This window comes from Breoghania sp. L-A4, assembly GCF_003432385.1.
Lineage (GTDB): Bacteria > Pseudomonadota > Alphaproteobacteria > Rhizobiales > Stappiaceae > Breoghania.
Genome location: NZ_CP031841.1, coordinates 57,672 through 115,342, shown reverse-complemented (window position 1 = coordinate 115,342; position 57,671 = coordinate 57,672). Strand labels below are relative to the sequence as shown.

46 protein-coding genes, 2 tRNA genes and 2 pseudogenes (2 of these 50 cut by a window edge) are annotated in these 57,671 nt (G+C 64.3%); 27 read left to right on the top strand and 23 right to left on the bottom strand.

The features are described 5' to 3' along the window. The 3 genes and pseudogenes from fabA to fabI all read left to right on the top strand — a co-directional run. Positions 1-92: the 3' portion of a 3-hydroxyacyl-[acyl-carrier-protein] dehydratase FabA gene (gene fabA / locus D1F64_RS00550; protein ID WP_117410820.1), read on the top strand. The gene continues 415 nt to the left of window position 1, outside the view; the window shows 92 of its 507 coding nt (coding positions 416-507); the start codon falls outside the window, past its left edge; its stop codon occupies positions 90-92. Positions 93-228: 136 nt separating this feature from the next. Beyond that, positions 229-1,448, top strand: a pseudogene (fabB, locus tag D1F64_RS24985) (beta-ketoacyl-ACP synthase I). 127 nt (positions 1,449-1,575) lie between these two features. Continuing rightward, positions 1,576-2,406, top strand: coding sequence for an enoyl-ACP reductase FabI (fabI, locus tag D1F64_RS00540; protein ID WP_117410819.1), 831 nt, complete (start codon positions 1,576-1,578; stop codon positions 2,404-2,406). Between the two features lie 171 nt (positions 2,407-2,577). On the opposite strand, the gene D1F64_RS00535 is transcribed toward fabI, so the two are convergent. Further along, positions 2,578-3,114 (bottom strand): SH3 domain-containing protein, encoded by a 537-nt coding sequence (locus D1F64_RS00535; RefSeq protein WP_117410818.1) that lies wholly within the window; start codon positions 3,112-3,114, stop codon positions 2,578-2,580. A 307-nt stretch (positions 3,115-3,421) separates the two neighbouring features. On the opposite strand from D1F64_RS00535, the gene D1F64_RS00530 reads away from it, so the two are divergent. Continuing rightward, positions 3,422-4,408: a D-glycerate dehydrogenase gene (locus tag D1F64_RS00530; protein ID WP_117410817.1), complete on the top strand. Its 987-nt coding sequence runs from the start codon at positions 3,422-3,424 to the stop codon at positions 4,406-4,408. Positions 4,409-4,782: 374 nt separating this feature from the next. Here D1F64_RS00530 and dnaQ read toward each other — a convergent pair whose 3' ends face one another. From dnaQ to D1F64_RS00505, 5 genes are all read right to left on the bottom strand, one after another. After that, a complete protein-coding gene (gene dnaQ, locus D1F64_RS00525; protein ID WP_117410816.1) occupies positions 4,783-5,487 on the bottom strand; it encodes a DNA polymerase III subunit epsilon in 705 nt (234 codons plus the stop codon). A gap of 177 nt (positions 5,488-5,664) precedes the next feature. Further along, entirely contained in the window at positions 5,665-6,264 is a 600-nt protein-coding gene (coaE, locus tag D1F64_RS00520; RefSeq protein ID WP_117410815.1) for a dephospho-CoA kinase, read from the bottom strand. After that, positions 6,261-7,103, bottom strand: coding sequence for a shikimate dehydrogenase (locus D1F64_RS00515; RefSeq protein WP_117410814.1), 843 nt, complete (start codon positions 7,101-7,103; stop codon positions 6,261-6,263). The genes coaE and D1F64_RS00515 overlap by 4 nt, the downstream gene beginning before the upstream one ends. Continuing rightward, entirely contained in the window at positions 7,021-7,695 is a 675-nt protein-coding gene (locus tag D1F64_RS00510; RefSeq protein ID WP_117410813.1) for a Maf-like protein, read from the bottom strand. The genes D1F64_RS00515 and D1F64_RS00510 overlap by 83 nt, the downstream gene beginning before the upstream one ends. Further along, positions 7,692-8,486, bottom strand: a complete 795-nt coding sequence (locus D1F64_RS00505) for a pyruvate, water dikinase regulatory protein (RefSeq protein ID WP_248304562.1) — start codon at positions 8,484-8,486, stop codon at positions 7,692-7,694. Before D1F64_RS00505 ends, D1F64_RS00510 begins: the two co-directional genes overlap by 4 nt. A gap of 503 nt (positions 8,487-8,989) precedes the next feature. Between D1F64_RS00505 and hemE the strand changes: the two genes are divergently transcribed. The 4 genes and pseudogenes from hemE (at position 8,990) to D1F64_RS00485 (ending at position 12,736) form a co-directional block, all read left to right on the top strand. Next, positions 8,990-10,027, top strand: coding sequence for a uroporphyrinogen decarboxylase (gene hemE, locus D1F64_RS00500; RefSeq protein ID WP_117410811.1), 1,038 nt, complete (start codon positions 8,990-8,992; stop codon positions 10,025-10,027). Between the two features lie 40 nt (positions 10,028-10,067). Next, positions 10,068-10,498, top strand: a pseudogene (hemJ, locus tag D1F64_RS00495) (protoporphyrinogen oxidase HemJ). A 237-nt stretch (positions 10,499-10,735) separates the two neighbouring features. Further along, positions 10,736-12,001, top strand: coding sequence for a transcription termination factor Rho (gene rho, locus D1F64_RS00490; RefSeq protein ID WP_117410810.1), 1,266 nt, complete (start codon positions 10,736-10,738; stop codon positions 11,999-12,001). A 216-nt stretch (positions 12,002-12,217) separates the two neighbouring features. Next, positions 12,218-12,736, top strand: a complete 519-nt coding sequence (locus D1F64_RS00485; protein WP_248304561.1) for a GNAT family N-acetyltransferase — start codon at positions 12,218-12,220, stop codon at positions 12,734-12,736. Between the two features lie 162 nt (positions 12,737-12,898). Here D1F64_RS00485 and D1F64_RS00480 read toward each other — a convergent pair whose 3' ends face one another. Continuing rightward, positions 12,899-14,902 carry a thioredoxin domain-containing protein gene (locus tag D1F64_RS00480; protein WP_117410808.1) on the bottom strand — a complete coding sequence of 668 codons (2,004 nt, stop codon included), beginning with the start codon at positions 14,900-14,902 and terminating at the stop codon, positions 12,899-12,901. Between the two features lie 100 nt (positions 14,903-15,002). Here D1F64_RS00480 and mnmE point away from each other — a divergent pair, with 100 nt between their 5' ends. The 5 genes from mnmE (at position 15,003) to D1F64_RS00455 (ending at position 21,074) form a co-directional block, all read left to right on the top strand. Then, positions 15,003-16,370: a tRNA uridine-5-carboxymethylaminomethyl(34) synthesis GTPase MnmE gene (gene mnmE, locus D1F64_RS00475; protein ID WP_205470595.1), complete on the top strand. Its 1,368-nt coding sequence runs from the start codon at positions 15,003-15,005 to the stop codon at positions 16,368-16,370. A gap of 242 nt (positions 16,371-16,612) precedes the next feature. Next, entirely contained in the window at positions 16,613-18,490 is a 1,878-nt protein-coding gene (gene mnmG / locus D1F64_RS00470) for a tRNA uridine-5-carboxymethylaminomethyl(34) synthesis enzyme MnmG (protein WP_117410806.1), read from the top strand. After that, a complete protein-coding gene (gene rsmG, locus D1F64_RS00465) occupies positions 18,477-19,202 on the top strand; it encodes a 16S rRNA (guanine(527)-N(7))-methyltransferase RsmG (RefSeq protein WP_205470594.1) in 726 nt (241 codons plus the stop codon). The genes mnmG and rsmG overlap by 14 nt, the downstream gene beginning before the upstream one ends. After that, complete coding sequence (locus D1F64_RS00460) at positions 19,199-20,026, top strand: ParA family protein (RefSeq protein ID WP_117410804.1); 828 nt, start codon at positions 19,199-19,201, stop codon at positions 20,024-20,026. The genes rsmG and D1F64_RS00460 overlap by 4 nt, the downstream gene beginning before the upstream one ends. A gap of 121 nt (positions 20,027-20,147) precedes the next feature. After that, entirely contained in the window at positions 20,148-21,074 is a 927-nt protein-coding gene (locus tag D1F64_RS00455; RefSeq protein ID WP_117414319.1) for a ParB/RepB/Spo0J family partition protein, read from the top strand. Positions 21,075-21,413: 339 nt separating this feature from the next. On the opposite strand, the gene holA is transcribed toward D1F64_RS00455, so the two are convergent. Beyond that, positions 21,414-22,451: a DNA polymerase III subunit delta gene (gene holA / locus D1F64_RS00450; protein ID WP_117410803.1), complete on the bottom strand. Its 1,038-nt coding sequence runs from the start codon at positions 22,449-22,451 to the stop codon at positions 21,414-21,416. A gap of 219 nt (positions 22,452-22,670) precedes the next feature. Here holA and D1F64_RS00445 point away from each other — a divergent pair, with 219 nt between their 5' ends. Beyond that, positions 22,671-24,146: a glycosyltransferase family 39 protein gene (locus D1F64_RS00445; RefSeq protein ID WP_117410802.1), complete on the top strand. Its 1,476-nt coding sequence runs from the start codon at positions 22,671-22,673 to the stop codon at positions 24,144-24,146. 162 nt (positions 24,147-24,308) lie between these two features. On the opposite strand, the gene lptE is transcribed toward D1F64_RS00445, so the two are convergent. Next, positions 24,309-24,857, bottom strand: coding sequence for an LPS assembly lipoprotein LptE (lptE, locus tag D1F64_RS00440; RefSeq protein WP_117410801.1), 549 nt, complete (start codon positions 24,855-24,857; stop codon positions 24,309-24,311). Continuing rightward, positions 24,844-27,453, bottom strand: coding sequence for a leucine--tRNA ligase (gene leuS / locus D1F64_RS00435; protein WP_117410800.1), 2,610 nt, complete (start codon positions 27,451-27,453; stop codon positions 24,844-24,846). Before leuS ends, lptE begins: the two co-directional genes overlap by 14 nt. 162 nt (positions 27,454-27,615) lie before the next feature. Between leuS and D1F64_RS00430 the strand changes: the two genes are divergently transcribed. Next, on the top strand, positions 27,616-28,290 hold the full coding sequence (locus D1F64_RS00430; protein ID WP_117414318.1) for a YggS family pyridoxal phosphate-dependent enzyme: 675 nt from the start codon (positions 27,616-27,618) through the stop codon (positions 28,288-28,290). 6 nt (positions 28,291-28,296) lie between these two features. On the opposite strand, the gene D1F64_RS00425 is transcribed toward D1F64_RS00430, so the two are convergent. Beyond that, positions 28,297-28,884 (bottom strand): TetR/AcrR family transcriptional regulator, encoded by a 588-nt coding sequence (locus D1F64_RS00425; protein ID WP_205470593.1) that lies wholly within the window; start codon positions 28,882-28,884, stop codon positions 28,297-28,299. A gap of 436 nt (positions 28,885-29,320) precedes the next feature. Here D1F64_RS00425 and D1F64_RS00420 point away from each other — a divergent pair, with 436 nt between their 5' ends. Both D1F64_RS00420 and D1F64_RS00415 read left to right on the top strand, forming a co-directional pair. Then, positions 29,321-30,508 carry an efflux RND transporter periplasmic adaptor subunit gene (locus D1F64_RS00420; protein WP_117410799.1) on the top strand — a complete coding sequence of 396 codons (1,188 nt, stop codon included), beginning with the start codon at positions 29,321-29,323 and terminating at the stop codon, positions 30,506-30,508. Positions 30,509-30,510: 2 nt separating this feature from the next. Beyond that, positions 30,511-33,579: an efflux RND transporter permease subunit gene (locus tag D1F64_RS00415; protein WP_117410798.1), complete on the top strand. Its 3,069-nt coding sequence runs from the start codon at positions 30,511-30,513 to the stop codon at positions 33,577-33,579. A 177-nt stretch (positions 33,580-33,756) separates the two neighbouring features. Here the strand turns inward: D1F64_RS00415 and D1F64_RS00410 are convergent. Next, positions 33,757-33,831: transfer RNA gene (locus D1F64_RS00410), tRNA-Gly, on the bottom strand. Between the two features lie 221 nt (positions 33,832-34,052). Between D1F64_RS00410 and D1F64_RS00405 the strand changes: the two genes are divergently transcribed. From D1F64_RS00405 to D1F64_RS00390, 4 genes are all read left to right on the top strand, one after another. After that, complete coding sequence (locus D1F64_RS00405; RefSeq protein WP_117410797.1) at positions 34,053-34,571, top strand: prolyl-tRNA synthetase associated domain-containing protein; 519 nt, start codon at positions 34,053-34,055, stop codon at positions 34,569-34,571. Between the two features lie 79 nt (positions 34,572-34,650). Next, a complete protein-coding gene (gene trxA, locus D1F64_RS00400; RefSeq protein ID WP_117410796.1) occupies positions 34,651-35,586 on the top strand; it encodes a thioredoxin in 936 nt (311 codons plus the stop codon). Between the two features lie 58 nt (positions 35,587-35,644). Then, on the top strand, positions 35,645-36,319 hold the full coding sequence (locus D1F64_RS00395) for an LON peptidase substrate-binding domain-containing protein (RefSeq protein ID WP_117410795.1): 675 nt from the start codon (positions 35,645-35,647) through the stop codon (positions 36,317-36,319). A gap of 42 nt (positions 36,320-36,361) precedes the next feature. Further along, positions 36,362-36,556 (top strand): Trm112 family protein, encoded by a 195-nt coding sequence (locus tag D1F64_RS00390; protein WP_117410794.1) that lies wholly within the window; start codon positions 36,362-36,364, stop codon positions 36,554-36,556. Between the two features lie 30 nt (positions 36,557-36,586). On the opposite strand, the gene D1F64_RS00385 is transcribed toward D1F64_RS00390, so the two are convergent. Further along, a complete protein-coding gene (locus D1F64_RS00385) occupies positions 36,587-36,913 on the bottom strand; it encodes a DUF167 family protein (protein WP_346432284.1) in 327 nt (108 codons plus the stop codon). Next, the gene (locus D1F64_RS00380; RefSeq protein WP_117410793.1) at positions 36,910-37,200 is read right to left on the bottom strand and encodes a YggT family protein; all 291 of its coding nucleotides are present in this window, start codon (positions 37,198-37,200) and stop codon (positions 36,910-36,912) included. The genes D1F64_RS00385 and D1F64_RS00380 overlap by 4 nt, the downstream gene beginning before the upstream one ends. Positions 37,201-37,422: 222 nt before the next feature. Between D1F64_RS00380 and D1F64_RS00375 the strand changes: the two genes are divergently transcribed. After that, positions 37,423-37,498, top strand: a tRNA-Ala gene (locus D1F64_RS00375). A 131-nt stretch (positions 37,499-37,629) separates the two neighbouring features. On the opposite strand, the gene D1F64_RS00370 is transcribed toward D1F64_RS00375, so the two are convergent. The 6 genes from D1F64_RS00370 to D1F64_RS22965 form a co-directional block, all read right to left on the bottom strand. After that, entirely contained in the window at positions 37,630-41,895 is a 4,266-nt protein-coding gene (locus D1F64_RS00370; RefSeq protein ID WP_162901215.1) for an autotransporter-associated beta strand repeat-containing protein, read from the bottom strand. Between the two features lie 322 nt (positions 41,896-42,217). Continuing rightward, the gene (locus D1F64_RS00365) at positions 42,218-43,048 is read right to left on the bottom strand and encodes a helix-turn-helix domain-containing protein (protein WP_162901214.1); all 831 of its coding nucleotides are present in this window, start codon (positions 43,046-43,048) and stop codon (positions 42,218-42,220) included. A gap of 533 nt (positions 43,049-43,581) precedes the next feature. Then, the gene (locus tag D1F64_RS00360) at positions 43,582-44,574 is read right to left on the bottom strand and encodes a HupE/UreJ family protein (protein ID WP_162901213.1); all 993 of its coding nucleotides are present in this window, start codon (positions 44,572-44,574) and stop codon (positions 43,582-43,584) included. Then, positions 44,559-45,521: a peptidylprolyl isomerase gene (locus D1F64_RS00355; RefSeq protein ID WP_117410789.1), complete on the bottom strand. Its 963-nt coding sequence runs from the start codon at positions 45,519-45,521 to the stop codon at positions 44,559-44,561. The genes D1F64_RS00360 and D1F64_RS00355 overlap by 16 nt, the downstream gene beginning before the upstream one ends. 18 nt (positions 45,522-45,539) lie before the next feature. After that, on the bottom strand, positions 45,540-47,828 hold the full coding sequence (locus D1F64_RS00350) for a DUF3604 domain-containing protein (protein ID WP_117410788.1): 2,289 nt from the start codon (positions 47,826-47,828) through the stop codon (positions 45,540-45,542). Next, positions 47,825-48,022: a hypothetical protein gene (locus tag D1F64_RS22965; protein ID WP_162901212.1), complete on the bottom strand. Its 198-nt coding sequence runs from the start codon at positions 48,020-48,022 to the stop codon at positions 47,825-47,827. Before D1F64_RS22965 ends, D1F64_RS00350 begins: the two co-directional genes overlap by 4 nt. A 131-nt stretch (positions 48,023-48,153) precedes the next feature. On the opposite strand from D1F64_RS22965, the gene D1F64_RS00345 reads away from it, so the two are divergent. The 3 genes from D1F64_RS00345 (at position 48,154) to D1F64_RS22960 (ending at position 49,499) form a co-directional block, all read left to right on the top strand. After that, positions 48,154-48,633, top strand: coding sequence for a TetR/AcrR family transcriptional regulator (locus D1F64_RS00345; RefSeq protein WP_117410787.1), 480 nt, complete (start codon positions 48,154-48,156; stop codon positions 48,631-48,633). 37 nt (positions 48,634-48,670) lie between these two features. Next, the gene (locus D1F64_RS00340; protein WP_117410786.1) at positions 48,671-49,042 is read left to right on the top strand and encodes an amidase family protein; all 372 of its coding nucleotides are present in this window, start codon (positions 48,671-48,673) and stop codon (positions 49,040-49,042) included. Positions 49,043-49,109: 67 nt separating this feature from the next. After that, positions 49,110-49,499: a hypothetical protein gene (locus D1F64_RS22960; protein WP_162901211.1), complete on the top strand. Its 390-nt coding sequence runs from the start codon at positions 49,110-49,112 to the stop codon at positions 49,497-49,499. Between the two features lie 13 nt (positions 49,500-49,512). Here D1F64_RS22960 and D1F64_RS00330 read toward each other — a convergent pair whose 3' ends face one another. Then, positions 49,513-49,980: a RidA family protein gene (locus D1F64_RS00330; RefSeq protein WP_117410784.1), complete on the bottom strand. Its 468-nt coding sequence runs from the start codon at positions 49,978-49,980 to the stop codon at positions 49,513-49,515. A gap of 736 nt (positions 49,981-50,716) precedes the next feature. Here D1F64_RS00330 and D1F64_RS00325 point away from each other — a divergent pair. After that, on the top strand, positions 50,717-51,658 hold the full coding sequence (locus tag D1F64_RS00325) for a crotonase/enoyl-CoA hydratase family protein (RefSeq protein ID WP_117410783.1): 942 nt from the start codon (positions 50,717-50,719) through the stop codon (positions 51,656-51,658). 24 nt (positions 51,659-51,682) lie between these two features. Here D1F64_RS00325 and D1F64_RS00320 read toward each other — a convergent pair whose 3' ends face one another. Both D1F64_RS00320 and D1F64_RS00315 read right to left on the bottom strand, forming a co-directional pair. After that, positions 51,683-54,223 (bottom strand): hybrid sensor histidine kinase/response regulator, encoded by a 2,541-nt coding sequence (locus D1F64_RS00320; protein WP_117410782.1) that lies wholly within the window; start codon positions 54,221-54,223, stop codon positions 51,683-51,685. 100 nt (positions 54,224-54,323) lie between these two features. Beyond that, positions 54,324-56,471 (bottom strand): EAL domain-containing protein, encoded by a 2,148-nt coding sequence (locus tag D1F64_RS00315; protein ID WP_117410781.1) that lies wholly within the window; start codon positions 56,469-56,471, stop codon positions 54,324-54,326. A gap of 640 nt (positions 56,472-57,111) precedes the next feature. On the opposite strand from D1F64_RS00315, the gene ffh reads away from it, so the two are divergent. Then, positions 57,112-57,671: the 5' end (the start) of a signal recognition particle protein gene (gene ffh, locus D1F64_RS00310; protein ID WP_117410780.1), read on the top strand. Its footprint extends 967 nt past the window's final position; the window shows 560 of its 1,527 coding nt (coding positions 1-560); the start codon lies at positions 57,112-57,114; its stop codon lies beyond the right edge, outside the window.

Sequence of the window (57,671 nt, the reverse complement as noted above, 5' to 3'; positions counted from 1 at the left end):
TCGTCCTCGGCATCGCGGACGGCTGGTTGAAGGCCGATGGCGAGACCATCTACCGGGCAACCGATCTGAAGGTCGGTTTGGCCAAGGGCTGAGAGATCGCCTGGATTTGCCATCGACAGATACTGAGATCCGGCGACTTCGAACGCTGACCGCATTTCTCGGAAAACAAACAGGACCGGGCGGGTGTGCACACCGTACCGGCCAGAAAATTTTGAACAGGAGGCCGCGATGAGGCGGGTGGTCGTAACGGGAATGGGCGTTGTGTCGTCGATCGGCAACAACACCCAGGAAGTGGTGGCGAGTCTGCGCGAGGCCAAACCGGGCATTGTCGCGGCGGAGCAATACGCGGAAATGGGCTTCCGCAGCCAGGTCTATGGCTCGCTGAAGATCGATCTTGAAGAGGCGCTCGACCGCAAGACGCGCCGCTTCATGGGCGACGGCGCGGCCTACGCCTATCTCGCCATGCAGCAGGCGATCGCCGACGCGGGCCTCGAGGAAACCGAAATTTCCAACGAGCGCACCGGCGCGATTCTCGGCTCCGGCGGACCCTCGACCCAGGCGATCGTCGCAGCCGCCGACATCACGCGCGAGAAAAGCCCGCGCAAGATCGGCCCACGGCCGTGCCCAAGGCGATGTCGTCGACGATTTCGGCCAATCTCTCCACACTCTTCAAGATCAAGGGCCCGAGCTATTCGATCTCCTCGGCCTGCACCACCTCGACCCATTGCATCGGCAATGCGGCGGAACTGATTCAGTGGGGCAAACAGGACCGCATGTTCGCCGGCGGCGGCGAGGAACTGGCCTGGTCGCTGTCGAATCTGTTCGACGCCATGGGCGCCATGTCGTCGAAGTACAACGACACGCCGGAGAAGGCCTCGCGCGCCTATGACATCAACCGCGACGGATTCGTGATCACCGGCGGCGGTGGCGTTGTGGTTCTCGAGGAACTGGAAGTCGCCAAGGCCCGCGGCGCGAAGATCTATGCAGAGCTCGTCGGCTACGGCGCGACGTCGGACGGCGCGGATATGGTCGCGCCCTCGGGCGAGGGCGCTGCGCGCTGCATGCGGATCGCGCTGGAAGGCGTGGGCGAGAAGATCGACTACATCAACCCGCACGCCACCTCGACCCCCGTGGGCGATATCCCGGAAATCAACGCGATTCGCGAGGTTTTCGGCGACGACGACATGCCGCCGATCTCCGCGACCAAGTCGCTGACCGGCCATGCCCAGGGCGCCGCCGGCGTGCATGAGGCGATCTACTCGTTGCTGATGATGCAGAACGGCTTCATCTGCGAGAGCGCCAATATCGAGGAACTCGATCCGAAACTCGGCAACGCCAACATCGTGCGCAAACGCATCGACAATGCCGAACTCAATTGCGTGCTGTCGAACAGCTTTGGTTTCGGCGGCACCAACGGATCGCTGGTGTTCAAGCGCTACGCCGGTTAACCGTCGATTGAAACCGTTACAATTTGTCTTTCAAATTGTCTGTGAAAACCGGCGCACTCGTTCAAAATGACAGCGCGCGGCGCCCATTTGCGGGGCCGCGCGACAGAACACAATTCAGGAGAGTCTCATGGGCGGTTTGATGGCCGGCAAGCGCGGCCTCGTCATGGGCGTCGCAAACGACCACTCCATCGCATGGGGCATCGCAAAAGCCCTGTCCGAGCAGGGCGCGGAACTGGCGTTCACCTATCAGGGCGAGGCTTTCGGCCGCCGAGTCAAGCCGTTGGCGGAAAGCCTCGGCTCGAAGCTGCTGTTGCCGTGCGATGTCGAGGACATCGACACGGTGGACGCCGTCTTCGATACGTTGAAGGCGGAATGGGGCAGCATCGACTTTCTCGTCCATGCGATCGCGTTTTCCGACCGGAACGAGCTGAAGGGCAAATACGCCGACACCACGCGCGAGAATTTCACCCGCACCATGGTGATCTCGTGCTTCTCATTCACGGAAATTGCCAAGCGCGCAGCGGCACTTATGACCGACGGCGGCGCGATGGTCACGCTGACCTACGGCGGCTCGACGCGGGTTATGCCCAACTACAACGTGATGGGAGTCGCCAAGGCAGCGCTGGAATCCTCGGTGCGCTATCTGGCGGCGGATTATGGTCCGCAGAACATTCGCGTCAACGCGATTTCCGCCGGTCCCGTGCGCACGCTGGCCGGCGCCGGCGTCGCGGACGCACGGCTGATGTTCAACTACCAGAAGGAACATTCGCCGCTGCGGCGCACGGTCACGATCGACGAGGTCGGCGGTACAGGGCTGTATCTGCTGAGCAATCTGTCATCCGGCGTGACCGGCGAGATCCATTTCGTCGACAGCGGCTACAACATCATCTCGATGCCGCGGCTCGTCGATCTGAAGGAACAGGAAGCCGCGCCGACCACCCGCGACGCCGCGGAATGATTGATATCTGAATCAAAAAAGGGTCGAATCACTGAAAAAATTCGGCCCTTTTTGATGAATTGTTGAGAACAATTCGACGTTTTTTCGAGACACTTTCGACCCGGATTTGAAAATCATCGCAATCATCGCGTCCGCGGCCAGAGCCGCCGGCCCCGCGCGCTAACGATTCGCTCAGTCGAACGTCTCATCGGGATAGACACCGAAGAGCAGCGTCTGATCGACCCAGCCCGACCAGTTCGATCCGGCAATGCGGCAGAAGCCGGATCCGCATTCCGTCACCGAGGCGACCACATTGGGCTCGAGCTGGGCGACGACGGGCGCGTTGGAATCGGGGTTGGAGCGCAACGGCGTTGTGCCGGATTTTTCCCAGGGCTTGATCAGCGCCGTACGGCGGCCCGACAGCAGGCTGTGAAACACCCAGCCCTCGCCGCCTTCCCAGTCGCGGATGCGGCGCCAGTTCTCGAACTCCTGGACGATCTCCACCGGCAGTCCCGCACGCACGTAGGTCCAGATGATCTCGTGATCGCGGCCGGGGCCTCGGCGGACATTGACGCGGTCGGACTTCAGGCTGACGAAGCGGGGCACCGGAAGACCGCTGGCGCCGCTCTGGGTTCCCTGCGCCAGCGCATCGCCGGCGAAAAGGGCGGCCATGGCGCACAGGCCGGCCAGGAATGCAAAGCGGCGGCGGTTCACGACAAGATCCTTCATGGTGCAGCTCCGGTTCATCAATGCGCGAGCAACAGGGGCGCCGGCTGGCAACAGGCTTTGTTCGCACAGGCTTCGTCGGATACGATTTGTAACGGCGATTCGCCGTCCGGACTGCCCGCGTCGGCCCCGATCCGTGCCTCCGAAAGACGCCCATTTTAGGGGCAACCCGAGGCTCCGGCTTGTTTCTGCCAATCCATCTGGTAAGGAAACAACCGGGTGCGTTCGATGGCGCGACAGTCCGCCCATCGACATGGTGGGTCCAACAGGGTTAAAGACCCCTCAACGAAGTGCGGAAGGTGAGGACCGTATGCCCAACAAAAAGCCGCTTGTGGTCGTGACACGGAAGTTGCCCGAGGTCGTGGAGACTCGTATGCGCGAGCTTTTCGACACGCGGCTGAACGACACCGACCAGCCCATGAGCCAGGCCGAACTGGTCGAGGCTGTGAAGTCGGCGGACGTGCTGGTGCCGACCGTCACCGACCGGCTCGACGCGGCAGTGCTGTCGCAATCCGGACCCAACCTGAAGCTGATCGCCAATTTCGGCAACGGCGTGGACAACATCGATGTGGTGGCTGCGACAAATCGCGGCATCACCATCACCAACACGCCCGGGGTTCTTACAGAGGACACCGCCGACATGACCATGGCGCTGATTCTCGCGGTGCCGCGCCGTCTCGCCGAGGGCATCAAGGTCATCGAGCACAACGAATGGCACGGCTGGAGCCCCACCTGGATGCTCGGCCACCGGATTTCCGGAAAGCGCCTGGGCATCGTCGGCATGGGCCGCATCGGCCAGGCGGTGGCGCGGCGCGCCAAGGCGTTCGGCATGTCGATCCACTACCACAACCGCCGCCGGGTTGCCGCCCAGACCGAGGAAGCGCTGGAGGCCACCTACTGGGACAGCCTTGACCAGATGCTGGCGCGGATGGACGTGATTTCCGTGCACTGCCCGCACACGCCCGCGACCTTCCACCTGCTATCGGCGCGCCGGCTGAAGCTGTTGAAGAACGACGCCTATGTGGTGAACACCGCGCGCGGCGAGGTGATCGACGAGACCGCGCTGACGCGGATGATCGAGGCCGACGAGATCGCCGGCGCCGGGCTCGACGTGTTCGAGCACGAACCCGCGGTCAACAACAAGCTGATGAAATCCAACAAGGTGGTGCTGCTGCCGCACATGGGATCGGCCACCATCGAGGGCCGCATCGACATGGGCGAGAAGGTCATCATCAACATCAAGACCTTTATGGACGGCCACCGTCCGCCCGACCGCGTCCTGCCGTCGATGCTCTGAGGGCGGATGAGGCCGGTTTCCGCCGGTCTCTCGATGTCATCAACTCCGTCATCCATCCCCGATCGTCACCCCGGCCTCCGAGCCGGGCCCACTCTGGTCCCCACTTGTTCAGGCGCTTGCGGGTTCGTGGTGAGGCATGATCACACCCACAGACGTCGTCATTCGCCGATCGGCAAAGTGGGGCCCGGGTCAAGCCCGGGTGACGATCAAGGGTGTGGCGGGCTCAACCGGCCTTGCCGCAGCAAGGGGCCTCCTCCTGTCATCGATTCCGTTCGTCCCCCGATAGCTCCCGAGTCTGCAGGGCACCGAATAGCGCTACGCCGCGCACGCGGGACGACAACCGAGAGAACGGTGCAGGCGGTTCGCCTCGCGCCTCAGTCGCGGTACTTGTTCCAGATCAGTTCGCCGCCGAGGGATTGCAGGAAGGCGTCGTGGGCGGCGATTTCCTCGCCGGTGAGGCGCGGCGGCAGGGGAACGGGCCGGGGGCCGACGGCGCGATTGCGGCCGGAGACGGAGGACCCGCCGCTGCGGCTTTCATCGGACTGGGTCGTCAGGCCCAGCATGGACTGCTTGCCGCCGGTCAGCTCGATGTAGACTTCCGCGAGCAGCTCCGCGTCGAGAAGCGCGCCGTGCTTGGTGCGGCGGCTGTTGTCGATGCCGTAGCGCGAACACAGGGCGTCGAGCGAATTGGGACCGGCGGGATGCTTGCGCCGCGCGAGCATCAATGTGTCAAGCACCTGGGCGTCGGGGATCGGACCCAAATTGAGCCGCGCCAGCTCGACGTTGATGAAACCCATGTCGAAAGCGGCGTTGTGAATCACCAGGGTCGCGTCGCCGATGAAATCGATAAACTCGCGTGCGACATCGGCAAACACCGGCTTGTCGGAGAGGAATTCCTCCGACAGGCCGTGCACGTTGAACGCGCCCTCGGGCATGTCGCGCTCTGGATTGATGTAGACATGGTAGAACTGGCCGGACGGGATCTGGTTGACCAGTTCGACGCCGCCGATTTCCACCAAACGGTCGCCGCCGCGCGGGTTGAGGCCGGTCGTTTCGGTATCAAGAACGATTTCGCGCATGACATGTCATCCGGTTCGGGGGCGTGAGAATCCAGCACAAATGTCGCGTCCGACACCGCTTGGGCCTGTCGCTCGGAGCCGTCAGATGCAGAGTCGGACGCGAGTCTGACAGTGCGTGGCCGTTCGACCGTTTCGGAACAGGTCATTGTCGCACAACGACCCGGACGGACAAGAGTGTCAGACGGGTTTTCCCGGCATTGCGGCGACGCTTTTCAGCACAGCGCTGACCTGACGGCGGGCGGACTCGAGACCCGATCCGGTGTCGATGAGAAAATGCGCGTGCCGGCGCTTATCCGTATCCGGCATCTGCCGCGCGAGAATTGCGTCCAGTTGCTCGGTCGTCATACCCGGACGTTCGAGCACCCGGGCGCGCTGGATCTCCGCGTCGGCGGTGACGACGACGACCGCATCGACGCGCGACGCGCCGCCGGTCTCCAGCAGCAGCGGGATATCCAGAACCACGACGCGATGACGGGTGGCGCGGGCGGCCTCCAGAAAGGCTTCTTCCGCATCGCGCACAAGCGGATGTACGATGGCCTCGAGGCGCTTGAGCGCCTCGGGCTTGCCGATCACCTGGGCGCCTAGCGCCTTGCGGTCAACGGCGCCGTCACGGGTGGTTTGCGGAAACGACGCTTCGATAGGAGCGGCGGCGACTCCGCGATACAACGCGTGTACGGTGGCGTCAGCGTCATGCACCGGCACGCCGGCGTCGGCGAACATTTTCGCCGTGGTGGACTTGCCCATGCCGATGGATCCGGTCAGCCCGAGTTTCATCATTGCGCCAGCTCCGCGAGCCCCATGTCGCGCAGCACCGTGGCGCGCAAATCGCCCGTCACTTCGGGGCGGACACCGAACCACAGCTCGAATCCCGGCACGGCCTGATGTAGCAGCATGCCCAAACCATCCACGGTGCGCAGGCCACGCGCCCGGGCGGCGGCCAGAAACTCCGTTTCCAGAGGCACATAGACGATGTCGGTGACGAGACAGGTTGCCCGAACCAGACCCAGATCGATGTCCATGGACGACTGACCGTTCATACCCTGCGACGTGGTGTTAACGAGGACGGCGGCCTCACCAAGCAGAGCGGGCAGGGCGTCGAGCCCGTGCGCCTGGGCGCCAAACCGCGCCGCGAGATCCTGAGCCCGCGACAGCGTGCGGTTGACAACGTGGATGGGATTGAGCCCGCGCGCCTTCAGCGCCCAGACGATGGCGCGCGCGGCACCCCCCGCGCCCAGCACCACGGCCGCACCGCCGGCGGCATCCCAGCCCGGCGCGTTCTGATCGAGCGAACCGAGAAAACCGAGGCCATCGGTGTTGCTGCCCGACAGGCGGCCATCCTCAAAGACCAGCGTGTTGACGGCGCCGATCGCCTCGGCCGCCTCATCGAGCGAATCGCAGCAGGAAAGCGCCACTTGCTTGTGCGGAATCGTCACGTTGGCGCCCTTCAGACCGGTGCGCTCGAAGCTGCGAAGGAATTCCCTGATCCGCTCGGGCGGCACGGCCAGGCGCTCGTAGGAGCCGGAGATTGCATATTCATGCAACCAGTAGGAATGAATCACCGGCGAGCGGGAATGGGAGATCGGCCAGCCGATGACGGCCGCGCGGATGGGCGTCATGTTTCCAGCACCCCCGCTCACGCAGGAAGGCCAGCAGCGGCAAGAGCGGCAGGCCGACAATGGTGAAATAATCGCCGTCGATCTTTTCGAAGAGCTGGATGCCGCGGCGCTCGATCTGGTAGGCGCCGACGCTGGTGAGCGCGGCCTCGCCTGTTTCGGCGAGGTAATGACCGACGAATTCCGGCGAGAAATCGCGCATTTTCAGCGTCGCGGTGGCCGTGTGACGCCAGATCGTTTCGTTGTCATACACAATGACGAGCGCCGAATGAAGATGATGGGTCATGCCGCGCATGGCGAGCAGCTTGCGCCTGGCCGCCTCCATATCGGCGGGCTTGGAATGGGTCTCGCCCTCGAATTCCAGGACCTGATCGCATCCCAGCACAAGGGCGCCGGGATGCCGGGAAGCCACCTCGGTGGCCTTTGCCTCGGCGAGAACCGCGGCGATGTCTTCCGCGGACAGATCGGCGGCGCGCAACGGCGCTTCAATCGCCCGCTCATCGATATCGGCGGGATCGGCCTCGATTTCGAGCCCCGCGTTTCGCAACATCGTCGCCCGCCAGGGGCTGTTGCTTGCCAGTACCAACTTGTTCATTCCACTGACTGTCCCGGTTCGGTTTCCATGGTCTGCCGGCGCTCCTTCATCAAGGACATGATCGCGGCGGCCGTCTCCTCGATCGACCGGCGCGTCACGTCAATGATCGACCAGTTGTGCTCGGTCGCCATGCGGCGCATGTAGGAAATCTCCTCCGAAATTGCCGCACGGTCCACATAACGATCATTCTGACCGACGGCGTTGAGCGACAAGAGCCGGTTCTGGCGGATCTGCAGAATGCGCTCGGCGCTGGCAACGAGACCGACGACGAGCGGCCGCTTGATCTCGAACAGGGCGGGCGCCGGCGGCACCTCGGGAACGATCGGGATATTCGCCGCCTTGATGCCACGGTTGGCCAGATAGATGCAGGTCGGGGTCTTCGAGGTGCGGCTGATTCCGACGAGCACCACGTCCGCGTCGTCGAGTCCCTCGGGCATCTGTCCGTCGTCATGCATCATCGTGTAGTTGAGCGCGTCGATGCGGCGGAAATAATCCGCATCCAGCGCGTGCTGGCCGCCGACGCGGCGGGTCACCTGGACATTGAGATAGGACTGGAAGACGGCGAAGACCGGATCGAGCACATTGACGCAAGGCACGCCGAGGGTCTTGCAGACGCGTTCCAGCCGGTGGATCTCATGATCGTGCACCAGCGTGTAGAGAACGATGCCTGGCGCGGCCTCGATTTCGCTGATCGCCCGGTCAAGCTGACGATCCGAGCGGACCAGCGGGTAGACGTGTTCGATCGGCTGGATGTTCTCGTATTGCGCCATCGCCGCGCGCGCGACGGTCATCAGTGTTTCGCCCGTTGAATCGGACACAAGATGGAGATGAAAATAGCTGCGTACCTTGCCCAAGGTTTTCCCCAGTTCGGACCTGATCGTGTGAACACCTGGGCATAAAGAGGCCCTTTTCGGCAAGGCCGCGAAATTCATGCCCACTGAGCCGATTTCATCAACAGCACCGACCCGACGGGACAGAAAACGAAGGCGGCCATCCGAATCGTGAATAGCACAGGCCATGCGGAATTCACCGGATCTCTATGCACGATGTTTGCACAGGGGACCAAACGTTAACAGAAGGTTAAAATCGGCTGTTCTGCGGGATCCCACGCATATCAGAACGAAAGATATTCAAACCACGCGAGAATCCGCCGCGCGCCTGCGTCCCATGGGGACAGCACAGCCGCTTTGATGTGGATGAAAAAGGATCCCTGCAATCCACTGCCTAAAAAAATAAACAAAACATTAAACAAAACACTATTTAGAGAGCCTGCCCGGGATAAAGGACGATAGCTATGCGATCGCAAGACCGCCTCGTGATGAAGGCTCTAAGGGGCGAACGGCCATGGCCACCGCCCATCTGGATGATGCGGCAGGCGGGACGCTATCTCGCGGAATACCGCGAAGTACGCGCCAAGGTGCCAAACTTTTTAGAATTCTGCTATGAAACGAATCTGGCAGTTGAAGTGACGCTTCAGCCCATCCGGAAGTTCGGATTTGATGCATCGATTCTATTTTCCGACATTTTCGTCATCCCCGATGCGCTCGGTTATCCGGTTCGCTTCGAGGAAGGACGGGGTCCAGTTCTCGAGCCTCTCGACAAGTCCTTGATTGACGCGCTGAGGCCGGAGCGGGCGGCCGGCCATCTGGACCCGGTGATTGCAACGGTCAAACGGCTGCGGGCAGAACTGCCCGTGGAAACCACCTTGCTGGGCTTCTGCGGGGCCCCCTGGACCGTTGCGTGCTACTCGGTGGCCGGGCATACCACCCAGGACCAGACGGCCGCGCGCACGGGCGCCTATCGTGATCCGAAGCTCTTCGGCCGTTGGATCGATATTCTCATCGAGGCGTCGATTGATTATCTCACGCGGCAACTGGAAGCCGGCGCTGATGCCGTGCAGATTTTCGACACCTGGGCAGGCGTGCTGGACGAGGCCGGGTTCAAGCAATGGTGCCTGGAGCCAACGCGGCGGATCGTCGAGGGTGTGCGCAAGCGGGTGCCTAATGCCATGATCATCGGGTTTCCGAAGGCTTCTGCAGCGCGGTTGAAGACCTATATCGCGGAAACCGGAATTTCGGCCGTCGGACTGGACTGGACGGTTCCGTTCGAGCTGGCGCGGGAGATCCAGACAATCGTGCCGGTACAGGGCAATCTCGACCCCATGCGGCTGGTGGCCGGGGGTACGGCGCTCGATGAGGGCGTCGACCGGATTCTCGAGGAGCTCGGCGACGGGCCGCTGGTGTTCAACCTGGGACACGGAATCGTGCCGCAGACGTCGGTCGAACATGTGGAGCAGATGATCGCGCGGGTGCGGGCGGCGAAACCGCGTTGATCGCCTCTGCTGCCTCAGCGGAATCGCGAAGGATAGCGTGATGGACGATCTCTATCTCTGGCTGAAGGCGCTGCACATCATGGCGGTTATCTCCTGGATGGCCGCAATGTTCTACCTGCCGCGACTGATGGTCTATCACGCGGATTGCGTGCTTGGTTCGGCGCAATCGGAAACCTTCAAGGTGATGGAACGACGGCTCTTGAAGGCGATCATGACGCCGGCGATGATCGCCAGCTGGGTGTTCGGGCTGAGCGTGGCCTATGGCTACGGCTATTTCGGCGACGGCTGGCTTCACGCCAAACTGGCGTTCGTTCTGGGCTGAGCGGCCTGCACGGAGTGCTGGCCGGCCACGTCAAAAAGTTCGCCCGCGACGAGAACAAGCATTCGGGACGCTATTTCCGAATCATCAACGAAGTCCCGACCCTGGCGATGGTGGCGATCGTGCTGCTTGTGGTGCTGAAACCGTTTTAGATGTGAAGCAATTGAAATTGCTGCATTTAAAACTGCGATTTGACCGTGGAACACCTCTTGTCGCGGCGGAAGAAACTGTCTATGTTCCCGCCTACCCCACTTCTTGCAGACGGGCGCCCGGCGTTGATTAATGTGAGGCGTCGCACCGGTTAGACGATCGGTCCAAGATCTGTATATCCCCCACTTATTTCTCCTCTTCTGACGCCCTTCGGTGGCGAACACGCAAAGACCCAATCCATGCGGGAAATGAAACTCCAAGATCTGAAATCCAAATCTCCGACCGAATTGCTCTCCTTCGCCGAGGAACTGGACGTCGAAAACGCCAGCACCATGCGCAAGCAGGAGCTGATGTTCGCGATCCTGAAGCAGCTGGCTCTCCAGGACGTGGACATTATCGGTGAGGGGGTCGTCGAGATTTTGCAGGACGGCTTCGGCTTCCTGCGCTCTCCGGACGCCAACTATCTGCCTGGACCCGATGATATTTACGTGTCTCCTTCCCAGATCCGGCGGTTTTCGCTGCGAACGGGCGACACGGTCGAAGGCGAGATCCGTTCGCCCAAGGAAGGCGAACGCTATTTCGCGCTGCTCAAGGTCAACATGATCAATTTCGAAGATCCCGAGCAGATGCGTCACAAGATCCATTTCGACAATCTGACACCGCTGTATCCCGATGAACGCTTCCGCCTGGAAGTCGACGATCCGACGATCAAGGATCTGTCCGCCCGGGTGATCGATCTGACCACGCCGCTCGGCAAGGGCCAGCGCGGACTGATCACCGCGCCGCCGCGCACCGGCAAGACCGTGTTTCTCCAGAACATCGCCAAGGCGATCACCACCAATCACCCCGAGTGCTACCTGATCGTGCTGCTCATCGATGAGCGGCCGGAAGAAGTCACCGACATGCAGCGCACGGTGAAGGGCGAGGTCGTGTCCTCAACCTTTGACGAGCCGGCGGTGCGGCATGTGCAGGTGGCTGAAATGGTTATTGAGAAGGCCAAACGTCTGGTGGAGCACGGCCGCGACGTGGTCATTTTGCTCGATTCCATCACTCGTCTTGGCCGTGCCTACAATACCGTGGTGCCGTCTTCGGGCAAGGTGCTGACCGGTGGTGTGGACGCCAATGCGCTGCAGCGGCCGAAGCGCTTCTTCGGTGCCGCGCGTAACATCGAGGAAGGCGGCTCGCTGACGATCATCGCGACCGCGCTGATCGATACCGGCTCGCGCATGGACGAAGTGATCTTTGAAGAGTTCAAAGGCACGGGCAACTCGGAAATCATTCTCGACCGCAAGGTTGCCGACAAGCGCATCTTCCCGTCGATCGATATCCAGCGCTCCGGCACCCGTAAGGAAGAGCTTCTGGTTTCGCCCGATCAGCTCAAGAAGATGTATGTGCTGCGCCGGATCCTCAACCCGATGGGGACCGTGGACGCGATCGAATTCCTGCTCGGCAAGCTGCGCCAGACGAAGAGCAATGAGGAATTCTTCGACAGCATGAACACCTGACGGTCGCGCTTGCGGGATGGATTCGGATCCGTTCCGCGGCCCTGTCGACATCCGACGCGAAATCGTCGGATTCACATGAAACATTCAAGCGCCGGGCGGTTCTCGTCCGGCGCTTTTTTGTCGGTTCCTCCCGACCGACGGCAATCCAGGTGATTCGTTATGATCCCCATTATGGAGACTAGCCGTCTGATCTTGCGTCCGTGGCGAAGCAGCGATGTGTTCGCGCTCGCGGCCATGAACGCGGACGCGCATGTGATGGAATTTTTTCCATCCCTTCTGACGCCACAGGAAAGCCGTGAACTGCTCGAGCGCGCCGCCCGCCGCATGCAAATCGATGGATTCTGTTTCGCTCCCATCGAGCTCAAACAGTCCGGAGAGTTTCTCGGTTTCGCGGGGCTGCACCGTCCGGCCTTCAAGCCGGCGCTGGCCTTCGAACCTTGCGTTGAAATCGGCTGGCGACTGGTCCGCTCCGCATGGGGACGGGGTTTTGCGAGCGAAGCCGGATCCGCATGGCTTCGATTCGGCTTCGAAACCTTGGGATTGCTCGAAATCGTGTCCTTCACGAGTGCCGACAACCACCGTTCGCGCGCGGTGATGCAGCGGCTGGGGATGCGCCACGACGCTGATTCCGATTTCGATCATCCCGCGATTGCCGACGATCACACCTTGAAGCGGCACGTGCTGTACCGGCTCAGCGCGGCGGACTGGCGGCAAGGGTTTCTGGCGCGGGCCTGACGTGTGGCGTGAGGATGCTTGGTCGTTGTGGGTATTTCGGGGTCCCGGGTCTGCGGCGCACCGCTTGCACGCTGCACCGCGCCCGGGATGACAATGAGGGTGTGGGACGTACCAGCGCTCAGGAACGCTTAGTCTGACCCCACGTGCACAAGCCCGGGTCCATCACCCGAGCAGAGGCCTCAGACTGGTGGCGTCGGTTACCGGCAGGGAGCAGCTCTCGCCGCGGCAGACATAGACGGTGGTCCTTCCCACGTCCGCCTGCTTGCCCTTCGCGGGATGCCTGTCGGGGAGGTGTGTCGTGTCCGTCACCCGCTGCAGCACGAGATTGCGCGCCGGCGCCGTGTTCAGGATCTCCTCGAGGGCCGCATCCGGCTTTCCCGCCACCACGATCACCCGCACCGGATCGAGCCGGAAGTCGAAGGCGTTAAGCAGGCTGGCGGCGCCGAAAATGTTGGCGTGGATATCCGGGGCCAGACCGGTGAGCACGGCGTCGGCGCGCTCGCGATAAAGATCCTCGCCGGTGATCTGCCACAGACGCACCAGATTGGACACCATCACGCCATTGGGATTGGGGGTGGCGTCGTCCAATGCGCTTTTTGGCCGGATGATCAGGTCATCGGCATCGGAGGCGGTGAGAAAATACCCGAAATTATCGTTATCCCATTGATATTCATAGATTATTTTCTCAAAAGACTGGGCTTTTTCCAGATATTCCGGATTGTTTGTCAGCCGGTGCAGGCAGAGGCTTGCGCGAATCATCTCGGCGTAGTCGCTGGCGAGTCCTGGATACAATGTCTTGTCCGCGCGCCAGGAATGCCCGAGCCGGCCATCGCGGGTCATCGAATCGGTCACGAACTGATAGGCGTCCCGGGCGAGCGCGGCCCATGATTCACGTGAAAACAATTCGGCCGCGCGAACCAGCGCGCAGATGGTCATGCCGTTCCAGTCCGCCAGCACCTTGTCGTCAAGGGCGGGCCGGACGCGGCCGGCGCGGTGGTCCAGAAGCGTCGCGCGCATGTCCGCAAGACGCGCCTCGGTCTCCGGATCGGCGATCGATTCGGACTGAAGACGATTGAGGATCGTCTTGCCTTCCCAATTGCCGCCCGGCGTCACGTCGTACCAGGCCGCGAACAGGGCATAGTCATCGGCCGGCAGGAGGTCCTCGATCTCTGAGGCGTCCCACACGTAGAATCGGCCTTCCTCGCCTTCGCTGTCCGCATCGAGCGAGGAGGCGAAGCCGCCGCCGGACTGGCGCATCTCGCGCTCGAGCCAGCCGATGGTTTCCTCGATTCGGAGACGGAACAGATCGTCGCCAGTGTCCGCCCAGGCCTCGCACATCAGCTCGAGGAGCTGGGCGTTGTCGTAGAGCATCTTCTCAAAGTGCGGCGCCAGCCACTGTTCGTCGACCGAATAGCGGGCAAAGCCACCGCCGAGATGATCGTAGATGCCGCCCGATGCGATGCGCCGCAGCGAATGCAGAAAGGCAGTGTCGTACTGGGAATTGCCGGTGCGCTTGCCGGCCCGCCACAGAAGTTCGAGGATCGAGCCTTGCGGGAATTTGGGCGCGCCGCGGGTGCCGCCGTTGACCGGATCGATTAGCCCCAGCAGGCGCTCGGACGCCGTGTCGAGGATCTCCCAGGTCAGCGGCGCCTCGGTGGCGGTCTTGCGGCGCTTCAGCGCCTGCATGAGGGCCTGGGCGTTGGAGGCGACCTTGTCGGGCTGCGTGGCGTGCACATCCGCGATCTGCTGCATCACGTCGATGAAGCCTGGACGGCCCCATCGGCTCTGCTTGGGAAAGTAGGTGCCGCCCCAGAAGGGCTCGCCCCGGGGCGTCAGAAACATGGTCAGCGGCCAGCCGCCTTGCTCGCCAAGCGCATGCAGAGCGTTCATGTAAATCTGATCGATGTCCGGCCGTTCCTCCCGATCCACCTTGATGCAGATGAACAGCCGGTTCATCACCTCGGCGACCTCGGCATCTTCGAAACTCTCGTGCGCCATGACGTGGCACCAGTGGCACGCCGCGTAGCCGACCGACAGCAGGATCGGCTTGCCGCTGTCACGGGCGGCTTGCAGGGCCTGGGCATTCCATGGCCGCCAGTGAACCGGGTTGTCCTTGTGCTGGAGCAGATAGGGACTGGTCTCATGGGCGAGGAGATTTTCGGTCATGCGGTCTTTCGTGTGTCAGACGGGACTGGCCGTGCGGCCACGATGGGCTTATGTGATGCCAAGCATAGGCCGGGACTGTGGCGAGCGCGAGGGGTGCGGGATGGCGATGAATGAGCGGCAAACGATCTACGCGCTGTCGAGCGGCGGGCTGCCCTCGGGCGTCGCCGTGATCCGGCTGTCCGGCCCGCGCGTCCGATTCGTTCTCGAAACGCTCTGCCGGGGCGTGCCGGAACCGCGCGTCGCCACGCTGCGCCGGCTGTCCGATCCCGGGGACGGATCCATATTGGATCAGGCGCTGGTGCTGTGGTTCCCGGGCCCGGCGAGTTTCACCGGCGAGGATGTGGCCGAGCTGCAGCTGCACGGCGGCCGCGCGGTGGTGGCCGCGGTGCTCAGGGCGCTGGCATCCTTTGACGGACTGGCGGCGGCCGAACCGGGGGGCTTCACCCGCCGGGCGTTTGAGGCGGGACGGCTGGATCTGACCGAGGTGGAGGGCCTGGGAGATCTGGTGACGGCCGAGACGGAGGCGCAACGGCGCCAGGCCCTGCGGCAGATGGGCGGCGCTCTGGGACGGCTCTACAGCGATTGGGCGGCGCGGCTGACCCGTGCCCGGGCGATGATCGAGGCGGAGTTCGACTTCGCCGATGAGGAAGATGTGCCGGGCGGCATTTCCGACAGCATCTGGGAGGATGTGATTCGGATCCGAGACGAAATCCGCCACCATCTCGATGACGGGCGGCGTGGGGAGCGGCTGCGCAGCGGGCTGCAGGTGGTGCTGCTGGGGCCGCCCAATGCCGGCAAGTCGTCGCTGCTCAATGCTCTGGCGCAACGCGATGCCGCCATCGTCACCGAGGAAGCCGGGACGACGCGGGACGTGATCGAGGTGCATCTGGATCTGGGCGGCTATCCGCTGACGCTGGTGGATACCGCCGGGGTGCGCGAGAAGGGCGCGGGGGCGATCGAGCGCGAAGGCATCCGGCGGGCCCTGCTGCGGGCGGAGGGCGCGGATCTGGTGCTGTGGATGAACGACTCTGCGGCGGGGCCCATGCCGGTGCCGGATGTGCTGGCGCGCTCCGGCGTGCCGGTGTGGCCGGTGATGTCGAAGGCCGACCGGCTGGATAATCTGGATTCGTGTGCGCAACGATCCGGCGATGCGGAAGAGGGCGCACCACTGGCGATCTCGGTGAGGAGCGCGGAGGGCACCGCCGGGTTGATCGCGGCGCTGGAGCGGTTCGCTTCCCGCGCCATGGGCCGCGGCGAGGACGTGCTTCTCACACAGGCCCGGCACCGCGAGGGACTGGTGGCCTGTCTCGCGGGGCTGGATCGGGCGCTGGAGAATGTGCGGAGCCCGCTGGAACTGCGCTCCGAGGAGCTGCGCGGGGCCGCGGCCGGGCTTGGGCGCATCGTCGGAACCAGCGGCGTTGAGGATCTTCTGGACGTCATCTTCCGGGACTTTTGCATCGGCAAATAGGGATAACTCGGTATGGGTCTGTGGATTGCTGTGGGTGTTTCACGTGAAACACTTTGTTAACCCGTGTCGATTCGGATTCGATCCGAAAGGGCCATGTCTGTGGATAAGACGGGATGAAATCCGGGCGAGCCCTGCCGGGTCGATTGCAGCCCTGAAAAACGCCTCGTCCTGCGAGAGATCTTTGACCTGCGGCCGGGCTTGGGCTATGGACAGGGCTCTCCTTCAAAGACAGATCGAAAGCCATGAGCGAATACGATGTCATTGTGATCGGTGGCGGTCATGCGGGCTGTGAGGCGGCCGCGGCCTCCGCGCGCATGGGCGCGCGCACGGCGCTGCTCACCCATCGCGCCGAGAGCATCGGCATCATGTCCTGCAACCCGGCGATCGGCGGTCTGGGCAAGGGCCATCTGGTGCGCGAGATCGACGCGCTTGACGGACTCATGGGCCGGGCGGCGGACGCCGCCGGCATCCAGTTCCGTCTGCTCAACCGGCGCAAGGGACCCGCGGTGCGCGGCCCCCGTGCCCAGGCCGACAGAAAACTCTACCGCCAGGCGATCCAGAATCTGCTCAAGGGCGTTTCCGGGCTGACGGTGGTCGAGGGCGAGGCCGACGATCTGGTGATCGAGGACGGCCGGGTGCGCGCCGTGCTGACGGCCGACGGACGGCGGCTCGACTGCGGCGCGGCGGTGCTGACCACGGGCACCTTCCTGCGCGGGCTGATCCACATCGGCGACACGCGCATTCCCGCGGGCCGGGTGGGCGAGGCGCCGGCCATGGGCCTGTCCGCGACGCTGGAGCGCTGCGGCTTCGCGCTCGGCCGGCTGAAGACCGGAACGCCGCCCAGGCTGGACGGACGCAGCATCGACTGGAGTGCGCTCGAGGAGCAGCCCGGCGATAAGATCCCCGTACCGTTCTCCACGCTTACCAGATCGATCACGACGCGGCAGGTGCCTTGTCACATCACCCGGACGACGCCGCAGGGCCACGCGGTGATCCGCGACAACATCCACCGCTCGGCGATGTATTCCGGCTCCATCACCTCGTCCGGGCCACGCTACTGCCCGTCGATCGAGGACAAGATCATGCGCTTCGGCGAGCGCGACGGGCACCAGATTTTCCTCGAGCCCGAGGGGCTGGACGATCCGACGATCTATCCCAACGGGATTTCCACCTCGCTGCCCGAGGACGTGCAAGCGGCCTTCCTGCACACGATTCCCGGGCTGGAGAACGTGACCATCCTCAAGCCGGGCTACGCCATCGAATACGATCACGTGGATCCGCTGGAGCTGACCTCCACGCTGGAGACGCGGCGCGTGCCGGGGCTGTTTCTCGCCGGACAGATCAACGGCACGACGGGCTACGAGGAGGCGGGGGCGCAGGGGTTGCTCGCCGGGCTGAACGCGGCGCGGCGTGCCGGCGGCGGCGAGGGGCTGACGATTGGCCGGGCGGAAGGCTACATCGGCGTGATGGTTGACGACCTGGTGACGCGCGGTGTTTCCGAGCCCTACCGCATGTTCACGTCGCGCGCGGAATACCGTCTGACACTGCGTGCCGACAACGCGGATCAGCGTCTGACTTCGATGGGTCTGGAGGCGGGTTGCGTGGGCGCGACACGTCGAGTCGCCTTCGAAACAAAGATGGCGGCGCTGGAGACGGCGCGCGTCGAGGTGAGGCGGCTTGTGGCGAGCCCTACCGAGGTGCGTCGATTCGGGATCGATATCAATCAGGATGGTGTCCGGCGGAACGCATTCGATCTGCTGTCGTATCCCGGCGTGGATCTCAAGCGGTTGTCGGCGATCTGGCCGCAGCTCGGCGCATTCGCGCCGGACGTGGCCGAGCAGGTGGAAATCGACGCGCTCTACGCAGTCTATCTGGAGCGGCAGGACGCGGATATCGCGCGGCTGCAGCGCGAGGAGGGGACGGTGATCCCCGCCGATTTCGATTATTCGGTGATCAGCGGGCTGTCCAATGAGTTGACCCAGAAGCTTGCGAAAGTGCGGCCGGGAACGCTGGCGCAGGCCGGGCGGATCGATGGGATCACCCCGGTGGCGCTGACGCTGGTCCTCGCCCATGTGAAGAAACGCGATACAGCGAAGGCGGGATCCCGTGGCGCAGCCTGACAATAGACGCGCCGCAGGTTCTACCACTGGTTCCGGCGCGCCCGCGGGGCCTCAGGACGGCCCTAAGGCGCTTGAGGGCGTGATCTCTGTTTCACGTGAAACGCGGGAGCGCCTGGAGGCCTATGTGGCGCTGTTGCGCCGCTGGCAGCCGGCGCAGAACCTTGTTTCCGCCTCGACGCTCGATGCGGTGTGGACGCGGCATGTGGCCGATAGCGCGCAACTTTATCGGCTCGCGCCGGATGCCCGGCGGTGGATCGATTTCGGCTCGGGCGCCGGCTTTCCGGGCCTGGTCACGGCGATTCTTCTGGCCGGCAAGGCGGATGCGTCCGGCGCCATGGTGCACCTGGTGGAGAGCAATCAGCGGAAAGTGGCCTTTCTGCGCACCGTCATTCGCGAGACCGGAATCCCGGCTACCGTGCACGCGGGTCGAATCGATTCCGTGACGAAGGACTGGTCCGAGCCGATCGATGCGGTCTCGGCGCGCGCGCTTGCGGATCTCGACCAGCTCTGCGGCTTCGCACAGGGCTTTGTGGCCCGTGGCGCGCGGGCCTTTTTCCACAAAGGGCGCGAATATCGCGCGGAGATCGAGAAAGCGTCTCACGCCTGGGAGCTGGATCTGGTAGAAAAAGTAAGTCTCGTGGATCCCGACAGTGTTATTCTGGAAGTCAGCCGGATTGCGGCGCGCGGGCAAGGCAAGGGTGTTTCGCAATGAGTGTGCTTCCTCGGTCTCCTCGCGTGCTTGCATTGGCCAACCAGAAGGGCGGCGTCGGCAAGACGACCACCGCCATCAACCTGGGAACGGCGCTCGCCGCCATCGGTGAGCGGGTTCTGGTCGTCGATCTCGACCCGCAGGGCAATGCCTCCACCGGGCTTGGCATCGACCGCAGCCAGCGCGAAATCTCCACCTATGACGTGCTCTATGGCGACGACACGCTGGCGCATGCGCTGTGCGAGACCGCCGTGCCGCGGCTGTGGGTGGCGCCCTCGACGCTGGATCTTCTCGGCCTCGAGCTGGAAATCGCCGATGCGCCGGACCGGGCGTTTCGTCTACGCAAGGCGATCTCGGATTACGTGGCCGCCGCGCGCGAACGTTCGGATCTGCCCGACTTCAGCTATGTGCTGGTGGATTGCCCGCCGTCGCTCAACCTGCTGACCATCAACGCGCTCAGCGCGTCGCATTCGATCCTGGTGCCGCTGCAATGCGAGTTTTTCGCGCTCGAAGGCCTCAGCCAATTGCTCAGCACGGTCGAGCAGGTGAAGAACGCATTGAACCCGGAACTGACGATCCACGGCATCGTGCTGACCATGTATGACAGCCGCAACAACCTGTCCGACCAGGTGGTGGCCGACGTGCGCGAAACGATGGGCGATACGGTCTATGAGACGGTGATCCCGCGCAATGTGCGGGTCTCCGAAGCGCCGTCCTACGGCAAACCTGTGCTGTTGTATGATCTCAAGTGCAGCGGCAGCCAGTCCTATCTGCGGCTGGCCTCGGAGATCATTCAGCGCGAGCGGCGGCTGCGCGAAGCGGCTTAGTTATCCCCGGCGGTCGCGGCCAGCCTATGATGGGTTTGCCGACGCGTGCGCGTGGGCCTTGTTGAATTCGAGATGCTGCGAGATGCCCGGTGTGGGCGATCCAAAAATGCGGAACGACGTCATGGCAGATGAGGCAGGTGGTGGACGGAACAAGCGGCTTGGCCGTGGTCTTGCGGCGCTGATCGGCGAAGTCGGTCCGGAGTCCGGCGCGGGACAGCAGCCGACGGCAGAGCAGTCCGCGACATACCGCAGTGGATCGCGCAAGGTGCCCGTTGAGATGATCCGGCCCAATCCGCGCAATCCGCGTAAGACGTTCGGGCATGACGATCTGTCGGATCTGGTCGACTCGGTGCGCGAGAAGGGCATCGTGCAACCGATCCTGGTGCGTCCGGTGCCCGGCAAGTCCGGACACTTCGAGATCATCGCCGGTGAGCGCCGCTGGCGCGCCGCGCAGAAGGCGGGCCTGCATGAGCTGCCGGTGGTCATCCGCGAGGTCACCGACCAGGAAGCGCTTGAGCTCGCGATCATCGAGAATGTCCAGCGCGCCGATCTCAATCCGATCGAAGAAGCGCTCGGCTACGACCAGCTCGTGGCCGAGTTCTCGTATAGCCAGGTCGAGCTCGCCAAGGTCATCGGCAAGAGCCGCTCGCATGTGGCGAACACCCTGCGGCTGCTGAAGCTGCCCAACTCGGTGAAGGACTACCTGGCCGAGGGTCTGCTGACCGCCGGTCATGCCCGTGCCCTGATTACCGCGGACGATCCGGCCGCGCTGGCCGAGGTGATCGTGGAAAAGGGTCTCAGCGTGCGTGAGGCGGAGAAGCTGGCGCAGGACCCGGAAGCGCTGAAGAAGGAAAAGGCCAAGGCGGCGAACGAAAAGCCGCAGAAGCCGGCGGACACGCTGGCGCTAGAAAAACGCCTGACGGACGGCCTCGGCTTCACGGTCGCCATCAGCCACAAGGAAAAGACCGGGGCGGGCGAGATGAAGATCAAATACAAGTCACTGGAACAGCTGGACGCGATCTGCAAGCTGCTGGAGTCATCCAAGTAACTGATATTGTTGAATAATGATGTATTTCAAGGGCCTGCCGGGTTGATCTGGCGGGCCCTTTTCGATTCGGCTGCGAAAGGGATGGGGTGGCTGGCGTTCCTGCTCCCGTCATGCCGGGCTTTGTCCGGGCAATCCAATCCAAAGCGCGGCATCGTGACGGTCTCCAACGGGAGATTCAGCCGTCTTCATACATGGCCCTTTGGCTGCAGCCCGCAGAGTGGTTGCCCCGGACTGCGCCGGGGCATGACGTCTGTGGGTGAGGCGTGTGATGTGCTCCGTCGCCGCTTCGGTCGTGAGCCAGGTTTGTATCGGCCTGCATCGAATCGGCTGCGAAACGCCTTACCGGCGGCGGGCCTGGCGGGCGACGCGGGCGATGGTGACCAGGACATCGGAGACGATCGCGACGCCGAGGGTCTGCATGAGACGGGACTTGGCGGCCGCGTCGTCGAGCAGTTCGAGCGCGCGTTCGATCCGGTCGGTCGACCAGATGTGGATCTGCTGCGCCATCATCGTCTTGCGCTTGAAATAGACTGGCGGACGGGCGCGATCGACGACGAAATCCGCCGTCTTGCCGGCGTCGACCTCGGCGCGGGCCTGATGTAGCCACTGGAAGTGGCGCAGCACCGACGTGGCGATCACCGAGATGTGGATGCCCGAGGCGTCGAGCCGGTCCAGCCCATGGTCGAGCGTCGCGAGATCGCCGGTGGCCGCCGCGTCAATCAGCGTGTCGAGTGCGAAGGCCGAGGCGTCGCCGACGACGGCCTCGACGTCGTCCGCCTCGATGCGGCCCTTGCCCAGGGCGTAGAGGCACAGCTTGCGGATCTCGCCGCGCGAGGCCATGCGGTCGGCGCCCAGCAAGGACTGCAGGGCGGAGCGGGCCTCGCGGGTGATCGTCAGGCCCGAAAGGCGGGTCTCCTCATCGATCAGTTTTTCCAGATCGCGGGTCGCGTCCGCGTAGCAGGGAATGGCGACGGCGGTGCGGTGCTTTTCAACCAGCTTGCGGATGCCGGATGTCTTTTTCAAATCGCCCGCGTCGATGACAACGAGCGCGTCCGCCGTGCCGAGCTTGAGGACCGGTTCCAGCGCCGGCGCGAGATTGGCGCCGCCTGCGTTGCGCACCCAGATGATCCGCTTGCCGCCGAACAGCGGAACCGTGAGGACTTCGTCGATCAGCCGCTGCGGATCGGATGTCAGGTCGGAGGGATCGAGTTTCACGAGCGAGAAGGGATCGTCGTTGTCCTTGCTCGCGGCCTTGACGATGATTTGTGCGCGTTCGGCCACAAGCCCCGTATCCGGTCCGTAGACCAGCACCACCGGCACCGTCTGGGACGGATTGGCGACGAAGCGATCGATTTCGGCGGCTTTCAGAGCGACCATGGGTCAGGTTCCGATACGGACGGGAAGCGGTATTCGGGTCGGCGCGTGCCCGGGACTTCGTACAAGGTGCATATACCGCGCGGACCGGGTGTTGACCATCGGCATGATGCGATGCGGCCGATTGCGCCGCGCCGGGAGGGGGGGTGTTTTCGTCTCCGGGCCTTGCAAATGCGATACCGTCATTAGATAACCCAGCGTCTCTTTCGACAGGATTTTCAGGTGTTTCGGACCCTCGAACGACATTTCATCGACCATCCCCTCGAGGGTTTGGGCTGGCTGTGCGCGCTGCAGGTTCTGCTGTGGACCGCGCTGCCGGCGGCCGGCAGTCTGTCGCCGACGCTGGATGTGGCCGAGATGCTGGCCTGGGGCCAGGAGTGGCAGCTCGGCTATTACAAACACCCGCCGCTGCCAGCCTGGATTGCGCAAGCCGCGCGGCTTGCGACAGGCGAGGCGATCTGGGGCCCGATGCTGGCGAGCCAGCTTTGCGTGGCGCTGACGTTTGTCTTCGTCTTTCTGCTCGGCCGCCGGTTGATGGGGCCGCGCGACGCCCTGCTGGGCACGGCGCTGCTGACCAGCGTGTTCTACTTCTCCTGGCCGACGCCGGAACTCAATCACAACGTGGTCCAGATGCCGATCTGGGCGGCGGCAATCTATCTGGTTGTCGTGATCTCAAGCGCGCCGCGCCGGCTGGCGCCCTGGCTGTGGCTCGGGGTGGTTGCGGGGCTTGGCGTTTATGCGAAATACAGCGTGGGAGTGCTCTACGCGGTGCTGGGCATGTGGCTGCTGGCGGAGCCGAATTTGCGCCGGGCGCTGTTGGGCCCCGCGCCGTGGATCGGTCTGTGTCTGGCGCTCGTCATCGCCGCGCCGCACCTGGTGTGGCTGGCCGAGTCCGGTTTCCTGCCGCTTACCTATGCCCAAAACCGCAGCATGGCCTCGCACACGAGCGCCTGGCGTCCGCTGGGGTTTCTCGTCACCCAAATCGCAGATCACCTGCCGATGCTGGTGCCGCTCGGCCTGGCGTTCCCGTTCATGCGCGGCGCGCAGGAGGAGCCTGCACCGCTCGCGCCCCATGGCCTGCGCTATCTTGCGGTGGCGACGCTCGGACCGGTGCTGCTCACGGCGGCGCTCGCGCTGGTCACCGGCGCGGGACTGAAGGACATGTGGGGGGCGCCGATGTTCACCACCTCCGGGCTTCTCGCCGTGGCGCTGCTGCGAACGCGGCTGGGCAAGCCTGCCGCGCAGCGGATGCTGGCCGGTTGCCTGCTGCTGCTTGTGGTGCTGCCCGCCGCCTTTGCGCTCCAGGGGCCGGTGGCGGACTGGCTGCAGCGCAAGCCGCCGCGTAACGGGTGGCCGATGGCCGAAATCGCGGGGCGGCTGACGGATGTCTGGCGCAGGGAGACAGGTGGGCCGCTGCGCATCGTTGAGGGGGAGCCGTGGCTGGCGGGACTGGTGTCGGCGGGCAGCGCGGATCGTCCCTCGGTGCGCATTCCCGGGCTCGATGCCCTGTCGCCTTGGATTTTGGCGCAGGAGCTGGCGCGCGACGGATGGCTGCTGGTGTGGTTCGGCGGGGGTGATGCGCCCGAGGGCCTCGATGTGAGTACCCAGGGGCATATCTTAGTGCCATGGTCGCGGCCCGGCGATCTGGTGATCGGCTACGCGATTGCGCGCCCGGTGTCCGATTCGGACGCGGAATGACGCACGGGAGCATGTCGCACATCCTTCGAGACAGCCGCTTTGCGGCTTCCGCAGGATGAGGTGCAGTGTCTGGACATTAAAATAGATTCAATAGCTTGCGCCATTTCCTCCCGAGGAACCCGGCGCAGGCCGGGCGCATCCGAAGGATCGTCTGTGGCCGGGTTAGCCCTTGGTGGCGAAATACGACGCGATTCGGGTGCGGATGTCGTCGGCGATGACTTTCGCGGCGCGGTCCTCGGCGTCGCGGGCGGCGCGCAGGTTGGCGAAGCGCTGGTTGGAAAAGTCATAGGACGCGTTGGCGAAGGAGGTGCCGGTGAGCAGCGTCTCGTCGGTATCTGCGTCTATCAGCAGGAAGCTCGCCGTCATCGCGACTAGATAGGCTGCGGGCACATCGGCCAGTTCTTCCACAGCCACGGCCGATCTGGACTGGTTGAGGATGGTGCGCAGCCGGTAGCGGGTGGGGGCCGCCTCGCCGCCGCGCTGGAACATGAAGATCAGTTCGTTGCGCAGCACCTGCTCGACGCGATCCTTGGCCGGATCGATCTGGATGGCGGCCAGTTTCTCATAGGTCTGCCCGCCGGCGCCGAGCGTGGTGCCGTAGAGCGGGCGGACATTGCATCCGCCTAGGGCGACGCCCGCCGCGAGCAGGACGCCGAACAGCGCAAGGCCAAGGTTGCGGCGGCGGCCGCTCGGGGTGTTATGCAACGACATTCACGATCCTCTGCGGTACGACGATGACCTTGCGCGGCGCGCGGCCTTCCAGCGAACGGGCGACGGCGTCCAGAGCAAGCGCCGCCGTCTCAACGTCAGATTGCGATGCGTCGCGGGCAATGGTCAACTCCGCACGCTTCTTGCCGTTGACCTGCACCGGCATGGTGACGGTGTCTTCCACCAAAAGCGTCTTGTCGACATCGGGCCAGCCGGTCTGTGACAGCAGCGTATCATGGCCCAGGACGCTCCAGCATTCCTCGGCCAAATGCGGCGTCATCGGCGCCATCATGTGGATCAGGAAATCGGCCGCCTCGCGCAGCGCCCAGCGGGCATCGGCATCCGCCGGCCCCTTGGCCAGCGCGCGGCTCAACGTGTTGACCAGCTCATAGAGGCGGGCGACGGCGCGGTTGAAGCCGAGCTGCTCGATATCGCTTTCCACCGCGGCCAACGTCTTGTGCGTCGCGCGGCGGATCTCGGTCGCCGCATCGCCGAATGTGCCGGGGCGGTCGCCGGCGGGCGCGGTCTCGGCGATGTCGCCGATCAGCCGCCAGACACGCTGGACGAAGCGGAACGCGCCCTGGGCGCCTTCCTCGGTCCAGATCACGTCGCGCTCGGGCGGGCTGTCGGACAGCATGAACCAGCGTGCGGTGTCCGCGCCGTAGGACTCCAGGATATCGGTCGGGTCGACGGTGTTCTTCTTCGACTTCGACATCTTCTCGATGGAACCGATGGTCACCGGCGTGCCGTCGGCCACCAGCGTGGCGGTGCGTTTTCCATCGACATCGGCGATCTCGATCTCGGCCGGGCTGACCCAGGCGCCGTCGGCCGCCTTGTAGGTCTCATGCGTCACCATGCCTTGCGTGAACAGGCCGGCAAACGGCTCTTTCAGCCCGATATGGCCGGTGGCCTTCATGGCGCGGGCGAAGAAGCGCGAATACAGAAGGTGCAGGATCGCGTGCTCGACGCCGCCGATGTACTGGTCCACCGGCAGCCAGCCGTCGGCGGCCTCCCGGTCGGTCGGCGTTGAGGCGTGGGGGGCCGTGAAGCGGGCGAAATACCACGATGAATCGACAAACGTGTCCATCGTGTCGGTTTCGCGCGTGGCCGGCTTGCCGCAGGCTGGGCAGGCGACGTGCTTCCAGGTGGCGTGCCTGTCGAGCGGGTTGCCGGGCTTGTCGAAGGTGATGTCCTCGGGCAGCTCGACGGGTAGCTCGGCGGCGGGCACCGGCACGGGGCCGCAGGCATCGCAATGGATGATCGGGATCGGGCAGCCCCAGTAGCGCTGGCGCGAGATGCCCCAGTCGCGCAGCCGGTAGTTCACCTGGCGCACGCCCTGCGGCGCGCCGCCGATGGTGCGCGATTCCAGCTGGCGCGAGATTTCCTCCTTGGCCTCGGCGATCGGCAGACCATCGAGGAACGCGGAATTGAAGATGGTGCCGTCGCCGACGTAGGCCTCCTCAAGGATCGTGAAATCCTTGGGATCGGCGCCCTCGGGGAGCACCACGGGGATCACCGGCAGGCCATATTTGCCGGCGAAATCCAGGTCGCGCTGGTCGTGGCCCGGGCAGGCGAAGATCGCGCCGGTGCCGTAGTCCATCAGGATGAAATTGGCGACATAGACTGGCAGCAGGCGCTCGGGATCGAACGGGTGCTTGACCTTGAGCCCGGTGTCGAAACCCTTCTTTTCCGCCGTCTCGATGGCGGCGGCCGTGGTGCCGATGCGGCGGCAGTCCTCGACGAAGGCCTGAAGCTCGGGATTGTCCTTGGCCAGCGCCGTTGTCACCGGATGATCCGGCGACAGGCCCATGAAGCTCGCGCCGAACAGCGTGTCGGGGCGGGTGGTGAAGATCTCGAGCGTCGTGTCGCCGTTGGGAGCCGGGGCGGCGAATTCGAACAAGACCCGCAAGCCTTCCGACTTGCCGATCCAGTTCTTCTGCATCAGGCGCACCTTGTCCGGCCAACGGTCGAGGGTGTCGAGCGACTCTAGCAGATCGGAGGCGAATTCGGTGATCTTGAAGAACCATTGCGTCAGCTCGCGCTGTTCCACCAGCGCGCCGGAGCGCCAGCCGCGGCCGTCGATCACCTGCTCGTTGGCCAGCACCGTCCTGTCGACAGGATCCCAGTTCACCTTGGCGTTGCGGCGATAGGCGAGACCGGCGTTGAGGAAGTCGAGGAACAGCTTCTGCTGCTGGGTGTAATAGGCGACATCGCAGGTGGCGAACTCGCGGTTCCAGTCGAGCGACAGGCCCATGGATTGAAGCTGGCCACGCATCGAGGCGATGTTCTGGTAGGTCCAGTCCTTGGGATGCACGTTGTTTTGCATGGCGGCGTTTTCCGCCGGCATGCCGAAGGCGTCCCAGCCCATGGGATGCAGGACGTTGAAGCCGCGGGCGCGCTTGTAGCGGGCGACGACGTCGCCCATGGCGTAATTGCGCACGTGGCCCATATGGATGCGCCCGGACGGATAGGGGAACATCTCCAGCACATAGTATTTCGGTCGCGGGTCGTCATTGTCGGTCGTGAAGACGTTGTTGTCGGTCCAAATCTTCTGCCACCGGGCTTCCGCCTCGCGTGCGTTGTATCGCTCGCTCGCCATCTATGTCGCCGTTTTCTCTATGTCTTGGGAGGAAATCACTGGCGGACAGTCACCAGAAATAACCCCCCGGGTCAACCGAAACAGACCATGCAAGGGGTTGAAATTGCGTTCAAGCCGGCGCATGTCGGCAGGAACTTTGTGAAGTTGCGAAAGATCCCGCCGATGAGTGACGCCGCTAGCCGCCTCCAAGAGGTGAAAACCAGGATCCTCGAGGCGGAACGCGACGCCGGCCGGCCCGCGGGTTCGGTGACGCTCGTTGCCGTCTCCAAAACATTCGACATCGAGCATATTGAACCGGTGATCGCGGCGGGGCAGCGGGTGTTCGGCGAGAATCGCGTCCAGGAGGCGCAGTCCAAGTGGCCGGCGCTGAAGGAGCGTCACGAGGACATCGAGCTGCATCTCATCGGGCCGCTGCAGTCCAACAAGGCAAAAGATGCGGTGGCGCTGTTCGACGTGATCCACACGATCGACCGCGACAAGATCGCCAGGGCCATCAAGGCGGAGATGGAGGCGCAGGGCCGGACGCCGACGCTTTTCATCCAGGTCAACACCGGCGGCGAGCCGCAGAAGGCGGGCGTGCTGCCGGAAGACGCCGATGCGTTCGTCAAATGCTGCCGCGACGAACTCGGTCTGGCGATAGAGGGTCTGATGTGCATTCCGCCGGCGGACGAGAACCCGGGGCTGCATTTCGCGCTGCTGCGTAAGATCGCCGAGCGAAACGGGCTTGCCGGCCTGTCGATGGGCATGTCGGGGGATTTCGACACCGCGGTTGCCTTCGGCGCGACCCACGTGCGCGTCGGCAGCGCGATCTTCGGCACCCGCGATTATCCCGCTTGAGAAAGTTCAGTGGCGCGGGGGATCGGCCAGCAGGTCGATGAGACTATCGAAGTGGCTGGTCAGCTGCGTCTCATTGAACGGACTGGTCTCGAACAGCCGCAGATTCCAGATGCCCTCCACGGCCAGAAACGCCATGATTGCCAGTTCGGGATCGTCGCTTTTTGTCTCAATTTCCGCGATCAGGCGCGCGTGATGCGCGCGGACCGGGTCGAGCAGGGCCGGCTCCTCGGCGATAGCCGTGAGAAACCCTTGTGCCGGCTTCTTTCCGCTACACAGTTTGACGCGAAACGCCAGCAGATAGGCCCTCATCATGGCGTTGGGGCGTTTGTCGCGGGACGTCTGCGCGTGCGCCGCCTCGATCGCCTCGTCGAGCGTATCCACGTGGCGCGCGATCATCGCCTGCAGCAATGCGGACTTGGAGGCGAAGTGATAGAGCAGGCCGCCTTTCGACACCCCCGCGCTTTCTGCGACGGCGTCGAGCGATATCTTGCCGCCGCATTCGCTCTGGGCGACGGAAATCGCCGCGTCGATGATGCGTTCGCGCGCGTTGGAGCGCTTCTTCGGTTCGCTCGCCTTGATTGTTGTTTCGGTCACGGTGGCCGGGGATCCTTGCCGTATGGCTCAGGCCGCATGCGCGCGGGTCATTCTTCGGCTTGACTTTACCGTCTGGACGGTAAAGTAATCAAGCTTGCAGTTGCGAAATCGGTCCAGCCTTCCTCCCGGACCGGAGCGGGCGTGTCGTGGCGGGATTGAGCCGGGAGACGCATCGGCTGTATCTCAATGACCCGTGGGCGGTCCGCTGCGTGTGAACGCAAATGTTCTGCCGGCGGGACGGCCTCGCGGTTTCCTGTGGCCGGTATGCAATGCGTGGAAAGTACCGCAGCGTCAGTCTCCGGCCAATTTTGTGCGTTGAAGTCGGTTTCTCTTAACATCCTTGAGGTATTCGAGGCTTAAAAGCCGGAGCGGGCTCCCCGCACGCTGTGGCATTTGTCGTTGTCTGACATAGGCCGGCCGACAGGCCGGAGGGTTCATGATCAAGCGTTTCATCATTGCAATCATCCTGATTGCTCTCGTTTCCGGCGGTCTCGTCGGCTTCAATCTGTTCCGTGACAAGATGATCGGGCAGTTCTTCGCGAACCGTCAGGCCCCGGTTGTCAATATCTCCACGATCACGGTGAAGCCGGAGGTCTGGAAACCCGGCATCGAAGCGATCGGCACGATCGTCGCGCGCCAGGGCGTCGATGTCGCCTCGCGGGCCGCAGGCGTGGTTACCGCCATCACCTTCAAGTCCAATCAGAACGTGGAGAAGGGCGATCTGCTCGTTCAGCTCGACGATGAAGTCGAGCAGGCTGATCTGATTGCCGCCAAGGCCAATGTCAGCCGCGATGAAGGCGCGCTCAAGCGGTCGACACAATTGTCGGATCGCGGTTTCAGCTCCACGTCCTCGCTCGACAACGCCAAGGCGGCGCTGGATGCCTCGCGCTCGCAGATGGAACGCGTGCAGGCGCAAATCAACCAGAAGAAGATCGTCGCGCCGTTTTCCGGCACAATCGGCATCCCGCGCATCGATGCCGGCGAATATCTTCCGGTTGGATCCGTGATCGCGACGCTCCAGGATCTCAAGACCATGAAGGTCGACTTTTCCGTGAACGAGCAGCTTTTCGCGCAGCTGAAGATCGGCCAGCCCCTGGCGGTCGGCGTGACGGAAGCGGACATGGCCTATCGCGGCAAGATCACGGGTATCGACCCGAAGATCGATCCGTCCTCGCGGCTCGTGGCCGTGCAGGCGGAGTTCGAGAATACCGACGGCGCCCTGCGGCCGGGACAATTCGCCTTCGTGCGTGTCGAGTTGCCGGAGGAAGAGGGCATCATAGCGCTGCCGCAAACCGCGGTCGTGCAAAGCCTCTACGGTACATACGTCTTTGTGGCGGACGAGGCCAAACCGGCGGCCGACGCCGCGAAACCCGCCGAAGCCGCCGGAACCGGCGATGCGGACACCGGGAGCGAGAAAGCAGCGGACGATGCGAACAAGCTCATTCTGCGCCAGATCTTCGTCAAGGTCGGCCGCAGCAATGAGGGCCGTATCGAGATCACCGAGGGCCTGAAAGCCGGTGAACAGGTTGTCAGCGCGGGTCAGAACCGGCTCTCGGCCGGCAGTCCGGTGAAGATCGACAACACCATCGATCCCGCCGCGGCGGCGGCCAAGCCGGGAGCATAGCCGTGAATTTTTCAGAGATCTTCATCCGGCGCCCCGTGCTGTCCATTGTTGTCAGCCTGCTGATTCTGCTGCTTGGCGCGCAGGGCGTTCTCAACATGTCGGTGCGTCAGTATCCGAAGATCGACGAGACGGTGATCACCGTTTCCACGATTTTCCCCGGCGCCGGCGCCGATCTGGTGCAGGGCTTCATCACGACGCCGATCGCCAAGGCGGTGGCGGCGGCGGAAGGTGTGGACTATGTGACGTCGAAGAGCTCGCTGGGCCTGTCGACCGTCTCGGTCAACATGCGGCTGAACTCCAATCCGGACAAGGCGCTGACCGAGGTCATCGCTAAGGTGCAGCAGGTGCGCGGGCAGTTGCCGAGCGAGGCCGAGGATCCGGTGATCCAGAAGGGCACCGGCCGGTCGTTTGCCATCATGTATCTGTCGGTGCTGTCAGAGCGCATGTCGCCGCAGCAGATCACGGAATTCGTGTCCCGCGTGATCCAGCCGCAACTGTCCATTGTTGATGGCGTGGCCAATGCCGAAATTCTCGGTAATCAGACGTTCGCCATGCGCATCTGGATCGATCCGGTTCGCCTGGCGTCGCGTGGCGTGACGGCGGCGGAAGTTCTCGCCGCTATCCAGCAGGCCAATTTCCTCTCGGCGCCCGGCAAGACCGAGAACGAATATGTCGCCTATACGATCGAGACCAAGACGACGCTGCAGACGCCGGAGGCCTTCGGTGCGCTGCCGGTGCGATCGAACGGCGACGAAGTCGTGCGGCTGCGTGATGTCGGTACCGTGGAATTGGGCTCCGAGAGCACCGATGTGCGCGTGTCGTTCAACGGCAAGCAGGGCGTGTTCCTCGGGATCATGCCGACGCCCTCGGCCAATCCGCTGGATACGGCGGCGGGCGTGCGCGCGGTGCTTCCGCGGCTGGTCGAAAGCCTGCCAGACGGCATGGAGATGACGGTCGTTTACGATTCGACCAAATTCATCTCGGCCTCGATCGAGGAGGTGTTCAAGACCATCGGCGAGGCGGTGATCATCGTCATTCTGGTGATCCTGCTGTTCCTGGGCTCGTTCCGGGCGGTGCTGATCCCCCTGGTGACAATTCCGCTGTCGCTTGTCGGCGTCTGCTTCTTCCTGTGGAGCCTGGATTACTCGCTCAACACCCTGACGCTTCTGGCCATGGTGCTGGCCATCGGGTTGGTGGTGGATGACGCCATCGTGGTGGTGGAGAACATCCACCGGCATCTGGAGGACGGGTTGAAACCGCTGGACGCCGCGATCGTCGGCATGAAGGAGATTTTCGGGCCCGTCGTCGCGATGACCATCACCCTGGGCGCGGTCTATGCGCCCATCGGCTTCACGCAAGGGGTGACCGGCGCGCTGTTTCGCGAATTTGCCTTCACGCTGGCCGGCGCGGTGTTCATATCCGGCTTCGTGGCGGTGACCCTGTCGCCGATGATGTCGGCGCGCTTGTTGTCGGCGCATGGCAGCCGGTTTCAGACCATCGTCGACAGGGTGTTCACCTGGCTTGCCGGCTGGTATGGCCGCCGGTTGTCGTCGTCGCTGGACTACAAGCCGGTGACGCTGCTGATCGTGGTGTCGCTGCTCGCGACCTCGGGGTTCCTGTTCATGAACACCAAGAGCGAACTGGCGCCCGACGAGGACCAGGGCGCGCTGTTCGCCATGGTGACCGCGCCGCAATATGCGACGTCCAACTACACGCAGCTCTACACCAACCAGTTCTACGAACTGACCGACGACGTGCCTGGCGTGGAAGCGCGCTTCCAGCTCGTGGGGACTGGGGGAACGAATTCCGCCTTCGCCATCTGGGCGTTGAAACCCTGGGGCGAGCGCGAGCAGTCGCAGGCCGAGATCAAGGCGATGATCCAGCCGCGAATCTCTCAGTCCACCGGCGTCGAGGCCTTCGTTTTCGCACCGCCCTCGCTTCCCGGATCGGGCGGCGGCCTGCCGATCCAGCTTGTGCTGCAGACCACCGGTCCGGCGGAGCAGGTCTATGAGGTAGCGGAAACCGTGCGCCAGAAGGCGATGGCGTCGGGCAAGTTCATCGTGGTGCAGAATTCCATGTCGTTCGAAAAGCCACGGGCGACCGTGCTGATCGATCGCGAACGCGCCGCGGCGCTGGGCGTGCCCATCGCCACCATAGGCCAGACGCTGAATATTCTCGTGGGCAACGCCTCGGTGTCGAAGTTCGACCGCGAGGGACGGGCCTACGACATCATTCCGCAGGTCAGCGCCGACTATCGCCTGAATCCCGAGCAGCTGGGCCAGTTCTACGTGCGTTCGGCCGGCGGCGACATGGTGCCGCTGTCCTCGGTGGTGACCGTAAAGAGAGACGCGACCGCGGCCGCCGTCGAGCAGTTCAACCAGCTCAACTCGTCGACGCTGTCGGCGCTGCCGCTGCCCACGGTGACCACGGGCGAGGGCCTGTCGACCCTGCAGGAGATTGCCCGTGCCGAAATGCCGGCCGGCTTCTTCGAGGATTACGCCGGTCAGTCGCGGCTGGAGGTGCAGCAGGGAAATTCGATCCTGATCGCCTTCGTGCTGGCCATCGTGGTGATCTATCTGGTGCTGGCCGCACAGTTCGAGAGCTTCCGCGATCCCTTCATCATCATGATGTCGGTGCCGCTGTCGATTTTCGGCGCCATCGTGCCGCTCAATCTCGGCCTGGGCACGCTGAACATCTACACCCAGGTGGGGCTGATCACGCTGGTCGGGCTGATCACCAAGCACGGGATCCTGATGGTGGAATTCGCCAATGCCCAGCGTGAGCTGCACGGCATGACGAAATCCGAGGCCATCGTGGAAGCGGCCCGCGAGCGCCTGCGGCCGATCCTGATGACCACGGCGGCCATGGTGCTCGGCGTGGTGCCGCTGGTGTTGTCGGAAGGCGCGGGCGCGGCAGCCCGCTATTCCATCGGCCTGGTGATCTGCTCGGGTCTTTCCATCGGCACGCTGTTCACGCTCTTCGTGGTGCCGATGTTCTACATGTACATCGGTCATGCGGATAAGGCACATGAGCCCGAAGAGATGCCGGCCGCCGCGCCGCACAAGGCCTAAGCGCGGCAATTTGGAGACGAGACAGGCCCGGGCGTTCGCGCCCGGGCTTTTTCATGCGCGATGATGGTGGGGCGCCTCTCCGGAGGCTGCCGCAAGGTGGCTCCACGAAACGGCGATCCGAAACGCAAAAAACCGCCGTTTCCGGCGGTTCTTTTAACAGACCATTTCTGGGAGAAATGGAGCGGGCGAGGCGATTCGAACGCCCGACCCCAACCTTGGCAAGGTTGTGCTCTACCCCTGAGCTACGCCCGCTTGATTTTTTGCCGGCGGAGGTCGCCGGCGAGGTGGGCACTATATGAACCAACGCGTTTGTGATTGCAACATCAGATTTCAAGGAAAATCCGATCGGTGGAAAGCTGGTGAATTCCGCCTCCCGCGCCGTCCGCAATTGCCTTGCGGCACGGCTGGAGCCCGCGTTACAACCACCGCGATGACGCACGCAGCCGACCCGAGGAACGCCCCAAGGAGTGCCCATGCCCGCCAGTCGCAACGACCTCATGCAGCGCTTCGACGCGCTCGGGATTGCCACCAGCACGCTCGAGCATCCTCCCGTGTTCACGGTGGAGGAAAGCTCGGGCCTGGAGCGGGATCTGCCCGGCGGGCACACCAAGAACCTGTTCCTCAAGGACAAGAAGGGCGGGCTGTTTCTGGTCGTGACGCTGAACGACGCGCGTGTCGACCTGAAGACCATTCACGAGAAGATCGGCGCGCACGGCCGCGTCACCTTCGGCAAGCCGGAGCTTCTGATGGAGGTGCTCGGCGTGAAACCCGGCTCGGTGACTCCCTTCGCGCTGATCAACGACACCGGGCAGCAGGTGACAGCAATCTTCGATGCCGCCATGATGGCGCACGAGGTGCTCAACTACCATCCGCTGTCCAACGACGCGACGACGAGTATTGCCCGCGATGACCTGTTGCGCTTCGCCCGGTCCTGCGGACACGAGCCGCGGATCGTGGCGGTCACCGAGGCGGCCGTGGACGCGGATTTGTAAATCCTGCGCGGGTTTCCCACATGACGGACGCGGGCGCGCTTCGTGGCCGGCTGGCCGAGACGACCGAAAGGACCTTCGAATGAACGAGCCGACCTACACCCTGGGCGCGAATGGCGCGCTGTTCGGCGGCGAGACGCAAGCCGACGACGGCCTCATCAAGGACACCACGACGCAAGCCTTCATGGCTGACGTGATCGAGGAATCCAGCAACCAGCCGGTGCTCATCGACTTCTGGGCGCCGTGGTGCGGCCCGTGCAAGCAACTGACCCCGGTGATCGAGAAGGCGGTGCGCAACGCGCGCGGCGCGGTCAAGCTGGTGAAGATGAACATCGACGAGCATCCGGAGATTCCTGGACAGATGGGCGTCCAGTCGATTCCCGCCGTGGTCGCCTTCAAGGACGGCCGGCCGCTGGACGGATTCATGGGCGCGCAGACCGAAAGCCAGGTGCAGGCCTTCATCGAACGCATCGCCGGTCCGGTCGGCCCCTCCGAGGCGGACCAGATGATGGAGCAGGCGGAGGCGGCCCGCGCCGAGGGAAACTGGGCGGTTGCCGCGCAAGCCTATGTGGCGGTGCTGCAGGCCGAGCCCGACAACGCCGCCGCGATGGCGGGCCTTGCGCACTGCTATGTGGGCGCGGGCGATCTGGATCGCGCAACGCAGACGCTGGCGGCGATCGCGCCGGAGAAGGCCAATGATCCCGCCGTCACCGCGGCGAAGGCCGCGCTGGAGCTGGCCGAGCAGGCGGACAAGCTGGGCGATCTGGCCGAACTGCAGGCCCGCGTCGCAAGCCAGCCGGACGACCATCAGGCGCGTTTCGATCTCGCGGTGGCGCTCAGTGCTCGCGGCGACAAAACGGACGCGGTGGACCAGCTCATGGAGATCATCGTGCGCGACCGCGAATGGAACGAGGACGGCGCGCGCAAGCAGCTTGTGCAGTTCTTCGAGGCTTGGGGCTTCAAGGATCCGGCCGCGGCGTACGGCCGGCGCAAATTGTCGGCGGTTCTGTTCTCCTGAGCGGCCGATCCCGGGAGCCGGCGTGGTTCCCATGAACGCAAGCGGCGGACCCTGATTCATGTATGCAGGCAACAAATCCTATGAGGGACTGGCGGATCTGCCGTCATCGCTGATGGTGTTTCCGCTGCCCGGCGTGCTGCTGCTGCCGCGCGGTGAGTTGCCGCTGAACATTTTCGAGCCGCGCTATCTCAACATGGTTGACGCGGCGCTGCGCGGCGACAGGATGATCGGCATGGTGCAGCCGCGCTTCGACGTGGGCGACGTGGATCTGGCCGGCAATCCGCCGCTGTGCTCCGTCGGCTGCGCCGGACGCATTACCGGGTTCATGGAATCGGGCGATGGCCGCTATCGCATCACGCTGACCGGCGTGGCGCGGTTCCGTATCGGCGACGAACTGGACGGCCGCAAGGGTTATCGCATCTGCCGGATATCGGCCGGTGAATTTGTGCATGATCTGCTGGAGGCCGAGGGCGAGGACGCCGTGGACCGCGCCGGCCTGTTGCGCGCGTTGCGCGCCTACCTGAAGGCCAACAACATGGAAACCGACTGGGAAAGCATCTCCAATGCGTCGACGGAGATCCTGGTCAACGCGCTGTCGATGATGAGCCCCTACGGTCCGGCGGAAAAGCAGGCGCTGCTGGAGGCCGAGGATCTGAAGGCGCGCGCCGACACGCTAATCGCCATCACCGAGATGGAACTGGCGCGCGGCGGCGGGTCGTCGACCCTGCAATGATTTTCAGCCGCGGAGCGGCGCACACGAGATGGGAGACCCCTGATGGGTGACGAGGCGCGACACACGGTTGATCCGAAACTTCTGGAAATTCTGGTCTGTCCGGTGACCAAGACCACGCTGGAATACGATCGCGAGGCTCAGGAGCTGATTTCCCGCGCCGCCCGGCTGGCTTATCCGATCCGCGACGGCATCCCGATCATGCTGCCCGACGAGGCGCGGCCGCTGGAAGACGTCTGAGCGCGCTGCGCCGGACGTCAGCCTGCTGCCTTATCCGCAGTCCGTGAGGATCGCGGCGAGACGCTTGACAAGAAATTCGGGGTCGCCGGCAAGGCGCAGGCGCTTGACGCGCGCGGTCTGGCCGCTGTGCACTGAAATTCCGCTCTTGCCGACGCTGAGCACCTTCGCCAGCAGCGTGATGAGCGCGGCGTTGGCCGCGCCCTTCTCCGGCACCGCGCGCACGCGCGCCAGCAGCACCGCCCGCCCGTCGGACAGGATCTTGATCCCGTCCAATCGGTCGTGACCGGCGCGCGGCGTCAGCCGCACGTCAAGCCACAGCCCGTCCTTGTCCGCACGCCAGGGAGCGGCTTGAATCAAAAGACCTGCGGGTAGATGTACAGGACGATGATGCGCTGGATCAGGAAGATGCCGAGCAGCAGAACGATCGGGGAGAGATCGAGACCGCCCATGTTGGGCAGAACACGGCGGATCGGACGCAGCACCGGCTCGGTGAGATTGTAGAGTGCCTGGCCGATCATGCCGACGAACTGATTGTTCGAATTGACAATGTTGAAGGCATAGAGCCAGGAGAAGATCGCGCTGATGATAACGACCCAGACATAGAGGTCGAGTGCGATGAGAATGACGTCGAGAATGGCGCGCATGGGTACCGTTGCTCTTTGAACTGGACCGTGGTGTCCCTGATGTAACGGTCGCGCGCGTCCGCCGCAAGACTTGAGCGGTCGATGGTGCTGTCGGCGGTCTTGCTGGTGACCTGAGCGCGTTTCAGCTGCGGCCCGCGGGTGCCTGCGCGAATTTCCGCAAGCTCCCTGCGCCACAGGCTTGACAGCGTCGAGCGCTCTCTCCTAAATGCGCGTCACTGGTGAGGGGCCGTAGCTCAGTTGGGAGAGCGCGTCGTTCGCAATGACGAGGTCAGGGGTTCGATTCCCCTCGGCTCCACCAAGTTCCCCCAAGCCAAGACCAACATCGACGGTGAGCGGCGCGGCATCGCGGTGGTTGCGCAGCGCCGACGACTCTCGGTTGTCAAAGCGGGCGTGGCGAACGTGTCCCGCCCGTCCGCTTTCTCCCCTTGTTTAGAACCGGTAGCGGAGGCTGGCGCGGCCCGTGTGGTCCTGGGCGTTGGCGCCGAGTTCGCCCTGGTAGGTGAGGGCGATGCCGAGTTTATCGTCCTTCGCGAAGGAAAGCCCGGCCTCGACCAGCGCCGTGTCCGCGTCGATCGGCGTGCCGGTGATGGCAAAACCCGCGCCGCCGGAGGCAAAACGCATGGCGGACCGTGGTTCGACATCGCCGAAGGCGTGGCGCCAGGCGAGCGAGCCGGTCAGCGACGTGGTGAAGCCGTGGACCGTTGCGAAGACGCTCTCGCCGCGTAGGCCCAGCGTGGTCACGCCGATGGTGTCGTTGGTGCTGCGGCTCGTAAGCGCCGCGGCGCCGCCGCTCTCGGTGAAGCCGTCGCTGTGCTGGTTGACCAGGGCGAGGCCGGCGAAGGGCTCAAGCCGCGCGAACCGTGTGTCCAGCGTGTAGCCCGCTTCGACGAAGGCCTGCGCCGTGGAGCCGGTATAGCCGGCCGACAGGCGATCGGTGAAGCCGGGAAAGGCGACCGTCCGGCTGGTGTCCAGCTGGTGCAGCGTGTAGCTCGCCCCCAGCCGCAGGCCGAACGCGCCCGCCCGCGTGCCGGCGTAGACGCCGGCGTGGTAGCTGTCGGCCGAGCCGTTGGCGCCGTTGGCCGTCGAGGTGAACTGGCTGTGCGAATAGCCGGCCATAACACCGGTGCGCCAGCCGGGGAAAATCTCGGCGTCCAGGCCGCCCACGAAGCCGCCGCCGTAGCTGGTCATGCGCGCCGTGGTGGCGGTGGCGTCGGCCTCGCCCCAGCCGCCGAACGCCTGGCTCCAGACCTGGGCGTTGAGCTGCGCGAGCGCGGGCACTGAGCCTGCGCCGTGAAAGCCCATGGAGGCCTGATCGCCCGATGCGCCCAGTTGACCGAAGGCGTTCAGCAGCCGCTGGTTCATCGCCGCGCGGTCGATGGTGGCGCCGGTGACCAAGGCGCCGCGCAGGCTCGCGTGCATCTCGCCGGTCATCTGCTGGAAGGCCGCCTCGGTCTCGCTGTCGGGCAGGGTCAGGACCGCATCGTAAATCTGGCCGGAGCCGGTGTCCTGGATCGCCTTGGCGACGTTTCTCTGGTTCTGCGTCCCGGCCCCTGCCTTAAAATCGATGTCGTTGCGCCTCAGCGTCAGCGTCACGTCCGTGGAGGAATAATCGAGCCCGGCATCGAGAAACGCGAAGTTTTCCGTGACCGTGCCGAAGCTGCCCGTGACGGCGCTGGCGCTCAGCACGGTGTAGCTGGTCTTGGGGTCGTAGGTGGAGCCGTCGTCGGTGCGATTCTCGGCGAGGATCGTGAGCGTCGCGCCGCTGTCGATGGTGACCGTGCCGGTGGAGACCAGCTTGTCGGACCGCGCCGAGGCATCGACTTCCACCTCATACGTGGAGCCCGAGGAGAAGGTCACATCGCCGGCGTTCAGCGTGCCGATGGAATTGCCCGGCGCGAGGGTCGCCCCGGAGGCCAGCGTCACGTCCGACACGGTGCCGGAGCCACCGAGGAAAGTCCCGGAGGCGAGCGCCAGCGTGCCGGCAAGGCTGCCGTTGACCACCAGCCCGCCTCCCGAAACCGTCGTGCCGCCGGTGTAGCTGTTGGCGCCGCTCAGGACCAGCGTGCCCGCTCCGGCCTTGGTGACGGTGCCGGCGCCGGAAATGGCGCCGTCGAAGGCAATCGCATCCGAGCGGTTGAAGGCCAGCGCGCCGTTGTTGGTCACATCGCCGGCGAGCGCGCCCGTTGTGCCGCCGTCGCCGAGCTGAAGCGTCCCCGCGCTGATCGTCGTGCCGCCGGTGTGGGTGCTGTCGCCACTCAGGACCAGCGTGCCCGCTCCGGTCTTGGTGACGGTGCCGGCGCCGGAGATCGCGCCGTCGAAGGCAATCGCATCCGAGCGGTTGAAGGCCAGCGCGCCGTTGTTGGTCACATCGCCGGCGAGCGCGCCCGTTGCGCCACCGTCGCCGATCTGAAGCGTCCCGGCCTGGATCGTCGTGCCGCCGGAATAGGTGTTGGCGCCGGTCAGCACCAGCGTGCCCGCTCCGGCCTTGGTGACGGAGCCTGTGCCGGAAATCGCGCCGGCATAGGTCACCGCATCCGAGCGGTTGAAGGCCAGCGTGCCCTCGTTGACCACATTGCCGCTCAGGCTGCCCGAGGTGCCACCGTCGCCGACCTGCACGGTGCCCGCCGAGATCGTCGTGCCGCCGGTGTGGGTGTTGGCGCCACTCAGGACCAGCGTGCCCGTTCCGGCCTTTGTGAGGCTGCCGGTGCCGATGATCGCGCCGGCATAGCCGGTGGTGCCGGACTGGGCCACGGTGAGCGCCGCGCCGCCGAGGTCGACGCTTCCGCCGGTGCCGGAGAGCGACGAGGCGGTGAGGTCGAAACCGCCAAGATCGAGCGTGCCGCCGTTGACCGCGTATCCGGTATTGGCGGCCAGGGCGCCGGCGCTTCCGGCTCGCAGCACACCGCCGGAAACGGTCGTGCCGCCGCTGTAGCTGTTGGCGCCAGTCAGGACCAGCGTGCCCGCTCCCGCCTTGGTGACGGAGCCTGTGCCGGTGATCACGCCGGCATGGGTCACCGCATTGCTGCGATTGAAAATCAAGGCACTGTCGTTGGTCACATCGCCGGTCAGGCTGCCCGAGGTACCGCCGTCGCCGACCTGAAGCGTCCCCGCGCTGATCGTCGTGCCGCCGGAATAGGTGTTGGCGCCGGTCAGGACCAGCGTGCCTGCTCCGGCCTTGGTGACGGAGCCTGTGCCGGTGATCACGCCGGCATAGCCGGTGGTGCCGGACTGGGCCACGGTGAGCGCCGCGCCGCCGAGGTCGACGCGTCCGCCGGTGCCGGAGAGCGACGAGGCGGTCAGGTTGAAATTGCCGAGATCGAGCGTGCCGCCGTTGACCGTGTATCCGGTATTGGCGGCCAGGGCCCCGGCGCTTCCGGCTTGCAGCACACCGCCGGAAACGGTTGTGCCGCCGCTGTAGCTGTTGGCGCCGGTCAGGACCAGTGTGCCCGCTCCCGCCTTGGTGACGGAACCGGTGCCGGAGATCGCGCCGGCATAGCTGGTGTTGCCGGTCTGGGCCACGGTGAGGGCCGCGCCACCGAGGTCGACGCGTCCGCCGGTGCCGGAGAGCGACGAGGCGGTCAGGTTGAAATTGCCGAGATCGAGCGTGCCGCCGTTGACCGTGTATCCGGTATTGGCGGCCAGGGCCCCGGCGCTTCCGGCTTGCAGCACACCGCCGGAAACGGTTGTGCCGCCGCTGTAGCTGTTGGCGCCGGTCAGAATCAGCTTGCCCGCTCCCGCCTTGGTGACGGAGCCAGTGCCGGTGATTACGCCGGCGTGGGTCACCGCATTGCTGCGATTGAAAATCAGGGTCCCGTCGTTGACCACATTGCCGCTCAGGCTGCCCGAGGTGCCGCCGTCGCCGAGCTGAAGCGTGCCGCCGGAAATCGTCGTGCCGCCGGTGAAGCTGTTGGCGCCGGTCAGTATCGTCGTGCCGGACAGCACATTTGCGGATCCGGCGCCGCTGACATCGAGATCGAAGTGGTAGGCCGTGCTCGTGTGGTTGAAGACCAGCGTGCCTGCGCCGGCGCCGAAGACGATGTTGTCCGCGTAGAGCATGCCGGCTGCCGCGGCCGCCACGCCCGCTGCCGCGCCAATGTTGATCGTGCCGGTTGAGCCCGAATAATCGCCGACGGTGATCGTGCCGCCGCCGGAAGTGACAGAGACCGACCCTCCATCCGAAACAGTCAGGTCGCCGGCACTTTCATTGCCGACTGAAAAGTTTGATGAAATCGTCAACGCGCTTTCCGCGCCCTTCACCGTGACCGTGCCGGTCGAACCGGAAAAAACCCCTACATAAGCATGCTTGCTCGAGACCGACCCGCCATCCGAAACCGTCAGTTCGCCGGCACCATATCCGCCGACATAAAGGTATATCGAACTCGTCAACGCGCTGTCGGCGCCCGTCACCATGACCGTGCCGGTCGAGCCGGCAGAAAACCCCAAATAACTATTCTCGTTCGAGAGCGAGCCGCCGGCCGAAATCGTCAGGCTTCCGGACGCTGAACCGGTGCCCACGAAGACGGTGTCTGATCCCAGATCAAGCGGACTGGTGCCAAGCGTGCCTTCGGTGCCGTCGCCGCCCTCTCCCGTGCCGATCAGCGTCTGGTTGCCGTTCACTTGGAGCACCGCCAAGGCGGGATGGGAGGCGGGAAGCAGCAGGGCGGCGGAGACCAGCGCGGTGGCGGACAGCAGCATGGCGCGCCGCCGCGCAGGGGAGCCTGGTCGGACGGCCAGTCCCGGTTCGCCGATAAAAGAATGCCGCATGTTGTTCAGTTCCCCGCGCCCGCAAGCCGGCCGCGCCCCTGTTGAAATCAGATGAGGCCGCGACGCCGCGGCGTTGGCCCGGACGCAAAAGACGTCCATGGCGGCACCCTTTCGACAGAACGCGACCCACGCCGACACGCCGCGCCGTGTGGACAGCGTGACGGGGTCGGCGCGGTGCATTCTTGAGGAAGGTGGGGAACGCGCGCTATCCGATTTCGGCAAATCGCGAAAAATCGGCCGCATTATCCGGCGGTTAGGCGGCGAGTGTCGCGGAGGGGGACTCGCCGAAAAGGGTTTTGTAGTCCTGCGCGAAGCGGCCGAGATGCAGGAAGCCGAAGCGCATGGCGGCCTCGGTCACCGTGATCGCCTGCGGATCGGTCTCGCGCAGCAGCCTGCGCGCGCCGTTGAGCCGGACACGCCGCAGATAGTCGAGCGGCGTGAGGCTGGCGTAGTCGAGGAAGGCATATTGCAGCGTGCGCCGGGAAACCCGGAGTTCGCGGCAGATCTCGATCATCGTGGGCAATTGGTCTTCCGACAGGCGTCCCTCGATGAAGGCGCTCGCCGCCCGGGCGATGCGCATGGCCCGGCGGCGGGTTGACGCGGAGGGATCGCTCGCGCAATTCAGCGGCACGGCGGTTGCGACCTGGAGGACGGTCTCGAACAGGACCTTCTGCAACACGTCCGCTTGCGGCGCGGTCGCCGTCTCGCCGTCGGCGATCTGGAACCATTGGCCGATGGCCTGCCACAAGGCCGCCTTCTGCGGCGTTTGCAGCCAGGTCAGCTGTTGCGGCGCGGTATCCCAGCCCTCTGGATCGAGTATCCGCGCGGCGTGCAGGAAATCGTCCTGATTGAAGCTGACATAGGCGGTTTTGGTGCCGGCGGGGACATGGACGTCGAACTCCGTGTTTTCCGGCAGGAAGAACACCGACTGATCGTCGCTCTCGAGGATCTCGGAGAAGCGCACGATGGGGATGCGCGACAGCGAGATTGTGCACAGGCCTTTGGGCATGATCCCGAGTTTCTGCACCGTCGCGTGCTGGTGCTCGCGCACGAGCCGCTGGGCGCCGAGGTCGAGGATGTCCATTCGCCCGACCCGATCGCCCCTGGACAACTGGTAGCAGTCCATCGGAACCCATGGCTGCAGGGTGGTCTGATGCGCGGCGTCCCGAACCACGGTCGAGCGGAACGGCGTCGCATCCGGGTCAGTATCGCCGCTGACGTCGGTATGGGCGTGGGGCTTGCCTGATGTGTCCAGCGTCTTGGCTTCCTGTCGGCGCTCGATTCCCCGGCGCGGAGTGCCAAGGCTCGTCCAACAATAGGCCGTTTCTCCTGTACCGCAAAACGCAGGATCCGCGGTGGGCGCTATCGAGAAGAAACCGTATTGGTTACAAATACTTGATAAAAATGCTGAGGCCGCACCCCTTGGGGAGGCCGGCGTGAGCTCCGGCAGGAAAAGTACTATAATTGCGATTGTTCCACCGAAGAAAGGTGTTCCTCCGGCGCACGGGTGATTCGCGAGGGGCGTCAACGACGCCGGCCCACCTCCGGAGCACGCAATCTGAAGAGTTCCGCTCAATCGCGGTATGTCTGGAGGCCGACAGGCAACACGGAAATGCTCTAGCCGCCGATCCCCAGGGCGCCCCAGCCCCGTTCGATCATCCAGAAGGCGGCGGGCACGCCGATGACATAGGCCGGAAGGAGATGCGCGCGCGCGAGCACCGGGCGGGGCAAGCGCACAAGAGCGACGCTCGCCAGCAGGACGGTGACGACGAAGGCGATCTGCCCGATCTCGATGCCGATGTTGAAGGCCAACAGGGCGAGCGGAATATCGGATTGCGGCAGGCCGACCTGCGACAGGGCTCCGGCAAACCCCAGCCCATGCAGCAGGCCGAAGCCCGCCGCCAGGGGCCAGCCGTTGGCGCGCAGCCAGCGGTTCTCCGGCTGTCGTGTCAGGTCGACGGCGAGCACGAGGATCGAGGCGGCGATGGCGATTTCGACCGGCGCCGGCGGCAGATTGACGAAGCCGAGGACGGCCAGCCCCAGCGTGACGCTGTGCCCGACGGTGAAGGCGGTGACGGTTCGAAGCAGACTGCCGATGCCGGGCGCCAGCAGGGTCAGCCCCAGCACGAACAGCAGGTGGTCAAAGCCGCCGAGGATGTGCTCGCCGCCGATCGTCGCGTAGCCGGAGACGATTGTGGTCCACGGCTGCCGGCCGGTGATGGTGAAGACCGCGGTCTCCGGCGTAAGCACCTGATTGATCGAGGTCCCGTCGGCCATGACGATCCGCAGCAAGACATTGGCGCGGCTTTCCGCGATGCCTTCCACGGCAATGGACTTGCCGGAGAGCCCGCCGGGGCAGTCGATCCGCCATGTCGCGACCATCCCGGTGTCGTCGCGGCGCACATCCGGCGCGTCCTTGCCGGTGCATTCGCCTGGGAGCACGGGCGTCAGATTGCTGCCCGCGACCTTGACCAGCGGCTGCTTCCAGAACACCCGGACCTGGGTGTCTCCGGTCTCCTCGAGCTCGAGCAGGGAGGGCGCGAACTGATGCGCCAGCGCCGGAGACAGCCAAAGCAGGGCGCACAACAAGGCGGCTAGCAATCGGAACACGGCAGGCCCTCCGGGTCGACGATGTCATAGGCCTCGCGCAATTGCGCGAGACGCAGACGCAGCCAGTCGTCGGCCAGTGTCTGCAGGAGTTGCGCGCGCACCTGCGTCTCGATCTCGGCCAGCGGCGGAACATGGGCTGGGATCCGCTCGTGCACGAAGACGATGTGCAGCCCGAAGTGGGATCGGATGGGGCCATACCATTCGCCGACGGGGGCCGCGTCGAGGTCGCTCACGAAAGCGGCGCCGAACATCCGTTCCAGATCCTTGTCGATCATCGCCGGCAGCTCGGTGTCGACGAAGACCTTGTCGCCGAGCGTCGTGGCTTCCGAGGTCGGCACGGCGCTGACCTTTTGCAGCAGCGCCCGCGCCCGCGCCTCGGTCCGCGCGCCGTGCTTGAGCTCGTTGACGAGAAGCTGGGTCAGCCGCGTGCGGCGCGGACGCCGGAATTCCTCGGGATGATCGCGCAGGTGTTCCTCGAGCATCGCCGATTCGGGCTCACGCACCAGCACGACGGCGCGAATGATCCGTTTGGCCCCGTCGATCAGCATGCGCCGCATCACGAGATCGCTGCGGTGCAGGCCGAGCCGGATGGCCTCTTCCAGATCGTCCTGGGTGACGCTGTCGCGGCCGCCCTCGGGTTTGATGAAACCGACAACCTTGGCGAGGCGTTCCAGCGTGATGGGCTGGCGGTGCAGGCCGAGGCCGACCGCGTAGTCCAGCAGGATGCGTTGATCGATGAGCGTTTCGAAGATGGCCCGCCGCTCCGAGGGTGATGCGGGGCGTCCCTTTTGCGCGAAGAAGTCCTTGAGCGCCAGCTGCAGCTCATAGGCGGGTACGCGTAGCGTCTGCCGCATGTCCGGGACGGGCTGCCACCAGGCGAGCTTTGCCGCAAACAGCAAGCCGCCCAGCAGCAGGAAGTGCAGAAATGGGGACCGGAGCGCGGTCATCGTCTGTCGCGGCCGCTTCTAGTTCACACTCGCGGGCGTGTACCAGATCGGCGACGTCCAGGCGCGCTCCTGAATCACCGGCTGCACATAGGTGGCGGTGGTCTGGTTCATGCAGCATGACGCGCCCCAGGAGGCCTTGGCTCTCACGTCGGGATCTGTGGATTGCGACATGTTCTGCAGGTCGGCCTGGCACTGTTCCGGTTCCAGCGGATTGACGCCGATATTCGCCATGCACCACTTGGTGGAATAACGGCAGACCGGGCGCTCGAGCACGCGGGCGTAGTAGAACGCCTTTTCCCCCGGATCGAAGGATGTGTCCCGCCACACGGCGCAAAGCTGCGCGGACCCGGCATCCGACGTCGGCTCGCAGGTGTTCAAATCGACGCTGTTTTGCGGGTTGTTCGGATCGCCCGCGATGCCGGCGACGCGATGGACCTCCTCGTGGGTTTCGCCGTCCTCGTCGACCCAGCCCTTGATGATCTGGATCTGTTCCAGCGGGGTGGTGTCCTGCCAGCCGGCGAGGATGAAGGTCGGCTGGCTGCCTTCAGGCCTGGCGGGCAGATCGCCGCCCATGGGCACGCCGCGGGAATAGCCTTCCGTGACCAGGTCGCCGCTACACAGATTCGGATCGAAATCCCAGCCGCCGAAAAACCGCGCCTTGATGCGGGTTCCGGAGGTGCCATAGGTCTCCTTGCGGCGCAGTGCCTCGAAGATCGAATCGCGCGAGTTTTCCTCGGCCCAGACCACGGAATGCCCGCCGGTGCTGTTCTGGATCGACGACGCATGCTCCACCGGGCTGGCGTCATCGATGCCCAGATGGCCGGGAAATTTCTCGTTCTCGGGGTGCCAGCCCATGGTGCCGTTGTGGGAATCCGACGACGCAACGACCCCCATCTTGAAGGGGTTCACGCCGTCGAACTGGTTCGACAGCGCCAGACCGTCCTTCCAGATGTTGCGCACAAACGCCCGGTCGTTGAAGGCGGTGGGGGGCAGCGCGGTCGAGGTGCCGGTCGTGCCGACGCCGGAGGCCGCGGACAGGCTCAGCGTGTCGAGGATCTCGAAGTTGCAGAACTCATCGGAGGTTTCGACGCCAGCGCCGTAGCGCGGGTCCCAGCGGCACTCGCTGCTGCCCTTGTTCTGGTAGATCTCGACCAGCGGCTCCCATTTGGCGCGCAGCGCGGCGTCGTCCTTGTTGTCGGGATCGTAGAACATCGGCGGGATCAGGCCGGCGCCGCCGCCGAGATTGGAATTGTGCGGTATCGTCAGCACATCGCAGCGCGTCGCCAGGCCGTCGGTGACGTTGCCGCCGTCGATGCAGTCCTTCTGAAGCTTGTCCCAAAGCCGCTCCGGCAGCGGGTGACTCGACACGGTGCCTGGCGTGATCGGCTGCGTGTCCGGTGTCACCGGCACCTCGCCGCCGAGATAGTTGGGCGGGACGCCGACGCCCTTCGGCCCGCCGGTCGTGGGGGTCAGGTTTTCCCGCACCGCCATGTGGATGGCGGTGACGGGCGTTTTGACGACGCGGTCATTGCGGAAAAAGACGTTGCGGTGCCAGTTGGTGCCGGACGGCGTGGAGGTCACCTCGTAGGCGTTGAAGGTGGTGAACGAACAATCCTTGCTGCGGTCGTACTCGGCCTCGGCCGCGGCCTGGTGCTCTTCCCAGACCTTGAGTTCCGCCTTGCTGCACTCGTCGGAGTTGTTGATGCACACCGGCATCTGGGTCATCTCGCTCGAGGGTCCCAGCCCCATCACGGTGACCTGTGTGAAGGCGTTGGACGCCAGATTGCGCTGGAAGCCGTTTATCGGCAGGACCTCGGGTTGCCAGTAGAATCCGTTGAGCATCCGGCAATCCATCGACAGGCGGCCGGGCACGTCCTGCGCGGCGCCTCCGTTGGCGAGGAAATCCTTGCAGATGCCCATTTCGCCGAAATGCTCGGAATGATCCGTCACGCCGCCCCAGTCGATCGGCTTGTCGATCACCGGCCTGCGCATCGAGGCCGGGATGCCCTGGATGCCGATGCGGTCGGGCAGGGTGATCGGATCCTTGCCTTGCGCGAACCGGTAGGCGCCGAGCGGGCTGTTGCCGCTCATGTAGTCCACGAAGCGGAAACTGGCGTCAAATGACAGGCCGGTGTGCAGGTGGGTGACGCCGAAGAAGGCTTGCCGCTGCGCGTCGTAGTGATCGCAGCGTGCCCGGTCCGCCGGGTTTTCCGTGAGCTCAAATGGTAGATCCTGCGCGCCTGCAGGGGCAGAGGCTAGAGCGATCGAGGAAAAAGCCAGGACATTCAAAATTTTAATCGGGTTCATTGAAAAATCTCCCCCAAAGTAAAATTCAACGATACTAGTTTCCCCCTAGGGATGACAATTCCTTTGTTCGCAGATTCTGCCGGTGCGTGGGCCGACAATCCTGTCTTCGTCCCTTCGATCGTCACGAAATCGAAGCATTTCCGGATGACGGCATCGGCCCGCGCGGCGGTCACGTTGAACGTGCCGTCTTTCAAAACCGCATCCCGAATAGTATGCAGGTCTGCCGCTCCACGCGCGGGGTGGACCGAAAGCGGTCCGGGTCCACGGCGTGACGCCGCGGTCCGTGGCGTATGGCGCGTTGCCAAGTGATTTTGTGGATGGATCTATGGCGGAAAAGCGTGATGCGGAACGAACCCGGGCCCGCCTGCTCGACGTCGCCATCAGCGAATTCGCGCAGCACGGTTATGACGGAGCGCGGGTGACGCGGGTGGTGCGCGCCGCCAACGTCACCGCCCGCATGCTCTATCACTACTTCGGCGACAAGGAGGGCCTCTATGTGGCGGTCCTCGACAGCGTCTACGCGCAGATCCGCGACATGTCGCGGCCGCTGATTGAGGCGCTGGACGCGCTGATCGCCCGCGGTGTCGCCGAGGGCGCATTCCTCCGCGAGCATGTCGATCCGCTGCAGCTCTATGTCTCGATCGTGGCGATGAGCGCCCATCACATCAACAATCTGCACACGCTGTCCGCCGTCTTTGGCGCGGACCTCGCCGCGGCGGAGTGGATCGAGGCGCGGCGCGCGCATACGGTGGCGATGGTGTTGCGCTATGTGGGCGCAGAGCCATCCGATCCGCTGAAGCGGTGACGGCAGCCAGGTCGCCAGGCCCGGGATCAGGGCGACGATGAGCATCCCAAGCAGAAACAATCCGACCAACGGCCAGGCGGCGGGATCGACGTGCCGGCGGGCGGCCTATTGCGGCGCGGTCGGCTTCAAGCCAAACTTCGGCGCGCTGTCCACCCGGGGCATGACGCCGCTCTCGCCCTCCTTCGACAGCATCGGGTTCATCGCGCGCACCGTGGCGCTGGCGGGCAGGGCGTTCGCCGCCTGCGGCGGGCCGCAGCCGCTTGAAACTGGTCTTGGCGGGTTGCGGATGGGTCTTGCGCCGGTCGATCCCGAGGCCCGATGGCGGCGACGGCGATTCAGGCTCTTCGCAACGCCACTGACGCGCTTCGGCGGCGGGCGGGCGCGGTCCAACCGGCGCCGGTCAGCGTGAACCTCGCAGCAGTCGTCGCCGATCACCGCATCGTCATGTTGTATGAGGCGGCCAGGACGCACCATGCATGTCTTTCAGGGGGACTGCTGCGCCCGCTGTTCGAGGCGGGGCTGCGCGAGGGGCTCACTTTTTCGACAGCAGAGGCGAGGGCGCGCTGTTCCGGCTGTACGGCCATAGGCAGCGGTTCTGGTGCGCCGCGGAAGGCTGCGATCTGCTGCTTGGCGCTCCGGTCCCGAGTTCGGCGCCCCTGCGCGAAGGGGGCACCGGCTATCAGAACATGCTGACGCCCTGGACTGTGTTCGGCGGCCCGTTGCTGTGCCTGCCCTGGGGCGTCGACGGCGACAGCCTGCCGCTGTCTGTGATGCTGGCCGCCGCTACGGGACGCGACGCCTTGGTGCTCGGCGCCGGCCTGGAACTGGCGCGTCTGGCGCCGCCTCTTCCCCGCCTTGGCCCGTGAGCGGTTGAGCGCCTCACGCCGGCATGAGCTCGACGATCGCGTCCGCCTCGACCGCGGCGTTGCCGGGAAGTTCGCACGCGCCGACAGCGGTGCGGGCGTGGATGCCGGCATCCCCGAACAGATCGATGAACACATCGGTTGCGCCATCAATGACGAACGGCGTCTTGTCGAAGCCTGGCGCGCATTTGACGAATCCGCCCAGCCGCAAAACCGCCGATACGCGATCAAGCTCGCCCTCGCAGGCCAGCCTCAGGCAATAGAGCAGGTTGAGCGCGAAGGTCTTCGCAGCCTCGCGCGCCGCGTTCGCGGTGACCGCCCCGTCCACCGGACCCTCCAGGGTCACGCGGCCGTTCCATTCGTAGATCTGACCCGACAGAAACACCAGATCTCCCGATCTGCGGAAGGGTGCGAAGCGCCCCCGGGGGCATGGGGGCGGCAGAGCCAGTCCAAGCGCGTCGAGTTTCTCTTCCATGGTCGGCATGCATGTCTCCAGAGTTCGGGATCGCGCATGACGCATTTGTAAAATTATTTTTACAATACAATCGCGCATCCGAGCAGGGTTCACGGGACTGGTTTCGCCGTCATGCCGTTGTGTCTCAGGAGCCGCGGTGGCGCGCGAGTGCCCGCAATCGGGCGTGCTGGTGAGCCCGGGCGGCCGTGCGCCTGTCGCTTAGCGCGTATTCTTTGATTTCGCACCTGCGAAATGGCCTGCTTCAAATATTCGTTTCATCAATTTTCGCCGCGATTTCATATCGATATAATTCGCCATGCGAGCCGTCTTGGACTTGACTTGCCGCTTCACCCAATTCCTTTCACCTGAAACTCAGGTTTTGGGCATAAGAGCTTGGCGCGCGGTTGATCATGTCGCATTGAACTTTACAATAACGTGTTCTCACCAAGTGTATATTGTATCAATGCAACGTTAACCATAAATGGAAAATTCCGCAAATCTACAGATGGGCAGCGCGAAAACCGCAGTTATTTGGTGTTTTTACGTGGCCGTATTGTAAACAATTTCCTAACGTCTATTGAATTGAGTCGATAGTCGTGCTCCTATCGCTGTCGTGAGGGTGGAACCGTCGCGTTTGCCGGTGGCGGCCGGTGTGTTGCTTGAGTAAAAAGGCGAGGGCAGAATGACTATTCGGCACTCAACGGACAGTGAACTTGGATGCCGGGCTTTCAACGGTCTTGGCGGATTGCCCATCGTGGAGGCCTCGATGGATCAACAGGTACCCGGGGCGTCTTCCTCCGACATCACGACCCTTCCCAAGATGCCGATGCACGAAGAAGTGGCGCGGGAATTCTACCGCGAACTCGACGTGTCCCTGGACCCCAAGGCGCGCACCTACTGGTGCCACATGAAGCCGCAGGGCCGGCCCAGCTTCACGCTCGGCCTGCTGAAGGACCTCAATGTCATGCAGCGCTCGCTGCACCGGATGTATGTGAGCTCGGTTCGCCGCGGCGAGGCGCCGATGGACTACTATGTGCTTGGGTCGCGCATGCCCGATATCTTCAATCTCGGCGGAGACCTGGGGCATTTTGCCGAACGCATCCGCACCGGGGACCGCAAGAGCCTGGAAGTCTACGCCAAGGCCTGCATCGACGTTCTCTACTATAATTCGGTCAGCTTCGACCTGCCGGTGATCACCATCGCCATGGTTCAGGGCGATGCGCTGGGCGGCGGGTTCGAGGCTGCGCTGGCCTGCGATGTGATCATCGCCGAGCGCTCCGCGAAGTTCGGCCTGCCGGAAGTGCTGTTCAACCTGTTTCCTGGCATGGGCGCCTACAGCTTCCTGTCGCGGCGGCTGGACGCGGCGCGCGCCGAGAAGCTGATCATGAGCGGGCGGATCTACACCGCCGAAGAGCTTTATGAGATGGGACTCGTCCAGGTGCTCGCGGAAGACGGCAAGGGCAGGCAGGCGGTGAACGACTATATCCGCCGCAACGTCCGCCGGCACAATTCGCACAGCGCCATCTATCGCGCCCGGCGCACGGTGCAGCCGATCACTTATCGCGAGCTGCACGATGTGGTTGGCGTCTGGGTGGATGCGGCGCTCAATCTGGGCAAGCAGGATCTGCGCAAGATGGAGCGCCTGATGAGCGCCCAGGACCGGCGCAACGGCCAGCCGTCTGTGACCGACACGAGCCATCGCGCCTGACCGCTGGCCGAATGCGGACTGTCTTCAAAGGCTTTTTCGCTCGGGCAGGTATCCCGCGAGCACGTTGCGCAGGTCCGTGAATTCCAGCCGCAATTCGTCGAGTTGTCTCTTGCCGCGGGTCGGCAGCTCGTCGAGTTCCATGTGTTCAAGGTCCGAGCACAGCTGGAAGATGCCCTGGGCGCCCACGTTGGCCGCCCCGCTGCGCAGCGCATGCGCCTGGCGGGTGAAGGCGCTAAGGTCCATTTCGCCGGCGGATTGGCGCATGTTCAAAATCAATTTTTCCGTGTCCAGAATGAAGCCGGCGATGACGTCGGCGAGGAAATCGTCGCCGCCGAGCTCACGCAGCATGTTCAGCGCGGTGACGTCTATGGCCTGCTGCTGGCCCGAGCGGAAGCGCGGGTGCGCCGAGATGGGCGTCACCCGGTCGTCGGTCTGCTCCACGTCCGGCTTGGCGGGTTCGCTCTTGCCGACGTGATCGGCGATCACCTGCAACAGGTGCGTTGGATCGATCGGCTTGGTTACGGTCGCGTCCATGCCCGCCTCGATGCAGCGGTCGTTGGCCTGGGGCGTCGCGTCGGCGGTCACGCCGACGATCGGGATGCGCTTTTGTCCCAGTGACGCGAAGCGATAGAGTTTGGTCGCCTCGATGCCGTTCATCACCGGCATGTTCAGGTCCATCAGCACGATGTCGAAGGCCTCGGCGTTGAGCGCGTCGAGCGCCTGTTCGCCGTTTTCCACCGTGACGGCGCGATGTCCGGCGCGCTCGAGGATCTTTTGCAGCACCTTGCGGTTGGTCTGATTGTCGTCGGCGACGAGCACGTTGCAATGTCCGCCCGCCCAGCTTTCCTGGCTCGGCTCGATCGAGTCGTCACTGCGAATACCGCAGCTGGCAAGCGCCGCACGCAGGGACAACTCGACGGCGTTGTCCTCAATCATCCATCCGAGCGTGGTGACGAAGAAGGGACGGACCGCCGGGTCCGGCAGCCCGGTGTCGTCATCGATGCGCACGATGGCGACGCTCATGCCCGGACACTGGTCCTGCACGCTCGCCGACACAGACTCCGCGCCGGTGTCCGGCGTCATGGTGTCCACGTAGAGTACCGCCTTGCGCACGCCCAAGCCGGCGGACGCCTTCAGCGCCGCGACCGCCGCATCCATGTCGCTGTGGATCGCGGGTTCCAGACCAAGGGTGGCGAACGCGCGCCTGGCGTCGGCGCACAGCGACGCGTCATCGGAGACCAGATGAAGCTGCTGGTTGACGATCTTGGGCGGCCGCACTTCATCCGCCGTCGAATGATCGAGATCGAGTTCGAACCAGAAGGTGCTGCCGTCGCCCAGCGTGCTGTCGATGCCGATCTCGCCGCCCATCAGCTCGACAAGCTGCTTGACGATCGCCAGGCCCAGCCCGGTGCCGCCAAAGCGGTCAATGATGCTGTCATCTGCTTGGGTGAACCGGTCGAAGATGCGCAAGCGCGCTTCCGGCGCCACGCCGATGCCCGTGTCGGACACCTCGAAGCGAAGCCGGGTGGTGTCCGCCGTCGTTGTCAGTGCCGCGACGGAGATGGTCACGGATCCGGTGTCGGTGAACTTCACCGCGTTGGAGCCGAGGTTGGTGAGAATTTCCTGAATCTGCCGACTGTCCCCGCGCACGGCGTGCGGCGTTGCCGGCGCCACGTGCAAGGTCAGGCGGATGTCCTTGGCGCTTGCGGCGGCGAACAGGGTGCTCTGCACATGCGACAGCGCGTCGTAGAGATCGAATTCCTGGACGCGGATCGGCATCTGCCCGGCTTCCAGCCGCGAGAAGTCGAGCACGCCCTCGATCTGCGTCAGCAGCGCCTTGGCCGAGCCGCGAATCGTCCGCACCATGTCGGTCTGCTCGTCGTTGAGCGGTGTGGCGCGGATCAGTTCGCCCATGCCGATGATGGCGTTGAGCGGCGTGCGCAGCTCATGGCTGACACTGGCGAGAAACAACGTCTTGGACTGGTTGGCCTCTTCCGCCTGACGCTTGGCATCGGACAGGTCGGTGATCAGCTTCTTGGTGTAGGCGGGCAGGATGATGAGCGCCAGGATCAGGCTGATCGACAGATTGCTATGGGCAAGCCAGTAGGGGCTGAGCTGGGAGACAATGGTGAAGCCGATCACCGACAGGGCGGCGCTGCCCATCAGATATCGCACGCCGAACCGGAAGCCGTTGCCGAAGATGACCCAGAGATAGATCGGATAGAGCACGGCGGTGGTTTCTCCGCCGATGTACATGCAGATGGACAGGGATCCGAGATCCGTCAGCATCGCCAGCGCCCGGCGGCCGGGCGAAATGCCGCGGCGGATGAGCAGGTCGGCGGCGAATCCGAACGAACAGATGAAGAAGACCACGGTGATGGCCAGCGCCGTGCCGATGTCCTCATGCGACAGCAGCGTGGTGATGGTCAGATAGCTGAGCAGCAGGAAGCTGATGATCAGCCGGTTGAACACCATCTCGTGCTCTTTATCCGGACGGTTGCGGATACGGCTGGAGATCTCCCGGCGAAAGGCGGACATCTTGGCAATGATGGTTCTTCGAAACATGATCGATCAACATTCGAATGGCTATGGACAGGGCTTCAAATCGGTTTTTGGCGCTCAATCGGACCGGACCGGATCGGACCGGACCGCGCCGACGCGGGGTTTATTGCTTTCGGGCAACGGATGGCCGCGTGCAGACCAGTTCCTCCAGTTCGCAAGCCGGCATCGGCCGGCCGAAATAATAGCCTTGGGCCTCAAGGCATCCGGCCTTGCGCAGATGCTCGAGTTGTTCGGGCGTCTCGACGCCCTCGGCGATGACATCGAGCTTCAGATTGGCGCCGAGGCTGATGATCGCCTGCACGATGGCGGCGTCGCTCGGGTCGGTCATCAGGTCGCGCACGAACGACTGGTCGATCTTCAGGCGGTCGATCGGGAAGTGCTTGATATAGCTGAGCGAACTGAAACCGGTGCCGAAGTCGTCGATGGAGATGACCACGCCCAGTTCGCGCAATTGGCCGAGCTGAACGGCGACCGATTCGGTGTTCTGCATGACAATGTTCTCGGTCAGTTCGAGATCGAGCATGCGCGGATCGAGGCCGGTGTCGGCGAGCACGCGGGCGACCAGCAGCGGCACGCTCTGCTTGCGAAACTGCACCGGTGAGAGATTGACGCCCATGCGCAGCGGCGGCAGGCCCATGTTCTGCCAGGCGACCGCCTGGCTGCAGGCCTCGCGCAACACCCACTCGTTGATGGGCACGATCATGCCGTTTTCCTCGGCACGCGGCAGGAACCCGGCCGGGCCGATGATTTCACCGGTTGACGTGCGCCAGCGCAACAGCGCCTCGACGCCGACAAAGGCACCGCTCTTGATGTCGACCTGAGGCTGATAGTAGAGGATGAACTCCTCGCATTCGATGGCCTTGCGCAACTCGGTATCAAGCGCCACCGCGCGGCGCGCGAGCGTGTTCATGTCGGTTGCGTAGAAGCGGTGCTGGTTGCCGCCATCCGCCTTGGCCTGATACATCGCCAGATCGGCATGACGCAGCATTTCCTCGAAATCGTAGCCGTCGGCGGGGTGCATCACGACGCCGATGCTGGCGGTCGTTTCGATCTTCTGCCCGGAAACCGAATGCGGCTGGGCGATGGTGGCGCCGATTTCACCGGCGTAGATGGCGGCGTCCTTGCTGCAGGTGATGCCGGTCTGCAGAACGGCGAATTCGTCGCCGCCCAGACGGGCGATCACGTCGCCCTTGCGGCGGATCGCCATCAGCCGTTTGGCCACCTCGATGAGAATGTTGTCGCCGGCGGAATGACCCAGCACGTCGTTGACGTTCTTGAAATCGTCGAGATCGATGAGATGCAGCGCGAACTGTCGGTCGCCGCGGCGCGAGCGGGCGATCTGCAGGCCGAGCTGCTCGCGCAGCATGGTGCGGTTGGGCAGTTCCGTCAGCGCATCGTGGTGGGCGATGAAATGCAGGTGGCTTTCGGCCGCCTTGCGGTCGGTGATGTCAAGCGAGCTGGTCAGGATGCCTGTGATCCGGTTGCCGGCATCGCGCAGCGGCGATTTCGTCGTCAGGAACACCCGCCGGCGTCCCGTGCGGTCGACGATTTCCTCTTCATAACTGTTGAGCGGCTTCTCGCCCTCGATGACCATGCGGTCCAGGGTCTTATTGCGGTTTCCCGCTTCCGCTCCCAAGATCTCGGCGGTGTCGCGGCCGACCGCCTTGCCCGCATCGATCCCGGTGATCTGATTGTAATAGGCGTTGAGGAACAGGAACCGCCCGTCGCAGTCGCTGGCACTGATCAGCGCGGGAACCGTATCGATGACCTGGGCGAGGCGTTCGCTGGAATCGCGCACCGTGCGCTGCAATTCGCGCTCGCTGTCCTCGAGTTCCTGCTTGAGGCTCGCGGCGCGGTTGGCGAGAAGCAACTGCTGCTGGCGCAATTTCAGCAAATTGCGCGCGCGTGTGACGAACTCGCGATGATCGACGGGGCTTTGCAGGAAGTCGGTGGCGCCGGCGTCCAGCGCCGCGATGCGGTAGGCGCGATCCTCGAACACGGTGATGACGATGATCGGAATGTCGCGCAGCGACGGCCTCTGGCGCAGGCGCGAAATGAACTCCGCGCCGTCCATGTGCGGCATGTTGTAGTCGGTGATCAGAAGGTCGGGGGTGTTGTCGTCCAGCCAGTCGAGCGCAAGCTGCGGATCGGCGAAGCACTTGACTTCGATCGCCGAGTCGATCGATGCCGCAATTTTCGTGAAAATCTGGCGGTTCGTTGGCTGATCATCAACAATAACGATTAGCGACATCGTATCCCATCCAATTCAGCGACTTGCTGTCCCTTCCCCGGTGGACGCCGTCGTCAATTCTCGTCTTTTGCGGCGCGCTGAGCGTGTCTTTGGCCCGGGATACTCTGGTCCTGAAGCGTACTTCCTGCGCGAAAACATCCCTCTTTCCCGCAAAACGTCCGTGCCGCGTTCATCGAGTTTGAAAGAACCTTGTCACAAGATACTTAATAAGAAGTGCTTTTCCGGGAAATGCCGGGCTTGTGCCGTCTTGCCGGCGAAACGCGCCGGTGCCATGCGTGTTCGAGGGCCTGGCGCGCCGGCCCCTTCCACGGGTCGCCTGCCGCCCGACCAACCGTGCGGAAACCCGCTGAATGCCCGGGCGCGCCCACGTGCGCGACAAAGCTTGACTCGCAGCTGCCGTGCGCCTAGCTTCCGCGCACTCCTCGCAGGAGCGATATTCAGAGCAACCGACCGGGCCCCGTTCAGGTATAAAGAGCGCCCGGAGGTCAACACCCGTCAGCGATATTCGCCCACGGGTGATTTCGTGCTATGCGCTTTCGCGCCGCGCACTCTGGAAATGCGCATTGCGTGAGACCAGCTTAGTGCTTCGAGCGGCTCATCATGCCGATCCCGAATCACTGAAAACAAGACGCGAGCGATCATGTTCGAGACCCTGTCGGACCGCCTTGGCGGCATCTTTGACAAGCTGACCAGACGCGGTGCGCTGAGCGACGCCGACGTGAGCGCCGCCCTGCGCGAGGTCCGCCGGGCGCTGATCGAGGCCGACGTGGCGCTGGACGTGGTGCGCTCGTTCACCGACAAGGTGCGCGCCCGCGCCGTCGGCCGCGAAGTCATCAAGTCGGTGACGCCTGGCCAGATGGTGGTGAAGATCGTTCACGACCAGCTCATCGAGATGCTGGGCGCGTCCGCCGAGCCGATCGATCTCGCGGCCGCGGCACCTGTTGCGATCATGATGGTCGGCCTGCAGGGTTCGGGCAAGACCACGAGTTCCGCGAAGATCGCGCTGCGCCTGACCAAGCGGGACAAGCGCAAGGTCCTGATGGCGTCGCTGGATACGCGCCGCCCCGCCGCCCAGGAGCAACTCAAGGTTCTCGGCGAGCAGAACGGCATCGACACGCTGCCCATCATCGCAGGCCAGTCGCCCATGCAGATCGCCGAGCGCGCCATGACGGCGGCACGGCTTGGCGGCTTCGACGTGGT

Coding starts and splice junctions, on each gene's coding strand:
- fabI (WP_117410819.1), top strand. CDS start 1,576: ATGGGCGGTTTGATGGCCGGCAAGCGCGGCCTCGTCATGGGCGTCGCA.
- D1F64_RS00535 (WP_117410818.1), bottom strand. CDS start 3,114: ATGAAGGATCTTGTCGTGAACCGCCGCCGCTTTGCATTCCTGGCCGGC.
- D1F64_RS00530 (WP_117410817.1), top strand. CDS start 3,422: ATGCCCAACAAAAAGCCGCTTGTGGTCGTGACACGGAAGTTGCCCGAG.
- dnaQ (WP_117410816.1), bottom strand. CDS start 5,487: ATGCGCGAAATCGTTCTTGATACCGAAACGACCGGCCTCAACCCGCGC.
- coaE (WP_117410815.1), bottom strand. CDS start 6,264: ATGATGAAACTCGGGCTGACCGGATCCATCGGCATGGGCAAGTCCACC.
- D1F64_RS00515 (WP_117410814.1), bottom strand. CDS start 7,103: ATGACGCCCATCCGCGCGGCCGTCATCGGCTGGCCGATCTCCCATTCC.
- D1F64_RS00510 (WP_117410813.1), bottom strand. CDS start 7,695: ATGAACAAGTTGGTACTGGCAAGCAACAGCCCCTGGCGGGCGACGATG.
- D1F64_RS00505 (WP_248304562.1), bottom strand. CDS start 8,486: ATGACCGTCGCGCGCGCGGCGATGGCGCAATACGAGAACATCCAGCCG.
- hemE (WP_117410811.1), top strand. CDS start 8,990: ATGCGATCGCAAGACCGCCTCGTGATGAAGGCTCTAAGGGGCGAACGG.
- rho (WP_117410810.1), top strand. CDS start 10,736: ATGCGGGAAATGAAACTCCAAGATCTGAAATCCAAATCTCCGACCGAA.
- D1F64_RS00480 (WP_117410808.1), bottom strand. CDS start 14,902: ATGACCGAAAATCTCCTCGCCCATGAGACCAGTCCCTATCTGCTCCAG.
- mnmE (WP_205470595.1), top strand. CDS start 15,003: ATGGCGATGAATGAGCGGCAAACGATCTACGCGCTGTCGAGCGGCGGG.
- mnmG (WP_117410806.1), top strand. CDS start 16,613: ATGAGCGAATACGATGTCATTGTGATCGGTGGCGGTCATGCGGGCTGT.
- D1F64_RS00460 (WP_117410804.1), top strand. CDS start 19,199: ATGAGTGTGCTTCCTCGGTCTCCTCGCGTGCTTGCATTGGCCAACCAG.
- D1F64_RS00455 (WP_117414319.1), top strand. CDS start 20,148: ATGGCAGATGAGGCAGGTGGTGGACGGAACAAGCGGCTTGGCCGTGGT.
- holA (WP_117410803.1), bottom strand. CDS start 22,451: ATGGTCGCTCTGAAAGCCGCCGAAATCGATCGCTTCGTCGCCAATCCG.
- lptE (WP_117410801.1), bottom strand. CDS start 24,857: ATGTCGTTGCATAACACCCCGAGCGGCCGCCGCCGCAACCTTGGCCTT.
- leuS (WP_117410800.1), bottom strand. CDS start 27,453: ATGGCGAGCGAGCGATACAACGCACGCGAGGCGGAAGCCCGGTGGCAG.
- D1F64_RS00430 (WP_117414318.1), top strand. CDS start 27,616: ATGAGTGACGCCGCTAGCCGCCTCCAAGAGGTGAAAACCAGGATCCTC.
- D1F64_RS00420 (WP_117410799.1), top strand. CDS start 29,321: ATGATCAAGCGTTTCATCATTGCAATCATCCTGATTGCTCTCGTTTCC.
- D1F64_RS00405 (WP_117410797.1), top strand. CDS start 34,053: ATGCCCGCCAGTCGCAACGACCTCATGCAGCGCTTCGACGCGCTCGGG.
- trxA (WP_117410796.1), top strand. CDS start 34,651: ATGAACGAGCCGACCTACACCCTGGGCGCGAATGGCGCGCTGTTCGGC.
- D1F64_RS00395 (WP_117410795.1), top strand. CDS start 35,645: ATGTATGCAGGCAACAAATCCTATGAGGGACTGGCGGATCTGCCGTCA.
- D1F64_RS00390 (WP_117410794.1), top strand. CDS start 36,362: ATGGGTGACGAGGCGCGACACACGGTTGATCCGAAACTTCTGGAAATT.
- D1F64_RS00380 (WP_117410793.1), bottom strand. CDS start 37,200: ATGCGCGCCATTCTCGACGTCATTCTCATCGCACTCGACCTCTATGTC.
- D1F64_RS00370 (WP_162901215.1), bottom strand. CDS start 41,895: ATGCTGCTGTCCGCCACCGCGCTGGTCTCCGCCGCCCTGCTGCTTCCC.
- D1F64_RS00365 (WP_162901214.1), bottom strand. CDS start 43,048: ATGGACATCCTCGACCTCGGCGCCCAGCGGCTCGTGCGCGAGCACCAG.
- D1F64_RS00355 (WP_117410789.1), bottom strand. CDS start 45,521: ATGACCGCGCTCCGGTCCCCATTTCTGCACTTCCTGCTGCTGGGCGGC.
- D1F64_RS00350 (WP_117410788.1), bottom strand. CDS start 47,828: ATGAACCCGATTAAAATTTTGAATGTCCTGGCTTTTTCCTCGATCGCT.
- D1F64_RS00345 (WP_117410787.1), top strand. CDS start 48,154: ATGGCGGAAAAGCGTGATGCGGAACGAACCCGGGCCCGCCTGCTCGAC.
- D1F64_RS00340 (WP_117410786.1), top strand. CDS start 48,671: ATGAGCATCCCAAGCAGAAACAATCCGACCAACGGCCAGGCGGCGGGA.
- D1F64_RS22960 (WP_162901211.1), top strand. CDS start 49,110: ATGTCTTTCAGGGGGACTGCTGCGCCCGCTGTTCGAGGCGGGGCTGCG.
- D1F64_RS00330 (WP_117410784.1), bottom strand. CDS start 49,980: ATGCCGACCATGGAAGAGAAACTCGACGCGCTTGGACTGGCTCTGCCG.
- D1F64_RS00325 (WP_117410783.1), top strand. CDS start 50,717: ATGGATCAACAGGTACCCGGGGCGTCTTCCTCCGACATCACGACCCTT.
- D1F64_RS00320 (WP_117410782.1), bottom strand. CDS start 54,223: ATGTTTCGAAGAACCATCATTGCCAAGATGTCCGCCTTTCGCCGGGAG.
- D1F64_RS00315 (WP_117410781.1), bottom strand. CDS start 56,471: ATGTCGCTAATCGTTATTGTTGATGATCAGCCAACGAACCGCCAGATT.